The organism is Paenibacillus alkaliterrae (assembly GCF_021532375.1).
GTDB classification, from domain to species: domain Bacteria; phylum Bacillota; class Bacilli; order Paenibacillales; family Paenibacillaceae; genus Pristimantibacillus; species Pristimantibacillus alkaliterrae.
This window is the reverse complement of record NZ_JAKGAP010000016.1, coordinates 57,672-104,922: the sequence shown is the minus strand read 5'-3', so window position 1 is coordinate 104,922 and position 47,251 is coordinate 57,672. Positions and strand designations below refer to the sequence as shown.

Sequence of the window (47,251 nt, the reverse complement as noted above, 5' to 3'; positions counted from 1 at the left end):
ATCAGGTGGAGAACAATCTAGCGATTTGAACTGAATACGATTCCCTTGTCCAAGTTTTATAGATTTACACAACCCATGCTAAACTGCGAATAGCCTGAAAAATCAAAAGAAAGACGCCCAAACTTCGGGCGTCTAGATTATCGAATAAGTCTGAAGGATTTCAGTGATTTGTATATAGCTTCGTACAGGTTTTTAGGACTGTGTCTAATCTTTGTTTACCAAGAGGGAGTACCCGTAACTGCAGACGAGGGCTGTACGCGAGGTCTCTTTTCGATGACGAGGATGCTATCGTAGTAGCTCATCGACCAAGCCGATTCAGTAAATTTATCCACCGTCAGTCGCGAATCCCTTGAATGCCAAGCGTTCAGCTTGTCGATCAAGCGTTTGGAATATTCCATGAAGCTGTCTGAGTGTTCGAACCCGCCGCCGTACTCTGACCAATAGCTTGTATGCATGTCTTCGACAACATAAACACCATGTGGTGAGAGTACCGGGAACATTTCTTCGAAAGTAATGCGTTGCTGATCCATACTATGTCCTCCGTCGTCGATAATGATATCAAAGACGGGCAGGGAAGGTTTGATATTCGTCCAATAATCCCGATTTCCCTGGTCTCCAATGAGAATTTGAATACGTTCTTCCTCGAGTAATTTGACTTTGGGGTCAATGTCAACGCCGTATATCGTCGCACGGTCTCCGAGATAATGTTTCCACATTTGAAGCGATCCGCCTTGAAACACTCCGATTTCCATAAGATTGACTTGCTTCCCAACGAACCGATCAAAATGACGCTCATAAATATAGAAGTAGTGCAACCATTTATGCATTAACCGATTGTTATTTGCAAAAAAATAATCATGGAGGTTACGCATTTTTCATACCCACTTTCCGTTCATCTACTGATGACATTCCGTCATTTACCAATATTTTATGTGCATCTTGAGCAATTTGTTTGGGTTATCCATAGCAATTGGTTACCAATCTATATAGGTATGATAGAGGTAAATCCTACCTATGGAGGTGTTATTCTGGAGAGATAAATAGACAGAGCTAATGAAACCATAAGAGCCTGCGGGCTCTTTTCTTTTCCCATGCCTGTTTTTCCATACGCCAGCATAAGCCCTGTCCCTATTAACGGATTCACATACAATAGAAAGAGCTGGTAATTCGACATGGAACAGGAGTTGAGAACAAGTTGAGTAAACAGCGTAAGCCTAGTAGCCAGCGAAACGTTTCCAGCGTCCAGGATCACAACCGCTCGAAGACTCCCAGGGTTTCCGTAATTATTCCTGTATATAACGAAGTCCGAACGCTGGCGGGGGTGATTCGGCAAGCGTACCGGGTTCACCGGCATACGGAAGTGATTGTGGTCGCCAACGGCACAACGGACGGCAGCAAAGAAGCGGCTGCCCGTTTAGGTGCGCGTGTCATCACGTTCAATCATCCGCTGGGGCATGATGTGGGAAGAAGCATAGGAGCGATGGAAGCGAAAGGCGACATTATATTGTTCCTGGATGGCGACTTCATCATTCCTGTGAGAGAGTTCATCCCGCTTGTCAAAGCGGTTGAGAAGGGTGTGGATGTGGCGCTGAACAGCTATAACGGTATAACCTCTGTATCCAATGTGCACCGTGTTGTATTGGCTAAGCATGCGCTGAATGCCATTTTATCCCGAATGGATTTGAACGGAGCGTCAATGACAACGATTCCGCACGCGATTAGCCGTAAAGCGCTTGACATCATTGGGGCGGAGAATTTGGCTGTTCCTCCATTAGCTCAAGCGATAGCCGCGCAACGAGGACTTCTCATAAAAGCAACTCGCCTCATACAAGTCGGTCTCAGAAATAGAAGCCGCGTTAGAAGAAGGGAGAAGGGATTGGATCCCGTCGGCGATTTAATCATAGGCGATCATCTGGAAGCCATTCATTGGCTTACCGATTTTTCCGGCGTGCGGGGAAATTTGCCTGACCTGCTCAGGATCAGAGAGATGATGAGGTGATCAAGCTTGAAGAAAAAGACTAAAAGAGGCCGAAGGAAGCTTCGAGCAGCACCTTTAAAGAAGAAAAAACGGCTGATTAAACCTCTAAAACGACGCAGAACCATACGTAGAAAGCCTGCAGGCATACCGGCTGGAGGCCGGCTGCTTATGCCAACGAACCGATCTGTAGCCGCCATTGTCAGTGTGATGAATGAAGAAGCAACGATCGTAAGCGTACTGGAGCAGCTGCAACGACTTCCCTTGAATGAAATAATTGTTGTCGTGAACGGTTCAAGAGATAGAACGCTGGAAAAAGCAAGGCAGCATTCCCAAGCAATGATTGTTTATTATCCGGATCCGCTGGGACACGATGTAGGAAGAGCGATTGGAGCGAAGCTGTCCCATTCGGATATATTACTCTTCTTGGATGGGGATTTCGCCGTTCGCGCCGAAGATCTGGTTCCCTTTATCCATGCTGTCGATCAAGGAACGGACATCGCCTTGAACAATATTACTCCGTACTTACCAAGCTTCTCGCACTGGGATTCGGTTACGATTATGAAGCGTTTTCTTAACCTTTCGTTAAACAGATCGGATCTTCATGCCAATTCGATGACGGCAGTCCCTCATGCCATGTCTAGAGCGGTCGTGGAGCAAATCGGGTATTCAGAGCTGATGGTTCCGCCAAAAGCGCAGGTTCGTGCGATAATGGCGGGTTTACGGATCGCAGCGCCTGCGAGTGTGAACGTCGTATCCAAAAACAAAATGCGTAAAAATAATAGAGGAATGGATAATCCGGTAGCTCGGATGATTGTCGGAGATCATGTCGAAGCTGTCGAGCTGGCAATGCAGCATACAGGCAACCGTCTTAATTTCCCTGATAAGGTTCGAAAAAGGCAGTACACAAGGAGGGAAGCCGCATGCAGATGACCAGCATCATTATCCCCAATTATAACGGACTCACCTTATTGAGAGACTGTATTGCCTCGATCCGTGCGCATACATCGGTTCCGTATGAAATTATAGTTGTTGATAATGGCTCGAAGGATGGATCCGTACAATATTGTGCCAGAGAAAGAGTGAAGATGGTATCGCTGCCGTTTAACTGGGGATTTCCCGCTGCCTGTAATTTGGGTCTGAACATAGCTGTCGGAGACCATTTGATGCTGCTTAACAACGATACAATGGCAGCTCGAAACTGGCTCGACAATTTACTGAGAAGCTTGTACAGCAGTGAAGATATCGGCATAGTCGGACCCGTTACCAATTATGCAAGCGGGAAGCAGCAGATTCAGGAGCCGTTTACGACCATTCATGATATGGCAGCTAAATATAACAATCCTGATTCAAATAAGTGGCAGGAAACAGAACGATTAGTAGGTATTTGTATGCTATTTAAAAGAGAGCTGATGGACAAAATCGGATTGATGGATGAAAGATTTACACCCGGACATTTCGAAGATGACGATTATTGCTATCGTGCCCGGCTTGCGGGTTACCGTTTGTTGATTGCGGGTGACGCATTCATCTTCCACCATGGCAGTGTCAGTTTTAACAAGGATGGACAGGAGGCAGTAAAAGGGCTTCTTCAACAAAATCATCGGAAGTTTATGGATAAATGGGGCGTGGACCCCCACATCTTTATATGAAAGAGTAAAAGAAGGGATTGTGAAACTGTCATGATAGAAGGCGTAATACAGAAGAAGCTAGTCAAGCATTGTGATGACCGGGGGTATTTTATGGAGATATTGAGGGAAGACGATGCTATATTCGGCAGCTTCGGTCAAGCGTCCATGTCCATGTCTTATCCGGGTGTGATCAAGGCTTTTCACTACCATCACCGGCAGGATGATATTTGGTATTTTCCATGGGGCAGCGCACAGGTGGTTTTGCATGATATGAGACCTGATTCTACTACGTTTGCTCAAACGGATGTTTACTATATGGGGGAAGAGAATCCATTCTTACTATTTATCCCAAGGGGAGTGGCGCATGGTTATCGCGTTCTTGGACATAAGCCTGCGTACATTGTCTATTTCACCAATGAAGCTTATGATCCGGCGCATCCTGACGAATATAGAATGGCTTATGACGATCCGGCAATTGGTTTTAATTGGAATACAAAGAATCGGTAGGTGATGAATAAAAGCCGAAATACTCATTTTATGTACCGCGGAGCGCTTTTTGCTCATGCGGTTTTTTTGTGCTGTGAGCGTGCAGAAGATATTTTGTCTGCTCCAGAGTAGCCAGCCTATAGGTAAGTGCATATATTGCCTATGACATTTCAGGTGGGAGAAGGAGAAGACAATGGCAAAAAGCAGAAGAGGAAAGAGCCCGAAGGGGCGGAAGCCGCTTTTTTATGTTGATAATCCAAATACTTCCGAGTTAAAGTGGCTGGATGATGTGAGCAAAAGGAAAGCAACTATAAAAAGTGCTTTAGCCGAACGAACGATAACACCAATGCATCAAAACCAATCCACTGATACTGGGAATGCGGCTAGAGCTTCTATGGAGGCGGGAACTGTCAGCGGCGAAGAAAATTTGATTGCAGATGATCTGACAGATTTGCTTGATTTTGATGAATTAAAAGAGCTTGAGGAGCCTGAAGAGATTGTTGAAGCAGCAGCAGTACCAACCTTGGAAGAGAAGCTGGAAAAGGTTGAGGAAAAGAAAAGCCTGGATGCGCCAGTTCCCTTTATTTATACGGACGATTTGGTTGACTTAGCGGTTACCGCTGACAAAATTGCTCCCGGTGCCATCGACAGCAGTAAGCTCGGACCGGAAAGCGTTCAATCAGGTGCCATTGCCGATTATGCTGTTGAGAGCATTCATATTGCGGATGGCGCCATTTACTCTACAAAAATTGCACATCAGACGATTACCGGTGACCATTTGATGAACAACGCGATATCCGGAGATAAAATTTTGGATCACTCCATCTATGGAAGCAAGCTGCAGGATGGAAGCATTACGTCGGAGAAGCTCGCTGACCGTACGATTAGCTCGCACAAAATAGCGGACGGCTCAATTGACGCCAAGCATTTGAAGCCATTTATTATTACTGCGGAATTGTTGGCCGAACAATCGATAACATCGGACAAAATAAAAAGCGGAACGATCCGCCCGGAAAATTTAGCTAATGACGCCATCAACAATTCAAAGCTCGCAGACGGCGCGGTTACTCATTCCAAGCTGCGCGATGGAGCCGTTACAGGCGACAAGATTGCTAAGGAAGCGATAGATGCCGTTCATTTGAAGCCGGGCTTACTGCTTGCCGAGCATGTTGCTCCAGGTATCATTCAGGGAAAGCATATGGCCCCAGGCGGAATCGCGGCCGAGCACTTGGCGGAAGGGGCAGTAGGAACAAGGGAGCTGAAAACGGGCGCAGTCGAATCGGAAAAATTAGCGGTAAGCTCGGTGTCTTCATCCCACCTGAAGGAAGAAGCCGTTCAAAGCGCGCATGTGGGAAAAGGACAAATCAACAGCGCTCATCTCGCTGATCAGTCGGTAACGTCGGCTAAGTTATCCGATCACTCGGTTTCCACGATTAAAATTGTCGACCATTCCATTACATTATCGAAGCTTTCCGATCAAAGCGTGAATGCGCAGAAGCTGTCCAACGATGCGGTGCTAAACCGTCATCTTAGCCGTTTCAGTGTTACTTCGGACAAAATCGCTGAAGCGCAAGTACTCCAATCTCATTTGGCAGCGGACTCGGTATCAACGAAGCAGCTGGCGAAGAACGCTATTGAGAGCAAGCATTTGCAAGACGGAATCATTAATGAATATAAGCTTGCGCCGAATGCGGTTCGCGAGGAGCATATTGGTCTTAGGGCAGTAGGGATGGCGCAGCTAGCCGACGAGTCAGTCTCAAGCAGCAAGCTGATTGAAGGCGCTGTGACAGGATTAAATCTGGCAAATGGAGCAGTGGAGTCAAGGCATTTGCAGGATGATATCGTATCATCTCAGAAAATAGCCCCTAATTCTCTGCGAGCGTACCATTTTTCGCAGGGTTCGGTTACAGAAGAGAGCATATCCCCGAAGGCGGTTAACGGAGATCACTTGCAGGACGATACGATCAAGAGCGCGCATCTTGTGAATGATGCCGTCAATACGGAAAATCTGCAGGATGGAGCGGTAACGAGCAATAAGCTGGCATATGGCGCCGTGACGGAGCGGTATATCGGACCGGGAGTCGTCTTCTCGTATCATTTGGCGGACTATGCCGTAAACTCGCTCAAGCTGTCTCCGGAATCCGTAACTACCGACAAGTTGTCCGATGTAAGTGTTACAGCTTCGAAGCTTGCGGATGGCAGCGTCATAAGTGAAAAAATCGCGTCGAATGCGGTTCAATCCGATCATTTTTCCGATGGCTCCGTAACGTCCCGACATATCGTGAATGGCGCGATTCAATCTTTGCATTTGCAGGATCGCATCATTGGAGCAAATCACTTGATGCCGAAATCGATTGGGGCAGATGCGCTGCAGGATGAATTGATTAAGGGGGAAAAGCTGGCGGCAGGCTCAGTCCAATCCAAACAAATCGCGGAGGAGGCTGTACAAAGCCGTCATTTAGCGGGTGGTTCTGTGCTTGGTATCCACTTGGGCGAGAATAGCGTACACGGTACTCATTTAGTGGATGATTCCATTACTGCGGAGAAGCTGTCTGTGGACAGCGTAGGTGAAAAACAGCTGCAGAACGGTAGTGTCGGGGCTGCTGCACTGCAGCAAGGTGCTGTAGGCTCGGAGCATATAGCAGCGGGTGCGATTACATCCGATAAAATCTCGAAGCTGTCAATCAGTTCGAAGCAGCTGATGCCAAATGCCGTGCAAGCTGTAAATCTGCAGGCGGGGAGTGTCGGTGAATCAGCGCTGCAAGACGGAACGGTAACCGGGGCGAAGCTTGTTCACGGGGCGGTAACAGGCGAGCATGTTCAGTTGGAGTCGTTAGCCGGCAAACATTTTAAGGCTGATACGATTCAAGGATATCACATTCGCAAGGGTACGATTACATTAGGACATCTAGCAGGCGAAGTGCTTGCGTTCGAAAAAATAGCGGATGAGAGTATTCCCGGCAGCAAGATAAGACAGGGATCGGTTAGCCGAAAGCAGCTGGCTTACGAAAGTATAGGAAACGATCAGTTGGAGGCAGGAGCTGTCACACGCGAGAAATTGGCGTCAAAATCGGTTAGCAGTGAGCAAATCGAAACCGCTGCAATCCGAACGGAGCATCTGGCGGAGGGGAGTATATCGAGCGAGAAGCTTGCACTTGGAAGCGTTGGAACAGAGCGGCTGTCGGCAGGCAGTGTAACGAAGGAAAAGCTGGCGCTGGGAAGCGTGGGCACAGAGCAGTTGTCGGCAGGCAGCGTAACGACGGAGAAGCTGGCTCGTGAAAGCGTAGGATCGGAGCAACTGGAAGCCGGCAGCGTCACGATGGAAAAGCTGGCGCTCAGAAGCGTAGGCGAAGAGCAGCTGTCGGCGGGCAGTGTCACGACGGAGAAGCTGGCGCTTGGAAGCGTGGAATCGGCGCAGTTGGCACCGGGCAGTGTAACGAGGAAGAAGCTCGCCCCCGAATGTGTAAACGAGGAGCAACTGGCTGCAGCCAGCGTAACGACGGAGAAGCTGGCGCTTGGAAGCGTAGGTGAAAAACATCTGTCGGCAGGCAGCGTAACGAAGGAAAAGCTTGTGTTCGGAAGCGTTGGAGCAGAACAACTGGATTTTGGCAGCGTAGGTACGGATCAGTTGATGGCGGGCAGTGTCACGACGGAAAAGCTGGCGCTGGGAAGCGTCGGATCGAAGCAACTGACTGCCCAGAGCGTAACGTCTGATAAGCTGTCGTTCGGCAGCGTCGGAACGAAGCAACTGTCGGCAGGAAGCGTAACTGCGGAGAAGCTGGCACTGGGCAGCATAGGAGAAAAACAGCTGTCGGCAGGCAGTGTGACAACGGAGAAGCTGGCGCTTGGAAGCGTAGGGGAAGAACAACTGTCGGCAGGCAGTGTGACGACGGAGAAGCTGGCACTTGGGAGCGTAGGAACGGAGCAACTGACGGATGGCAGCATAACGAAGGAGAAGCTGGCGTTCGGAATCTTAGGCTACGAGCAACTAGACGCAGGGAGCGTAACGAAGGAGAAGCTGGCGCTTGGAAGCGTAGGAACGGAGCAACTGTCGGATGGCAGCGTAACGTCTGAGAAGCTGGTGCAAGGAAGTGTAGGCACAGAACATCTAGCAGCTGGAAGTGTTTCTGCTGATAAGTTGGCACCCGGTGTGTTACCCGAATACAAGCTTGGTTTAGCAACCATACAAGCCGAGCATATCGCAGACCAGTCCATTTCAAGCAATCATATTCGAGAGAAGTCTATTGAGATATCTGCATTGAACTTTACTCCAGTTATCTCAAGTTCGGCAAGCGGAGTCGTTTTGCAACAGTTCGGGCTTTCTCCTTACAGCTTCGCAATTCAAGCCGAGCAGGTCGAGCTAATCATTACATTCGATGAAACGTTTACAGATAACCGTTATGTTTTAACCGTCACAACTGACAATCCCGCCTGCTATGCAGCCGTCCAATGGAAAGCAGTCGATAAAGCAGCCATCATCATAATTCGCACGCGATTCAGTCAAGAGCCCAAGGGCAGCATTAACTGGATTGCAATCGGTAAATCATAAGACGTAAGATAAGGATTTTGAACGCGAGCAGACTGCGTCAAAATCCTTTTTTTGTTGGGTTATTAATCATTCTTCTGCGCGACTGAAAGTGGCTAGGGAGGGCGAAGTTACTGGATAAATCCAACATAGCGAGCTGAAAAGTGGCTAGGGAGGTCGAAGTTATTGGATTAATCCTACATAGCGAGCTGAAAGTGGCTAGGAAGGGTGAAGTTACTGGAGCAATTCCAGTAACTTGCAGTGAGTTTGGTCTTATCGGCTAGTTAGCTTTAATTCCAAAGCTGTACGCCCGCCGTTGCGGGTGTCACATCCCTACATACAATATCGTATGATACCGACCAACCATATGAGGGATTGGAGAGACTATCTATGAGACGAAAAAAAAGGCCGGTCCGACGTCTCAATAGCAATGCCGGCTTGCGTGATACGGTGAAAAAACGATTGGATAGATACAAAGCTGGCGCACAGCAGGGCTATCAACAAGGCTTGAAGGCAGGCTTTTCGAGCTATGATGATATTTTTGAAGGTACAAGTATTATTATTCCCGCTCACAATGAGGTCGAATCGGTTAAGAGATGCATTGAGGGCATCATGGATCTTACCGAACTGCCCTATGAAATTATCGTGATTGACAATGGCTCTTCGGACGGCATCGAGCATTACTTAAAGCAATTAGACGGACAAGTGAGATATCGTATATTAGCAGAAAATATCGGTTTTACCGGGGCGGCGAATAGAGGCTTCATGATGGCCAAAGGGACGACGATTTTGCTGCTCAGTAACCGGATTTGCCCTGCCGAAGACTGGTTGGCTAATATGCTGATTTGTTTAAATAGCGATGAAGGGATCGGAATAGTCGGTCCAACGTATAATGAGAGCTATGAATCGTGCTGGCACCCTGCAGAGAAGTTGTCCGCCAAATGCTTGCTGTTTCGCAGAGAGCTGCTCGAAAAGGTTGGTTACTTGGATGAAGGCTTTCAGGATGCATCATTTGGAGAGGAGGATTTTTGCCTTAGGGTAAGACTGCAAGGCTACTCTCTCATTTGTGCGAAAGATGTGTATGTCCATCTGGAATCGAAGGAAGAGGAGAATGAAAGAAGCCCGCTCGCGGAAGCGGATTCTATTGATTCTAAACACGAGCATTCGAATAAATGGAGTGCGCTCAGTCTCAAGTTCCTCGCTCGTATAGCAGGCTCATCCGTTCCTCCATCCTCGATGCTGGCGTCGGAGTACGATGTCAGAAGAAAACTAGGCGAGGCATATTTCTATCCACAGCAAATAGCGGTCAAAGGCTTGAGGGAAACGATTTACTGGATCGAGAAAGGCAGTAGAAGACCGATAGAGGGAGAATGGAGGCAGCCAATCATTCAACTCTCTCAAATCGATTTATGGCGCTGGCCAATTGGAATGCCTATCCAAACCGAAGCGACAGCCCGGCAAGGAAAGATCTATGAAAAAATGGATGGCAGCTTCTACTGTATTGAGAATGGCGTAAAAAGATTAATTGTTAATCGTTACGCTGCAGAAGCATGGTCTTTGTTTGCTCGTGAGCATGCAGAAATAACAGAGGATGAGCTGGATGCGATTCCTGAAGGTGCGCCCATTATCTCCCCGATCTTACTAAGGCAGTCATTATGAACACTCCCGCCACTTACCTACACTGACGCTTCGGATGAAGTGGGTGAACATTTTGCGTAGCAGAGCTAAGACTGTAATCGAGTATCACCTCTTTAGGCATTGCATATGATGTAGAAGCAGAAAGAATGGGAGGCACCCATGGAAAAAATGGTGACGGAAATGCTGGATCATATGTCCCAATCGACTTACCAGCTTGCCCGGGTTTTGGATGCTGAACGTCATGTGACGGTTCGGCTGTCTCAAATCGTACAGGCGCTTCCAGATGAGAATCCTCATTTTGGAGGTACGGCAGGTATCATTGAAAATACGCAGGGCATAGCGCAAAATATTGTCGCTTACTTAAATAGCTTTGCCGACTTTCAGGAAACGATCGCCGAGCAATTAACATTTGTCATTCGCGAGCTTAAGGAAGCGGACGCGGAGGAATAACGACTGCAAGAGGAGGCTGTGGCGGAAATGAATCGCGAACAAGCGTATTTACGCATGCTTAGCTCCACGGCTAACATGCAATGGAACATAGCGGTCATGCTGGAAGCAAAGGCTTCAGAAGCCGAGAAAATGAGAAGTTGGTTTTGCAACCATTTGCATAGTCATAGCTTCAGCTCCCAGCAGACACAGTTAGGTCAGTCCTTGCAAATGCATGACCAGGTCATCGAAGTCATCGATGGCATTACCAAGTTGAATCAAGGTATGGTATCTATCATTAAAGCCGTATTACCGCAGAACGAGGATGACGAAGAGAGCTTCGGCAACTCGGGAGATTCTTTCGGTAAAGGCTTTACCTTCGGAGATAAAAAATAATGCAGACCGATATGATGGAACGTGAAGCAAGAGCAGCCATCTTGTTCTCGCTCGCGAAAAGTCAGCAGGCTCTCGCCCGAATATTAGACAGCATGGCCGATGTCGTCGATAGCTCGCCTGAGTCTGCTAAGCTGCTGCGTGATAATGTGCGATCGTTGACAGATTTGCAGGAAACGATTGCGGAGACAGTAACGGGGCTAGCCTGGCGCAGGCGAGTCAAAAGGCGGGGCACACCGGCGGAGCCGTGGCTGCAAGCCTCAGTTGCGCTTATACGTTGTAAGGGGGACGATGATGCGAGATTAATCAGGGGGCGATAAGGTTGCCGAAGAGCAAACGTAAATCAGCATCCAACGGAAGTAATACCGCAGCAGTGCCTCGTAAACGGATAAATCGGAACAAGAGGATGCTCCAGCGGCGCAACCCCGCAAACAGAAAGAGATTAACGCAGAAAGAAAATGAGCAAGCCGGATTTGGTCAAACGTTCAATGACGGCTACAATACAGGCTTCGCCAAAGGCTTTGAAGACGGCCATCAGGCCGCATATGAGCAGCGGCCTTAGGTTTTTTTGTATATCCTAAAGCGACCAGCGAAGTATAACTCCTGCTTGCGTTAACCCTCCTCCGAAGCCGTAAAGCAGCATGAGCTGCCCTGGTTGTATTCTGCTTGTTTTGACAGCCTCATCTATAGCGAGCGGAATTGAAGCAGCGGATGTATTGCCGAATGCTTGAATACTGGTCAGCGTTTGATCAAACAAGAAACCGGTTCGCTCACAAAGCGCTTCAATGATCCGCATATTTGCGCTATGCGGTATGAACCAATCGACATCGGATACCGTCCGCTTGCTTCGCTCCAGCAACTGACCGATCCCTTTGGAGACATAGGCCTTGTGAGCCGTCGGTATTCGAATATATAGATAGTATGTCACCGTGACCGTCTTCTGATGCTTCGACTAAGAATGCGCCTGCGTCGTCTCCAAAAAGAATGCAGGTCGTACGATCGGTGTAGTCTTCGTCTCGACCATCTTCTCGAGGCCGGCATTCGTTAAAATTCGTTCGGGAACGTATGTGCCAATTGCTGTTATGACGGCATTCGAGTGGATGGCAGAATGTAAGGTTTCAGTAGTTGCTACTAATTTAATCGATCCATTCATTTTTGTCAATGCTAAGATGAATAGGACGAGCGGTAATGGCGAACGCTAAGATCGGGGCCTGAAGCCTGATCAAACCGAAATGGAGGATGGCTAATGCGCAAACAAATCCTGGCTTTGTCTGCGGGTGTTCTGCTTAGTACGATGCTGGCAGGCTGTATGGAAAATCAGGGGGATTTAGGCAATAAAAACATCCGCTCGAACAGTATTAGATACGATGCTAATGGCAATCTGTTAATGGACAAGCGCTTTGCGGATGATCAAATGAATGAAAAGAATCGTGTAAATGGCCGCAGGCTAAACAGCAATAATGTCATAGGCTCTCATAAAAATTACCGGATGGAGATGAGCGGGCAAATAGCAGAGGCCATTACGAAGCTGGATCCTGTCCATTCATCATACGTCATGCTGACCGATCATAATGCGTACGTTGCGGTTTCGTTGGACGAGAACGGGCTTGAAGGCGATTCGAAGCTGATGAGCCGTACAAACACGGGGTATATGGGCGAAGAGGGCGTAGAATTGAAAAGGAAAATGAGCAGCTTATCCACTGGACATCATATGCTTACCGATCAGATTAAGAATGAAATTGCGAATGAGGTCAAACGATTAAGACCGAACGTTGAACACGTATATGTATCGGCGAATCCCGACTTTGTCGGTCGAATGAATGCCTATATGAATGATGTGAAGCTTGGACATCCAATTCAGGGTTTCATCGCTGAATTTAATGCGATGGCGGAACGGATATTTCCGGCGAAATCCGGCGACAATAAGGCAAAGAGCACTAGCATCAAGGATAAACGAATGATTTATGACTAAAACGGGCGCAATAAAAAGACCTTGAATACAACGGCTTTGGGAATGTTATTCCCTTGGCCGTTTTTCTTATTTTCCAAAACTATTATACTTAACCTATTATGGCTTCAATATAAAATTTAGACGAACACTAGGGTTTCCTATCATTCTACCTAAACATAAAATATGGAATTAGAGGAGATGGTCAAACAACAGTGAATGACAATCGACTATAAAGAAATAGAGCGGGAGGTTTAGCATGATCATTGGAACGATTGCAAGCGGCGGATATTTGCCTAGAGCGATGGCCATGGCAAGATCAGTCAAAGAACATATGCCTAAAACTAGAGTTGTTGTTGGTATAATAGAAGATAAGATGCCTGGCGAAGCGCTTCATTGTCCTTTTTTCGATGAGGTCATTCTAATGAAGGAAATATGCGGATCCAATAATCCGAACAAGTTTTTTTTTCAGTATACGGTTTTGGAAGCGGCACGAGCTTGCAAGGCAATAGTGATGAGCTATATATATAGTAAATATGTTGATGAGAATATTTTGGTATATTTGGACGCAGAAATGAAAGTGCTGACGCCATTTGATGAGCTTCCTGCCATTGCAGCGATGCATCCTATTCTGGTTACAGGAAATCTAGTGAAACCGGAATCGATTGATTTGGTATGGTCGTCTGAACATCCAGATGAAGGTTTGTGCAATTCATCCTTTCTTTCTTTAAAAAGGCATCCGGAAGCGGCAAAATTTTTGTTGTGGTGGAGCAAGCTTAGCGAGCATCACGGATATTATGACCATGAGCAAAACAAATATGCGGATCAAATATGGTTGGAAAGATCCCATTACTTCTTCGATGACGTTTATACGTTACGCCATGTCGGCTATAACGTTAATGCCTGTAATATAATGGAACGGTGGAATATCGTTCAAGCTGAACGGGGAACGTATTCTATTGACCATCAACCGCTTCGATGTCTCCATTTTACGAGCGATTTATTACAGGCATCCTCTTGGTTGGAAACAAGCAAAAGTGAACTTTATAACGACCTGTTTTTCCGATATTCCAAAGAATTGCAAGAACTCGGGCAGGATTCAATCGGAACCATGCCATGGAGCTATGATTTTTTCTATAACGGAGAACGAATCAGCGATAGAACGAAAAAGATTTTCCGCGAAAATTATTATGATAATCCTGAGATAGAGAACCCATTTTTATTATCTAATTCATACTTTAATACGAGCAGTGTACTAGACTCTTTCGAATTGAATTCAGGTCCCCATCAGCCGCGTAACACGAGAAAGCATAAAACACGGCTTAATCCGCTCAAAAGAAGAAAGTCCAGACTCGTTAAAATGAGGTCTAAACGTCAAAAAAATACCCGTCGGACCCGATAAATGGCAGCTCCGCCAAATAGCAAACGAACAGATGCGATTCTTATTAATTTTTTATCAAACTGTCCAAACTATTAAAAATAATACTCATATACTATCACAGCTAACTAATTCTATTAGAGAGAAGGCGTGATCATAGAATATGGGCGATGTACGAAATAAAGATACGAATGGTTTGAAACGTACTGTAGCTATTGTAGGGCTTGGCTATGTGGGCCTTCCATTAGCTTTGCTGTTTGTACAGAAAGGCTTTCACGTGAAGGGAATTGATTTGGATCGTAGTAAAATCGAGATGCTTACCAATGGACTTAGCTATTTTACCGATATTGCAAACAAGGATATTCAAGCTGCAATTGCTTCACAGCGGCTCATTCCTTCGGATCAATACAGTTTGATCAGTGCTGCAGAAGCAATCATCCTATGCGTTCCTACGCCGCTAACTTCGCACGGAACGCCAGATTTAAGCTGCTTGACTGAAGCAGCTGCGGAAATTAGCTATCGTTTGAGGAAGGGGCAGCTCATTATATTGGAAAGCTCGACTTATCCGGGAACGACTAGAGAGGTTTTGCTTCCTCATTTATGTAAATCTGGATTGAAGGTTGGGAAGGACTTCTTTGCGGCTTACTCGCCGGAGCGGGTGGATCCGGGTAATAAGGAGTACCAGATGGAGAACATACCGAAAGTAGTCAGCGGAGTTACGCAAGTCTGCTTGAACAGAGTAGAGGAATTATACAGGCATCTGTTTGTTAATGTCCATTCGGTTTCCTCCACTGACTCAGCTGAAATGACGAAGCTGCTGGAAAACTCCTATCGATTGATCAACATATCGTTTATCAACGAATTGGCTATGATTTGTGATGCTTTAGGTTTAAACGTATGGGAAATTATTGAGGCGGCCAATTCGAAGCCTTTTGGATTTAAAGCCTTTTATCCAGGTCCGGGGATCGGGGGACATTGCATTCCAGTAGATCCATCTTATTTGGTATGGAAAATTAATCAGTACGGAATGAATTCTGATTTTATTCAGATCTCCAAAGCGGTTAATCATAAGATGCCGATGTATATTATTAAGCAGCTTAAGCGGCATTTATCTCCCCTTACACTGGCGAATGCGAAAGTTTTAGTGTACGGGGCTGCTTACAAGCCGGATATAGCGGATTACAGGGAATCTGCCTCGATTGAGCTCATTCATTTGCTGCAGCTCGAAGGGGCTGACGCAGCCTATCATGATCCTTACGTTCCTTCCATACATGCAGGGGGGCATAAGCTGGAAAGCATACCGCTGACGGAAGAAACCGTTAAGAAAATGGATTGCATCATCATTGCAACCGATCACTCCAGTTTGCCTTTGCCGCTTCTATTGGAGCACGCATCTTTCATTTATGACACACGCAATGTGACTTATGGTGCAACAAGTAAAGCCAAAGTACTAAGACTTGGCGGTGGTGAAGCTTGAAAAAAGCCGGGACAGCCTCGGAGCTGACAGATCGGAATGAATCTAAAGGGGTAACGATTATAACGTCAACTAATAGACCGGAGTGTATCCGGAATTTATTTGAAAATTTTAAGAGGCAGAAGTGGGAGGTGAAAGAGCTCATCGTCATATTAAATAACGACCGAATGAGCATCGGGCGCTATAAACGGCAATCCAAGAACCTCGGTCATGTGTCGATCTATCAGCTTTCCGAAAAATGGCCGCTCGGAAAATGCCTGAATTACGGGATTGGCAAGGCTCGACATGAGATCATTGCTAAATTCGATGACGATGATTACTATTCGCCTCTTTATTTGTCGGAAGCGATGAAAAAATTTGACCGAACCGATGCCGATATTATAGGGAAGCATAAGTTTTATATGTATTTCAAGCAATCGGCAAAGTTGATGTTGGCCAAAATGCCGAGTAAAAACCGGGTGGCCGGAGCTACGATTATGTTCAAAAAAAAAATGTACCCGGGCGTTTCTTTTTCTGATTTGCGTAAAGGGTCGGACATGCGCTTTCTGAAGGACAGTCTCAAAAAGGGGTATAGGATGGAGTCAACCGGTCCTCATCACTTTGCAGTCATAAGACGTGCCAATCAAAGGACGCATACGTGGAAAGTTAGCGATAGGACAATTCGATTATTAAGGGCAAAAACGATAACGAGGACTAAGCGGTTTCAAGAAATGGTTAATAGATGAGACACGCAAATATAAAGATGGCAAGCAATTGAACATGCGCCGATCAGGTGTCTTTTTTTTGTTAATTACATTGACCATCTAATTGATATCTAATAGAGTTAGGTTGTAACTTAATGTAAGAAATCGTATTAATCACGATATGAGGTGGAACCGGAACGATGATGAACATATTACTTAGCGGGCCAGGCACCGGTGCCGCTGAGCCTGCTGCCTCCGGCGAATCCGTTCTCACGCTCTTATTGATCGCGATACTGTTCAGCCTGTTTTTTGCTCTTATCTATAACAAGCTGCTTCGTGCCCGCAGCGGGCTGGATGAGAAGCTGCACCTGCAACAGCTGTGGATGGCCATAGCCTTTATAGGAACGCTTGCCCTTCGCATAGGAATAGCCGTAACGAGCCCGGGCTATGCGAATGATATCTCTTTATTCATGGCTTGGGCGGATCATGCGGTAAAGCAAGGTTTTTCCGGTTTTTACAATTCAGGTATGTTCGTGGATTATCCGTCTGGCTATATTTATGTCCTTTATGTCTTAGGCTCGCTGAAAAGCATGCTTGACCTTGATTCCGCTTCAAATGCCGCAAGGCTGTTATTTAAAATGCCGGCGATATTAGCCGATCTGGCGGCCGCTTATTTTGTTTTTCGAATGGCTAAAAGAAAGACAAGCTACCCGTTTTCGATTGGACTTTCTTTGCTTTACTTGTTCAATCCGGCCGTTATCGTCGACTCTGCCGCTTGGGGGCAGGCAGATTCTCTCTTTTCTCTCGCGCTGGTGTTGGCTATCCATGGCCTTTCGGAAAATAAAATCGAGCGGGCATCCATTTGGTATGCCATCGCAGCTTTAATTAAACCGCAGGCTTTTATTTTTATGCCGTTGCTGCTGCTGTGGTTTATTTACCGACGCGCTTGGAAGTCAGTACCGGTCAGCGTCTTTTACGGCTTAACGACGTTCATTCTGTTGGCTTTGCCTTTCTTCTGGGGCAATGGCGGACTGCCTGCGTTATTTAATCTGTACAAGGGGACGCTGTCTTCTTATCCGAATGCAACGTTAAATGCTTTCAACCTTTACGCGTTAAGCGGTGCGAATTGGAAGCCGCTTCCGGATACTTGGCTGCTGCTTTCGTTCCAGACATGGGGAGCGGTGTTTATTTTGGCGGCGGCAGCCTTTGCTGTGTTTTTCGCTCTGAAGAGGCGTAACGGTGAAGCGTCGAAGCGGTCCTACTTCCTAGCGATGATATTGATTGCTATCGTCTTTATAGGCGTGACGAAAATGCATGAGCGGTACATTTTCCCCATTCTGCTGCTCGGCTTGCTTGCTTTCATACAATCGCTCGACCGCAGAATGTTATTTGTTTATTTCGGCTATAGTCTCTCAAGCTATATCAATATCGCTTATGTGCTGGATTATAGTAAAGTAAGCACGAATGTGCCGTTTAACGGAATCGTATTATTATGCTCTATGGCCAATTGCGGATTGCTTCTTTACTTGCTGTATATCGGATATGATCACTATATACGCGGTCGTGCGATGCACATTGAACCGGTTCCCGAGCGGGATCAAGCCGAATCTGAGCTTGATGCATTAGTCGGATATAAGGACGGTCAGGCGGCGGAAGCGAAGCGGGAGAGCAGGAGGCTTGTACGCAAGGATTGGTTGTGGATGGGCGCCGTTACGCTCGTTTATTCGCTTGTTGCCTTGTATCAGTTGGGAGATATGAAGGGACCGCAAACCGTCTGGCAGCCCGGAGCAGCCTCGCAAAGCTTCTTCGTCGACCTCGGCGAGGTCAAGCAGCTTGACCGAATCATTAGCTTCGGAGGCGCAGGCACGGGCAAGTACAAATACGAATTTAGTCAAAATGGTACCGATTGGGACAATGTGATGGAGATTGACAGCAGTCATGTCGCCGTATTTGCGTGGAACATTCAGCCGGCTGCTTTGCAAGCGCGTTATGTGAAGCTGACGGCCGTGCAATCCGGCTTCTCCATGCACGAGCTGGCTATTTACGAGCAGGGCAACAAAATGCCGCTTCAAATCGTCGATATAGATGAAGAGTATGCGAAGGATTCCAAAAGAGGCAGCGTATCGCTGTTGTTTGACGAGCAGCAGCTCGCGCAGTATGAAGCCAGCTTCATGAACGGTTCCTATTTCGACGAGATTTATCATGCGCGGACGGCCTATGAGCATTTGGAGCATATCATCGCTTATGAGAACACGCATCCGCCGCTTGGCAAGCTCATAATAGCGCTTGGCATGAAGCTGTTCGGCTTGCATCCGTTCGGATGGCGCATCGCCGGCACGCTGTTCGGCATTGCGATGCTGCCCCTAATGTACGCATTCGCCCGAAAATTGTTTAAGAGCAGTCTGTACGGCGGTCTTGCAGCTACCTTATTCGCCGTTGATTTCATGCACTTTACGCAAACGAGAATTGCGACGATTGACGTGTATGGCGTATTTTTCATTATGCTTATGTTTTATTTCATGCATAACTATTATACGCTTAGCTTCTATCGGGTACGGCTTGGCGCCACGCTTATACCGTTATTTCTGGCCGGGCTGTTTTTCGGAATCGGCGTCGCCTCCAAGTGGATCGTGCTCTATGGGGGAGCGGGCCTCGCGGTCATGCTGGGCCTCTCGTTATTTGAGCGTTACAAGGAATATGCGGCCGCTAAGCGCGTGCTGCGGAGGGGCTTGAAGCGTGGGCAGGAATACGCGAAGGAGAAGCTTGAGCACATCGTTAAGGCGTTTCCGCGCAATACGATCATTACGCTGGCCGTTTGTCTGGCGTTCTATTTGGTCATCCCGCTCGGGATTTACGCCTTATCGTATATACCGGTATTAACGGTTATGAACGATGGATATACGTTCAAGAGCTTTATTGAATATCAGAAGCATATGTTCAGCTATCACAGCAATCTCGTTTCGACGCATCCGTTCTCATCCTCTTGGTGGGAGTGGCCGTTCATGAAGCGGCCCGTATGGTATTATTCGGGCGATCATATGCCGGCAGGGGTTAAGTCGACGATCGTTGCGATGGGAAATCCGGTCGTATGGTGGTCGGGAATTTTCGCAATGGCGGCTGCGATTTGGATGAGCGTCAAGCGCAAAGATAAAGCTATGTATACGGTATGGATTGCGTTCTTGGCTCAGTATGTGCCTTGGATGCTGGTGACGCGGCTAACGTTCCTTTATCACTATTTTGCGATGGTGCCGTTCATCATTCTTAGCCTGGTCTACACGTTCAAGCTGCTGGAAGAGAAGAGTCCGAGCTTTAAGCCGGTGCGGCATATCATTGTGGCTGCTGCTATTCTGCTGTTTATCCTATTCTATCCCGCTTTGTCCGGCATGACGGTTCAAAGCCGGTATATAGAGCATGTGCTGCGCTGGTTCCCGAGCTGGTTATTTTAAAAAAGGGAGTTATTTGAAATGAAGCAATCGACCGTGAAGTACAGCATTATCGTTCCCATGTACAATGAAGAAGAGGTTATCGAATATACATATGACCGTCTAAAGCGGGTAATGGATGGTATGGAGGAGCCGTATGAGCTGATTTTCGTAAACGATGGCAGTCATGACCGCACAGTTGAAATGATTTCGATGATTTGCGATTTTGATCCGAATGTCCGTCTCATTAACTTCTCCAGAAATTTCGGCCATCAGATCGCAATTTCCGCAGGCATGGATTACGCGCAGGGGGATGCGATCATCGTAATTGACGCCGATCTGCAGGACCCGCCCGAGGTTATCGTAGAGATGATCGCGAAGTGGAAGGAAGGTTTTGAGGTCGTATACGGCAAACGATTGAAGCGTAATGGAGAGTCAGCTTTCAAAAAGGCGACCGCGAAAATCTTTTATTGCACGCTGCGCAGCTTGACTAATGTCGATATTCCCGTCGATACGGGCGATTTTCGTTTAATCGATCGTAAAGTATGCGACGTGCTGCGGGGCTTGAAGGAGAAAAATCGCTTCGTTCGCGGCTTAGTAAGCTGGATCGGCTTTCGGCAAACGATGGTCGAGTACGAGCGCGAGGAACGCTTTGCCGGCGAAACCAAGTATCCATTGAAGAAGATGATCGCCTTCGCGGTTGACGGCATTACGTCCTTCTCCTACAAACCGCTTAAGATTGCGACCTATGTAGGCTTCACGTTGTCCATCTCCAGCTTTTTATATTTGCTCGTTGTCATTTTTCAAAAATTAGTGACGGGCAATACGGTGGCGGGCTGGGCTTCCATTGTGGCGGTTAATTTATTATTTAACGGTATCATCCTTATGCTGTTAGGCATTATCGGCGAATATATCGGACGAATTTATGATGAGTCCAAAAACAGGCCGCTGTACATCGTGCGCGAGGTGCAGGGCTATTCGGAGAAAGAAGGGCCGGATACTGCGGGAGAAAGTGACCCTGAGCGTGTGAAGGAATATGTCTGACTGGGAGGTTAGAGATTATACGGTAATCCTGCCCATCGTTTAATTATACACGCCAAGATCTGACATTATGCCGCCCATTTTCATCGTTTACAGCACCAATGGTATTGCCCCTTCATACTATAATTTGACTGTATCCCTTAACCTTGTTAAACCATAAAAACCCGCGCAAGGAGGGGTGACAAACATTGAAGGGCAGCGACCATAAGAGCAAGTTTTTATTGACGCATCGTGAACGCGAGGTATTCGAGCTGTTGGTACAGGATAAGACAACAAGAGATATTGCTCAACAACTATTCATCAGCGAGAAGACTGTCCGCAACCATATTTCCAATGTCATGCAAAAGCTGAACGTAAAGGGTCGTTCACAAGCGGTTGTCGAGCTAATCAAGCTTGGTGAGTTACAAATCTAACATAGCAGTTTTATCGGACAGCATAGAGGTATGCTGTCTTGTTTTGTGTGGAGCTTGATCAAATGGTAAGCGTAACGCCAACATAACAAGTGCGATATGATTTATTTATATTTTTCTTTCATCACCTTAGGAGCCTTACCAAAATCGATCGCAATTTTTCCGGTTAATTCGGCTACCTCTTGTGCAAGAATTACGGCATTTACGCCACATGAAATAAGTGCGATGTCAAATGTGTTTTTCATTGTTGTTACTTTTTTTAAGGTATGATTCAATTGTCTGTAATGAGAAAAGGGGATCGTCGCAGTCACATGAAGGTTATAGGGATGCCTCTCCAGGATTGATTTTATATGATCGGGATTTTTATTAATGATAAGGATTCTTTTTTCCTTGAGAATATTCCAGAACGATGGCTTGTGAGGTATAATCCGGTTTATGCAAGCATTACACGTTAGGTTCGGTTTTATTTTAAAATGTCGGAAAACCCGATTGGTCAATCTTCTTTTCAGATATTGGGGAGCCGCGATCATTCGATCGTTATTTGGAAGTATGCCAACGATAGTCGCTTTTCGAATGGACTGAACCATCTGGTTTCTGATTTTTAAATTTGGAAGAGATATTCCTTTCTCCCCTCTTTTCGACCTGATCGCCCATGGCTGCTTCAGAACTTTTACTAGCGGCCATACCGAGTTTTGTGCCAGTACGATGTTTTCACCGTCGCCAATTCTGATCAAAGACAACGGTCTCTTATGTTCCAAGGCCAGCTTCAAATGCATGATGACTTCGGATATCGATAATTCTCTGGACATTATATTCCTTCCTTTCGAATATGAACCGTCATAAAGAACGGGCGCTCATATAAATCTCTTCAATACGGCGTTTACTTTCGACCGGTTTGCCTCGAACTTTCGCTTGGACAGCAATCTCTGATTTAATGTATTTCGTTGATGTACAACAACCATATAGTTCCGCATTCCGTTCTTATTCAGGATTTCATGTTTAAGCTTAATGACGGCAGGATGTCCGCCGGGAAGACTGTATCTTTTTCCTTAAGATACTCTCTAGTTTTGTATATCAATGTATAAAATGGGGGCGAGGATTTCGTTATGGCAGCCACGCGATGGCGCAAACTGTCGTAAACGTATCCCTTTTGGTTAATAAGAGCACAAGTATCCGGCTTAGGATGATAATTATGACCCTCAGAAGCTTTCGCATACCGGATAAGAACCGTGAACTTTTGGTTGGCATATCCGCTTCGTCCTTTCAATCCATGTTTGCCGGTTATTATATTCGGGCAGTGCTTGGATTGTTGACAACTTGATCAGTTCCATAAACTCATCGGCTTCTTGTTCATCTTGGATTTTCGATGAATAGAGATTCTTTAATCATATACAAGACTAGATCGTCATCTACGCGGACGGAGCTGCCGGGTTCGACGGGTTCATTTGCATACGTGATTCCTCTGCCGTCCGGAATGAAGCCTCTCCTCGCGTAGATTCGTTGCGCGCTTCCATAGCTCGTATATAGCCCCACGCCGATTCCAACGATTCCGTACTTCTTGAACGCAATTTGTTCAATCGCCTATATTAAAGCATTGCCTATTCCAAGTCGCCGTAATGTGGGAACGACATCAAAGTTGTTGATCTCAGGTATTCCCTTCTGGAAAAAATATTTAACAGCAACACTGGTCAGACTGAAATTCATATTAATGTGCTGATTTATTCATTGGTTGAACAATTTTCCCACCATAGAAATGAGTTGTCTCAGGTAGCTACGACGAATACCTGAAGTTCAAGAATGAGGTATTCAATGAGCGTAAATGACCGCTATTCTGTGAAGAGGTCTAAGACAGCGCTTCGTCGCCTATTTACGTTCCAAAGGATTGACCATGACCAGGTATATCAATTGTCATATTAAGACACTATGAATTTTATATTTAGGGCAGTTTTTCTCTGAGTGAGGATTAATCTGGACCCTATGTCAAGGACACTTAAAAAAAGAGTGGTATTGAACAATTAGGAAACCAATAATAGATGATTCCTGTACTGAACGGATGCTCCCCTTCGATCCTGACAGCAAGTATGCGGATGTGATGGAAAGAGCGCTGTATAACGGCACCATCAGCGGCATGTCGCTGGATGGCAAGAGCTTCTTCTATGTCAATCCGCTGGAAGTTTGGCCGGATGCCTGCAAGCGCCCCGATAAAATGCATGTGGAATCTGTCCGTCAAAAATGGTTCGGATGCGCCTGCTGTCCTCCGAATATCGCCAGACTTATTGCTTCCATTGGAAAGTATATTTATTCACAAAGCGGGGACAAGGCGTATGTGCACCTGTATGTCGGCAGCGAGACTCAGTTCCAAGCCTCAGGACAACATGTCAAGTTAACGCAGACGACAAATTATCCGTGGGATGAACAGATCCAGATTACCGTTTCGCCGGAGAGAGAGGCTGAATTCACCTTGGCCTTGCGGGTCCCCGGATGGTGCGACGGAGCTCAATTGAAAGTAAACGGACAAGCAATCCATGTTGACGCTGTACTGAACAAAGGATATGCTGAAGTCAAGAGAGTATGGAGTGAGGGAGATCAGGTGGAAATCGTTCTGCCGATGCCTGTGGAGCGAATTCAGGCCAATCCAAACGTACGCGTAAATGCGGGTAAAGTGGCGCTGCAGCGCGGTCCTGTCGTATATTGTCTTGAAGAAGTTGACAACGGGGCAATATTGCAGGATATATGCCTGTCCCACCATGCCGAGCTTCAAGCAAAGTTTGACCCTGAGCTTCTCGGCGGCGTTGCCGTCATTACCGGTGATGCGGTGCGCAGCGATCATTCCAACTGGCAAGGAGAGCTTTATAAGAAGGCGAAATATAGCGAGATGCCTGTTACCATCAAGGCTGTACCGTATTACGCATGGGCTAACCGCGGAGCTGGCGAAATGCTAGTGTGGATCCGGTCTTAGACCAGTATATCCGATAAATGATTCCGTGAGCTGCATATTGTACTCCATTCGTTTGGAACAACATGCAGCTCCTTTACTTCCATATGTCAAAGGAAAACGTCATTTTTATCTACTAATGCTTTTCAACTGCCGTCCCCGAATCAAATGTTATCTTTTTGAGCTTTACCGTATTCGTGGTTGAGAGGAGGAAAAATATGAAGTTTATAAAAATCGATATCCAAAAACCGTTAACTTATATATCCGGCGGCCAATTTGTCGCAGACGATGTCTGGACACATACCAAAAGGAACATTGACAGCCTGGAAATCATCATAGGAGTTAACGATATTCTTTATATTCAACAAAATGACATAAATTACGAGGTGCATCCGGGAGACGTTCTGCTTATTATGCCGAATCAAGTTCATCAAGGCTTCAAAGTATGTTCCAAGGGAGTCTCCTTTTATTGGTTTCATTTTTATTGTCATCATGACTTCGAAATGATCAATCATGATGAAATGGAAATGGAAGTTTCTCAAATGAAAACAAATCCCAATACAGATCGTTCCAACCCGACGCTCTATTTCCCTGTTTTCTCGACCCCTTCTTCGATTGAGCGTATCAATATATTGTTTCACCAGCTGCTCCATGTCGGGAATTCTAATTACTATACCAATTATTGCGCGCATTATTTACTCACCTCTTTGCTTCTTGAATTATCAGAGCAATCCGTAACGGATTTCTATTTGTCCAAACAGAGAGATAAAGGCGATATTAATATGGCGAAAATGTTGGAGTGGATCAGAATTCATGTGTTGGAGGACATTTCATTGCATTCCATTTCGAAGAAATTCAACTATAACAAAGATTATTTATCCCGAACATTCAAACAGAAAACAGGCAGAAATTTGATGGAGCATATTCATTTGTTGAAAATTTCGAAAGCAAAGGACATGCTTGCCCGAACAACCTATTGCATTAAAGAAATCTCAAGCGCGGTAGGCATACAAGATGAAAAATATTTTATGAAACTATTTAAAAAATATGAGAAAATAACGACCTCCGAATTTCGAAAAGCCTACTATGAAACCCATATGAATAATAGTTAACACTGTTGAAAAACATCATTTTTGACCACCAATTATTGCTTTTTGTCTACCTACAAACACGGTTTGTAATGATAGTATAAAAGTAGCAAACCAACACCCCCAATGACAGACAATCTACATAAATATACCATTTTCCTCCTACTTCAAACGGAATCCGAATCATTCCTTTTAAACGCACAATCACATCATTTTTTGCTTAAATATACAGCTGTGTAATTTTTCTGAAAGGGAGAATTTCAATGACTGCAACGGTTAAAAAACAAAGGAATCAAGAAGATATCCTGACAAGGGGACGCTTTGACTTGAGGCTTAAGAATGGTGCTGTTACAAGCCTCAAATATTTACGTGATGAGTATGATACCGATCACATGGGTCTGAATAAGCGGTTTGGAGACATATTCGTAACTTACAGAAAACCGGACGGCGATTGGATCAGTATAGATACACTGAAATTAGCCGAGAAGGGACTTGTCAATTCTTGCGCTTCCGATTATGGCTCAAAGTACAATGCAAGCTTTCTGGAAGAAGAAGAGGAACCCGCATCCATTCAAATAAACCTTTCCTATGAACTTGATGACAAAGGCATGTATTACACGATCCATATTGTGAATAACGGCAGCGATCTCGTTGAAATCGGCGATATTGCGATACCTTTCCCCATGAATTCTTCATTTGAGTGGGGGAAAAAACCAACGGAGAGCGTGTTCAGGCACAGCTTTGTGTCAGGTCATGGCTCCTATATGTTCTGGATGCGCTGCAATAGTGTAGGTCCGTATCTCACCATGACGCCGATGGGCAATACAAAGCTTGAATACTTTGACATGTACGATGAGAATGAAACCAAACAAGGGAAGCCTCAATTTAGGGCACTTCAATATAGGGCATTCATTCACTCTTCTGCGCAAGGTCAGGTTGCCAAACAAAAGGGCTCTAATTGGCGCCAGGACAATACAAGTATAACCCTTGCTCCCAAGGGATCCGAAGGAGATTCGGTGTCTTACCCGTTTAAGTTTCAGTGGGCGTCGGACTATGATGATGTAAGGCGAATTATCGTTGAAGAAGGGTTAATCGATGTACAGGTTATCCCCGGCATGACCGTTCCTAATGATTTATTCGCTAAATTCTACCTTAGAACAAATGAGCCGATCGACTCTGTAACGCCCGAGTTTCCCGAAGAAACCGAGCTTGCTTATATCGGCAAAAAAGGCGAAGACTTGCATCTATACAAGGTGAAATTTGCAAAGCTTGGTGAAAATCTCATTACCGTGAAATATGGCGATGGAAAACATATGGTGTTGGAATTCTTCTCTACGGAGCCCGTCGAGACACTGATAAACAAGAGAGCTGCCTTTATTGCCAAGTGTCAGCACCGGGATCCATCCAAATGGTATAACGGCCTAATTTCGGAATGGAATATGGAAACGCAAACCTTGCTTGGACCTGACAATTATGACAGGATCAAGGGCTGGCGGATTTATGAAGTGACCTGTGATGATCCGGGACTCTGCAAACCGGCTTACCTGGCCGCCAAAAATGCAGAATATCCTGAACAGAAGGAAGTAGAGGCACTCGACTATTATATAGAACACTTTGTTTGGGGCGGACTTCAAAGGACGGATGAGGAAGAATACGCTTATGGAATATACGGTATTCCTGATTGGAATGTTCTCCGTTCCAGCGAAGATGAAGGACCAAAGGGAAAGCTGCATATATGGAGAATTTACGATTATCCCCATATTATGCTTCTTTATTGGAGCATGTATAGAATCGCGAAGAATCACCCTGATATAAGAGTGGATTTAAAGAAGGAAGTTTATCTTGAACGCGCTTACAGAACCGCTGTCGCCATGTTTACGATTCCGGTAGAAACAGGCGATTGGTCAGCTTATAAGACAGGACTTTATAACGAATTGGTTATTGAAGACGTGATAAATGAGACAGCTGCCATTGGCTGGAAAGAAAGATCGATAAGACTTGAAAGGCATTGGAAGAAGAAGGTAAGCTCCTTTATCATCGAAAAGCCCGACTTGTTCGGTTCTGAGTATCCCTTCGACTCAACCGGCTTCGAAAGCACCCATGCAATAGCCAAGTATGCCCTTTATCATTCGGTAAAGTCGGTGAATGAAATAACAGATAAATTTGCTGAATCGATGATTACATATAGTAATGCTTTAAAATTTATGGAAGCACAGATGGAAGCCAACATTTTCTGTCGAGGCTGGCTTGAACCGGCATATTATTTGTACGGCAGCGATTACAGGGCCAGCGGAAATGCGGAATATACTTTAAGCTATATGTCGCAGATGGGGGGATGGGCGCTGCTTGATTATGCGCTGAATTATAGCAGCAGCCCATTTGAACACCTTCGTCTGGGTTATGCTTCGATGTTGAGTTCATGGGCGTTGATGAATACCGGCACGCCGGAGAGCAATTACGGTTATTGGTACCCGGGAATAGGTAATGACGGCGGCGCAGGCGGAGGGTTTGAACCATCACCTTACGGTAACACTTGGCTCGATCAAGAGCATCAGCGTGGCTCATGGTATTATTCTTGCGAAATGGACCTTGGGTACTGCGGGGCATTGCGCGGGGCCGCAACGTTGCTTGCCGATGATCCAATATTTGGACTTTTCTGTTATGGCGGCGATAACAAGGAGGTTGACGGCGGCTTTGAGGTCACGATGAAGGATGGAGTAAGAAGAAGGTTTCATGTGTTGCTTGGAGGGCAAAAAATCCATCTGCATATAGATACGGACCATATCTCTGCCACGAGACCGATTTATGTGAAGGAAGATTTATCGGAGATGTTTTTTGAGATTGAAAGCTCTACTGTTGTTGATCACACGGTTATGTTGACCCTTTCAGGCTTCTTAGAAGGAGTGTACGAAATTTATGTCGATAACAACAAAGCATTTTACATAAAAGGTGTTGAACAGTCAGTTATACCTGTTGCTATAAAACTGCAAGGTGTGACAGTCCGCATAAAGAAGAAATAAAGTTTCTGCAATAAAAGCGATGAAAAAAATTATGGGAGGTATGTTTTTTATGAAAAAGTATTTAATTATCATACTGGCGCTTGTCATGTTGTTAGGGATGATTGGCTGTAATAATAACTCCGATGAGACGGTAAAGGAGGAAGAGTCAACGGTAACGGAGGATGCGGACAATGGACAATCTCTTCAAGTTAACGAATACGGCTGGGAAGTTCCAGAGAAACCGCTAAAAATAACTTTTTACGCAGGTTATGATGATCAAGCGGAAGTTGACAAGATTGCTGAGCCAATGGCCAAGTTTTATAAGGAAAAGTTCAATGTGGAGATCGAGAAGATTGTCTACAGCATTGATATGAATGAAAAACTCAATCTTATGCTTGCCAGCGGTGATTATCCTGAGGTCATCACCAATATGGATGATGAGATGGCGGAGAAGTTTATCAGACAGGGGAAAGCTATTGATCTTACTTCTTTAATAGAAGAGTATGCTCCTAATATTAAGGAAAAGTTAGGCAAATATATGAATCTACTTAAGGCGGATGATGGCAAAATTTATAAGCTTCCAAGAGGTTGGGGCGAAAATCCGAATGTAGCCGGCTGGGACTTTGGCGTACGTTATGACTGGTGGAAAGAAATAGGTTCCCCGGCGTACAAGACACCAGAAGAGTATTATCAGGTCGTTAAGCAAATTATGGACAAGCATCCTACCAATGCTAATGGTGAGAAGGTATACGCTTTATCGGATAATTCCCAGGGTGCAGCTTTATATGGCGCCATGCTGTCAGCGTATGGATTCAAGAACGGCTATAAAGTAGATGAAAGTGCCGAACAGTTCACACATTGGATGAATACACCCGAAGGATATGACATTGCCAAGTATATCAACCGTTTCTATCGCGAGGGAATGCTGGATCCTGACTTCTTGAGCAATAAATTCGAAGACTGGCAAGCAAAAGTAATGAATGAGAGAATTGTCGGAAACATTGGGACATGGTGGCATTTATGGGTAGCAGGACAAGAGGCATGGTCACAGCAGGAGCAGGAAAAATACAATATTGAAAAACGCTATATGAATGCAACTGTAAAAGCTCCTAACGTTGAGAACGCGACAGATGTAGCTTCGGATTTCCTTGGGAATTACAGAGTCATTATTACGGATAAGGCGAAAGATCCTGAAAGTATTATGAAATGGTTTAACTGGGAACTCAGCGGGATCGGGACCATGATTACTGGTTATGGACAACCGGATCCGAACAATGTTTGGGATATTAAAGACGGAAAGTGGATGTTCAACGATAGCGCATTAGATTATGCGAAGAAAAATGAAAACTACCATGCGGTCAAGGAGAAATTCGGGGCTCAATCCTTCTGGATGGTTGCACCCGCCGGTTGGTTTAAAGATGAGCATCTTGACACAAGGGTTACGAGAGTAAGTGTGTATGACATGTGGCCAGTAACTTCTGACGGAAAATTCCTTGACGAGGGTGTAAACATGAGCTGGGCAAATGTGGAAGGCAAAAGCTGGGATTCTACTTTGTATAGAGTGACCTTTAAAGCAGATGACCCTATTACGAACATTAACCAAACGATTAAGGATTCCTTGCTTTCGGAATGGGCGAAAATGATTACAAGCAAGTCGGAAGCCGAGCTGGAGGAAAACTTTAATAATTCCCGTGATAAGCTGAACAAACTGGGGCTTCATGACCTTGAAGAGTTCTATGCGGCTTCCTATAAAGCAAATGTTGAAAAATTAAATCAATAAAGACGCAAAAAAAGCTTGGATAGTATTGATAATTATCAATACTATCCAAGTGATTTTAATTAGAAAGAAGGAGACCTATGCAGGAGATACAGACAAAAGCTGCGAGCACTAAACAGAATACAGAGCTTCTGGACAGGTTAAGAAAAATTAGAAAACGTCTTTATCGAGAGAGAGAATTGTGGTTTATCAATTCATTTGCTTTAGCGTGGGTCATCATCTTCGCTTATGTTCCTATGTATGGTATCATCTACAGTTTTTTTGATTATTTCCCAGGAAAGAAGCTTAGTGAATCCGAGTTTGTAGGTCTTAAATATTATATAGAATTTTTTACGCTGCCGGATGCCTGGCTTATTATTAGGAATACTCTCGTCATAAGCGGATTAGGTCTGACCATAGGATTTGTATCCCCGATTCTACTAGCTCTATTCATAAATGAGATAAAAAGCTTTAAGTTTAAGAGGCTTATACAGACGATATCTTACCTTCCCCACTTTGTATCATGGATCGTGGTAGCAAGCATTATATTTACAATGCTGGGAAGCGAGGGTATTGTAAACGATGTGCTGATGAAGGCAGGTTTGATTAATCAGCCGTTGTCTATTCTCGGGGAGGGGAAATACTTCTGGGGGCTGCTAACGACTTCAAATATATGGAAGGGTGTAGGCTGGGCGTCTATCATCTATTTAGCTGCGATTGCCGGCATCGATCAAGAGCTTTATCAGGCCGGAGCTGTTGATGGGCTTGGAAGGTTTGGAATGGCCTGGCACATTACGCTTCCCGGGATAAGGCCGACGGTCATCTTGCTGTTCATTCTTGGCATCGGCAGCTTGCTTAACGCTGGATTTGAGCAACAGCTGCTCTTGGGAACACCAATGACACGGGAATATCATGAGGTTATTGACACATACGTGTACAGGTACGGTATACAGCTCGGAAGGTATTCGTTCGCAACGGCAGTAGGATTCATGAGTGCAATTATAGGGCTGGCGCTTGTATTAATTACGAATAAGCTTTCGAAAAAATTGACCGATTATTCTATCATCTAATGGGGAAGGGAGAGAACGCTGATGAGAGCATCATATGTAAAAAACAGTACGTCAGGACGTATATTCGATGTTTTTAACGTCCTATTTATGGTTATTCTGGCATTTGTTATGGTCTATCCCTTCTGGAATCAGCTTATCGTTTCATTTAATGATGGAGTGGATACGGCTAGGGGAGGTCTATATTTCTGGCCAAGGGAGTTTACGCTTGATAACTATCATTATATGTTTGAGAAAAGTAATCTGGCAAAAGGTGCACTGATCTCCATATTAAGAGTTGTAGTAGGTACGGTGACAACTTTATTTTTTTCAGGTCTACTGGCGTATGTCACAACCGTAAAGTGGTTTTCCGGCAGAAGATTTACGAGGTTTCTGTTTTTGATAACATTGTATTTTAGCGGAGGTCTGGTGCCGACTTATCTGTTGATTAACAAACTGAACCTTATGGATACATTCACTGTATACTGGCTGCCGAGCTTGTTCAGCGCTTATTATATGCTGCTCATATCTTCATACATGTACAACCTGCCTGATGCTTTGGCGGAGTCGGCAAGGATAGACGGGTGCAATGAGCTAATGATCTATATGAAGATCATAGCTCCTTTGTGCATACCGGTGTTTGCGGCGGTTGCGGTATTTAGCGCTGTAAGCCACTGGAATTCCTGGTTTGATGTTATTCTGTATAATTCTTCAGGTAAGTGGGATACATTGCAGGTCTATTTAAGGAAGATTCTGTTGGATGTTGAGCAAGTAGGTAAATTAGCGGATGAGCAGAAGCAAATGGCTGAAATGAGAAAGCTCACCCCCCAATCCATAAGAGCGGCCACGACCATGATTGTTACACTTCCTATTATGCTTTCCTATCCTTTCTTTCAAAGATATTTTATGAGCGGCATTACCATTGGAGCTGTAAAAGAATGAATATACCAAACAAGGAGGAAATGACATGTTAGCAGATATGAAAGCAGGGACGAAAGCCAAAGCTTTCGATTTGAAAGATGTAGCCGTTTTGGGCGGACCGTTCAAGCATGCGATGGATTTGAATAAAGAATATTTGCTTCAACTTGAACCGGATCGTTTGCTTGCAAGATTTAGAGAGTATGCAGGATTTGAGGTGAAAGCGCCGCAATATGAAGGATGGGAGGCCATGAGTTTATCGGGTCATACGCTCGGACATTACTTGTCCGCTTGCTCCATGCTCTATGCGTCATTAGAGGATATCCGGTTTAAAGAGCGCGTCGATTATATTGTGGATGAACTGGAAATTTGTCAAAATGGGCACGGAGACGGATATGTTTCGGGAATTCCGCGAGGGAGAGAAATTTTTCTGGAAGTTGCTTCCGGTGATATCCGTTCGAAAGGTTTTGATTTAAACGGCGGATGGGCTCCTTTATATACGATTCATAAGCTGCTGGCGGGTTTACGCGACGCTTTGCGCCTTGCCGGTAATGTAAAGGCATTGCAGGTAGCGGTTAAACTGGCGGATTGGCTGGACGGGATTTTCGCCAAACTGACTGACAATCAAATGGAAGAAATGATGATATGCGAGTTCGGCGGTATGAACGAAGTATTGGCGGATTTATACGCCGATACCGGGGAAGTGAAATACCTTAGATTGGCGGAGCGATTCTGGCATAAGCTGGTTTTGGATCCGCTTGCCGCACACGAGGATTGCTTACCAGGAAAGCATGCCAACACGCAGATCCCTAAACTGATCGGCTTGGCAAGAGAATATGAGTTGACGAATGACGTGAAACGTAAATTGACGGCGGAATTTTTTTGGGACCGCGTAGTGCACCATCATTCCTACGCGATCGGCGGAAACAGCTTCGGGGAATATTTCGGAGAGCCGGATACGCTTAATGACCGCCTTGGGCCGCATACGACGGAGACATGCAACACCTATAACATGCTGAAGCTGACAAGGCATTTATTCCAATGGAACGGTTCGGCCAAGGAAGCCGATTATTATGAACGGGCTCTATTCAATCATATATTGGCATCGCAGGATCCGGTGGAAGGCGGGGTAACGTATTGCTTGTCATTAGCCATGGGAGGCTATAAAGATTATAACGATAAGTTCGAGCACTTTACTTGCTGCGTCGGCACGGGCATGGAGAATCACGCGAGCTACGGCAGCAGCATTTATTTCCATAGTGACGAGAAGCTTTATGTGAACCAATATATTCCATCCTCGCTGAATTGGAAGGAGAAAGGAGTTACGCTGGTACAACAGACAGATTATCCTGAGGATGACCGGATTGCGATTCAAATATCATGCAAAGAGCCTGTGAACTATACGATGTGCATTCGTTATCCGTTCTGGGCGGAGAAGGGAATCGAAGTGAAAGTGAACGGTGAAGCTCAGCAAATAGAAACCGAACCGGGCAGTTTTGTGGAGATCGCACGCCGTTGGATCGATGGAGATCAAGTTGAAGTAACCATTCCAATGACGCTGCGGCTTGAGAGCATGCCGGACAATCCGAGCCGGGCGGCTGTTTTGTACGGTCCATTAGTGCTTGCGGGAGAGCTGGGACCGCTGAACGATCCGGATGCATTTAATTTTCTCTATACGCCGGTCCTGATTCCGAACCATAAAGCGCTGACGGAATGGCTGCAGCCTGTTGAAGGGAAAACGAACACATTCCGCACAGTAGAGGCCGGTTATCCGCGAGAGGTCGAGCTTTATCCATTCTATCGGATGCACGATAAGCTGTACTCGGTTTATTGGGATTTATTTACGGAAGAGGAATGGGGGAAGACCGAAAATGAGTATCTTATCGCACGAAAGAAAATAAGCATTCTGGAACAATGTACGGTTGATTACGCTCAGCCGGGAGAAATGCAGCCGGAGCGCGATCATAACTTTCAAGGCGATGTGACGCGCGTCGGTTTACTGAACAATCGGGCCTATCGCAATGCGGGACTCGATGGCTGGTTTTCTTATGATTTGAAGGTGCGTCCAGAAACCGCGATGATGCTCGTCATTACTTACACCGCTGCTCAAGAAATGCCGGCTTGTGAATTTGATATTCTTGTAGATGGAAAACCGTTGACAGATGTCCAAGAGGGCTTTAGCGAAATGGAAAGGTTTTATAATGTTAACTATGTTCTTCCCGAAGAGAGCATTAAAGGGAATGAAATCGTGACCGTTACTTTCCAAGCTCACCCGGGGCATAGAGTTCGGAGAGTGTTCGGCTTGCGCTTGGTAAGCAGAGAACAATACATACAGTTTGGCGTGAATGGGCTATAAAAACTTCGAGCGCATAGTTATTTGACGATTCCACCTAATAGCATTACAATAAACAGTGTTGAATCATAATGCTGCTGAATTTCAAAATGTTGTTAGAGGATCGATGAAATGGACTTAGGAAAAAAGATCAGAAAAATCAGAAAAGAACAGAATCGAAATTTAGAAGATATTGCTAATGCCTGCGGTTTTACGAAAAGCTTGTTATCCAAAATCGAGAACGGCAAAACGGTTCCGCCTATAGGCACGCTCATCAAAATTGCCGAAGCTCTGGGCACGAAAATATCCGTCCTCTTGGACGATCATGATCAGGGCGGCACGGTTCATACGACGAAAGAGATGAGCCTGCAAAAGCTTGTCAAAACGGAAAAAGGATACTCATTTTCTGCATTGGCCGTCGAACGTCAGGAGAAGTTAATGCAACCCTTCTTTTTTATTGCCAAAAAAGGAGAAACCCCAAAAAGAACAGTATCTCACGTGGGAGAAGAGTTCATCTATGTTCTTGAAGGGAAAATGAAATACAAAGTAGGAAATGTAGACTACACTTTATCTCCTGGTGACAGTCTGTACTTCGATTCTCTTGAAGACCATGCTTTTACTCCGATTTCAGAAGAAGTGAAGTATTTATCCGTTTTCAGTTCCAATTCAAAATCAGAATAGATATACAACAAACGAGTACGGATTATGGTTTGAAATGAGGTTAAACAATGATGGCAAATCCATTCGAAAACCGGATTCACAGAACCGATGAGCTGATTGAGCAAAATGGTTACGATGCGTTAATCGTGGCGACGGCTGCAAACTTCTATTATTTTACCGGAGTATGGATCGACCCTCACGAACGATTGTTGGCCATTGTGTTTCGCAAAGGCAAAGATCCGATCATCATCGCACCCGTGATGCATAGAGAGGATTTCTCACAAAACACTTTGGAATGTTTTTATTGGCAGGACGGCGAAGATGCAATCGCCAAGCTGGCGGGCTTTCTCTCGGATTCGGGTATCGTGTCAATAGATAATTTGTGGCAGAGCGCCAATTTATTAACCTTGATGAAGTATAAGCCGAATGTCCGTTATGTGGAAAGCGGTGCTATTTTAAATGCGCTTCGCCTGATTAAGGACGCATATGAGCTGGAATGCATCCGTAAATCGGGCGCTACGGCCAGCAAAGTCATGGAAGCGGTTGTTAAGAAGGTTATCCCGGGTATGCGCGAAATCGATCTCGTTGAAGAGTTAAAGACGCTTTGGAAGCATGAAGGCGTGTACGCCCTTTCGTTTGAGCCGATTGTCGGCGCCGGTCCGAACGGCGCGAACCCGCATCACGCTCCCGGCGGTACGCGAATTCAAGCGGGCGATATGGTCATTATCGACATGGGCGGGCTGATGGACCGTTATTGCTCCGATATGACCCGAACGGTCGGTGTGCAGCAAGTCACATCCAAGCAGCAAGAAGTATACGAGCTGGTAAAAGCGGCCCATCTCGCTGGTTTCAAAACTGTCAAACCGGGTATCCCTGTCGGGAAAATCGATAAAGCGGTTCGCAAAGTGATCATGGACGGCGGATACGGCGAATATTTCACCCACCGAACAGGCCACGGACTCGGTATTGAAATTCATGAAGAGCCGTCGATTCATAGCGCCAATGAGCTCATCGTTCAACCGGGTATGGTGTTCAGCATTGAACCGGGCATTTATTTGCCCAACCAATTCGGTGTGCGGATTGAAGATATCGTAATTGTGACGGAAAATGGCTGCGAGTCTGTAAACCAAGGGGCCACAAAAGATCTTGTTATCGTATAATCATTGAAGATAGATTAAGGTGCAACCGATAAAGACGGCCAGATTGGCGGACCCCCGCTCGTTGCGCCGTCTTTTTTTTCGCAGCGCCCTCTCCGCGTTACCCGCAGGGTGATTTATTCTGTTTGTGACGGAAGGTATAATGTTCCGGAATATCAAGCTTTACACGGAATGAGAAAAGGGGCTTGTACGATGCAGCTGGCCGTTCATTATTTACAACTTCGCCAAAGCTTTCCGAATGCTCTGGAGGGAGAATCCGTCCCGATTTCGATGGAGGAGATCGCAATTCTGCTTTACTGTACAACACGCAATGCGAAGCTGATTATGACCAAGATGGTTGAGTTGGGATGGATTAGGTGGGTACCCGGACGAGGGAGAGGCCACCGATCCGTGCTGACGTTTTTGCTTTTTAAGGGGGACCTGCTTCTATCTGAAGCCAAAGCGCTTGTGCTGAAGGGAGAGCTGATGGAAGCCCTGGAGCAAATCAGTCGGTACGGTGAGGGGACTACGGTAAAGGAACAGCTCATGGACTGGTTATCATCCGGTTATTTCGGCTATAGAGTAGAAGGGAAGAAACAACAGCGGATGGAGTCGTTGCGATTTCCTGTTTACCGGACGATAAACACGCTTGATCCGGCGTATTCGTTCTATGCCTTCGATGCGCATATGATGAAGCAGGTGCTCGATACACTTGTTCGTTATGATCGGGTCAGCCAACGTTTTCAACCTTCCTTGGCCCATCATTGGGAGTCGAATGATGACAGCAGCATATGGACGTTTTATTTGCGAAGGGGTGTTACCTTCCATCATGGAAGAGAGCTGACGGCGGAAGATGTTGTCTTCTCTTTCCGGCGATTGAGTGATCCAATGCTAGCACTGCCGCATAACTGGCTGTTTCGCGGCATGTTGGACATTGCGGTTTTGGATGGCAGCGCCGTTCAAATTACGCTTGATGCACCGAACCATTTGTTTTTGCATTATGTGTCTTTCCCTGCGTCTTCGATCGTTCCGGAGGAAGTGTGCCTGGAAAAAGGAAGCGGTTTTGCGCGGTACCCGGTCGGGACAGGGCCTTTTAAGGTTGTTCAGCATAATGAAAGTGTTTGTGTGCTGGAGGTGCACAAATCTTATTTTCAAGGCAGGGCTCATCTGGACAGGGTAGAGGTTATTATGATTCCGGATGATAAATCGTGCCAGGTGAAGGACAACCCCTCAGATCAGGTGATGCTTCATATGGGTGATCCGTCGCCCGTAATAAATGTGGAGTGGGAGGAACTCGGTGAACTGCATACGGGCTGCAGCCTGCTGACTATGAACCTTACCAGGCCCGGACCTCAATGTCACCCGAATTTCCGTAAAGCGCTGCATCATCTGATTGATCGCGGACGAATGATAGACGAGCTAGGGGAGCCGCGCATGTACCCCGCTCAAGGATTTTTTCCGAATGCCGCGATGGGGGCGGAAGACATGGCATTTCAGCCGGAGGAAACCCGCCGGTTATTGCAGGTAGCGGGATACCGGGGGGAGACGATCTGCTTGTATACTTATGAAAGGCATGCTGCGGATGCTTACTGGATTCAGGAGCAATGCAGGCAGCATGGCATTTCCATGGAAGTCCATATGGTTTCGTGGGGGCAAATGATGGAGCGGGAAAACATTCGGAAGGCTGACTGTATTTTGTTTGAAGTTATTTTTGGAGAGGCTCAGTTAACTCAAGTGGAGCTGCTGCAGTTTCCGTACAGCTTTATTCGTTCACATCTCGGGTGCGATCTGCTGGCGGAATTGGATCAAAGGGTGAATGCCCTGCTTCGAGAACCGTCCAGGCATAAGAGAGAGGAAATGCTGCAGGCCGTAGAGCATCGATTGCAGGAGACCAGCGCTATCATTTTCCTTCTACATAAAAAGCTGTCGTCATCGTTCCATCCGTCCGTCCGCGGCATCAGCTTTAACGAGCAGGGATGGGTCGATTTTAGAAATATATGGTTAAAGCCGCGAAAAAGTTGAAATTTGCAAAAATAAATCTACCCTTTTTATAATTATCCCACCAGGTACAATGAAATAAGGACAAGTCGAGAGAAAGGGTGAACGAAATTATGAATTCCGCTTATTGGTTAACGAATGTACGCTTGGAGAGCGGCTATCAATACGAGAATGGTGTTGTTACAGGTACAGAGACGGAAATTTGTCATATTCGGGTTGAAGACGGCAAAATTTCTGAAATCGTTTCCGCTGCCAAGCCGTTGGAAAGTGATCTTCCGAAAAAGGATGCGAAAAACCTCTTATTGCTCCCTTCCTTTAAAGAAATGCATATCCACATTGATAAAACCTATTATGGCGGCCCATGGAAAGCGGTTAGACCGGTATCCGGCATTTTTGGACGCATGGAAGAAGAAAGAGAACTGCTGCCGAAGTTACTGCCTGCGGCGAAGGAGAGAGCGGAGAAAATGCTTGATCTCCTGATCGGCTTCGGCTCTACTCATGTGCGCACTCATTGTAATATCGATCCGGTTATCGGGTTGAAAAATCTCGAGGCTACAATGCAAGCGCTGGAGACTTTATCAGGAAAAATTTCCTATGAAGTTGTGGCCTTCCCTCAGCATGGTTTATTGCGTTCGCAGTCGGCAGATCTAGTGAGACAGGCTATGCGTCAAGGGGCTGCTCTGGTTGGCGGCGTAGATCCGGCTACCGTCGATGAGAACATTGAAGTATCTTTGCAAACGATCATGGACATCGCAGTTGAGGCTAATGCCGATATCGATATCCACATCCATGACCGGGATCATTTAGGGATCTTTACAATGAAGCGACTGGCTGCGCTTACGGAAGAAGCAGGCTGGCAAGGAAGAGTGGCGGTGAGCCATGCCTTCGGTTTTGCCGGATCTCCTTCTCCGGCGGCCGCTGAACTGGCGGAGATGTTTGCCGAGCTGGGCATCTCCATCACTTCAACCGTTCCGATAGGCGCAGCCGCCATGCCTATTCCTATGCTCCATGAGAAAGGGGTAAAGGTTGAACTGGGTAATGACAGCATTACGGATCATTGGTCACCGTTCGGTATCGGAGACAATTTGGAGAAGGCAGGCCGCTTGGCGGAGCTCTACCGCTTCATCGATGAGTATTCCTTATCACAAGCGCTTGGTTTCATCACGGGCGGCAAGACTCCTCTGAATAAAGAAGGCAAACTTGTCTGGCCGGCAGTCGGAGATGAAGCGAGCGTTGTGTTGGTTGAAGCCAGCTGTTCGGCGGAGGCGGTGGCCAGAAGAGCGAAACGACGGGCAGTTTTTTATAAAGGCAATTTAGTCGCGGGGGATATTTGATCAGTGAAAGGATGGACGAGGATGAGCTCTGCTTTTTGGTTAACCAATGTTCGTTTGGAGAGTGGATATCAATATGAGAATGGCGTTGTTATAGGGACAGAGACGGAAATTTGCCATATTCTCATCGAAGAGGGGAAGATAAAGCAAATCGTTTCCGCAGCCAATCCGCTGCAAAGCGATTTTCCCCAAACGAATGCAAACCACCTGTTAGCGCTGCCATCTTTTGTCGAAAAACACAATCATTTGGATAAAACGTATCTAAGTTTACCCTGGAAATCGTGTACGCCTGTCAAGAGCCTTATTGAACGCTTGGAGCTCGAAGCGCAAGAGCTTCCTGCCCTGGAGAAATCAGTCAAGCAAAGAGCAGAGAAGATGCTGGAGCTTATTCTGCAGGCAGGGTCTACCCATATACGTACCCATGTGAATATTGATCCTTATGTTGGTCTTAAGAACTTAGAGGGTGTTCGTGCGGCGCTGGAGACGTACAGTGACAAAATGACGTATGAAATTGTGGCTTTTCCACAGCAAGGGTTATTGCGCACACAGGCGGCTGACTTAATGCGACAGGCCATGCGCGAGGGAGCAACCCTAGTTGGCGGCTTGGATCCCGGTGGAGTCGACGGCCATATTAAGGGATCATTACAGCAAATGATGGAAATTGCGGTAGAGGCCAATGCGGATATTGATATCCATATACATGATCCAGGTTCTATCGGGTTATATACGATGAAAAAACTGGTTGAGCTTACAGAAGAAGCGCGCTGGCAGGGCAGAGTAGCGATCAGCCATGCGTTTGCTTTAGGAGATGTGCCATTGGAACAAGCCAGTGAAATGGCCGATACGTTTGCTGCATTAGGTATTTCAATCATGTCAACCGTTCCAATTAACAGACCCATCCCTCCACTTCCACTCTTGCATGAGAAAGGGGTAGCAGTTGCACTAGGTTGTGACGGTTTCTATGATTCGTGGGCTCCTTTCGGAAATGGCGATATGCTTGAGAAGGCAGGCCGGTTAGCGGAACGTTTCGGCAGGAGCAGTGAGAAGTCGTTAGCGGAAACTCTTGGTTTCATCACGGGCGGCAAGACTCCTCTGAATAGAGAAGGCGAACGTGTCTGGCCGGCAGTCGGAGATGAGGCAAGCATTGTGTTGGTTGAAGCCAGCTGTTCGGCGGAGACGGTGGCCAGAAGAGCGAAACGACGGGCTGTCATGTACAAAGGGAACTGGGTCGCAGGGTCGCTCGAATCTGTGGAAGCAACCAAGCCGGCAACTCTTTAATTATAGGGGGTTATCATGCGTAAACAAGTACTGGTTACAGGTTTTGATCCGTTTGGCGGAGAGCCCGTGAATCCCGCTTTGGAAGCGGTGAAGATGCTGCAAGCGAAAACATTTGATCAAGCGACCGTTGTGACCCGTGAAATTCCTACTGTATTTCATAAATCGATCGAAGTTTTGAGCCAAGCGATTGAAGAGGTCATGCCCGATATCGTGATCTGCGTGGGCCAAGCAGGCGGTCGGAGTGATGTGACAATCGAACGCATCGCCATCAATGTAGACGATGCTCCCATCTCTGATAATGAAGGCAACCTGCCGATGGATGAACCGATCATCCCGGACGGGCCTGCTGCCTATTGGTCCTCGCTTCCGATCAAAGCGACCGTGCAGAGGATGCGTGAAGCGGGCATCCCGGTTTCCGTTTCCCAGACTGCGGGCACATTTGTTTGTAATCACCTTTTCTACGGGTTAGCACATCTCATTGCCACGAAGTTCCCGGAACTCCGCGGTGGATTCATTCACATTCCTTATCTGCCGGAACAGGCGGTACGTCATCCAGGTCAGCCAAGCATGAGCGTCGAGAGCGTTGTACGGGCACTCGAAATCGCCATCCAAACGGCAGTGGAAGTAGATATAGATAGTGTAGTCTTAGACGGTAAGGTCAGTTAGATATTCACCTTATCGGCATCGATGCATCATATTCAGATGCCGATAAGGCTATAGAAGACGACCAGGTTGGCGGACCCCCGCTCGCTGAGCCGTCTTTTTTTGTTCGTCGGCAAGATTGACGAACAATGCTAACCATCTTCACTCGGTGTATGAGGCACTGTTGCAACGCATACTAAGGATTCAAAGTGCCATTGAGAAATTGATTTATTACTCAGACTTTACGGTTATAAGATTGTCAGAAAAATGAATAAAATAGTTCTAAAGCAATGAACCAGCCGCCATCATATGGAGCTGGTTCATTGCTTTAGTGAGATAAAATGACATCATATCGTGTCCACAATGTCAAAAAGTTTGATAATACAGGTGAGGATTAGGAGGATCTCATGAAGTTAAAGATACGAAGGGTTTTAACGTTTTTTGTTATGTTTTGTATGAGAATTTTCATTGTCTTATTCCAGTTGTTCAGTACAAATAGGAAAGCAATGTATATCCACAGAATCCATTGTATAATGGGGACAGACCGACCGAATACAAAGTCCTCAACCTGTAGATGCGGAGTGAGCCGGTATGAAAAAATGGAACGATTACATGCTAAAGACCAAGATGTTTGTTACCTTCTCGGTCGTTTCCCTATTTATCGTCATTTTGACGTGCCTTATTTTTTATTACAAAAATGTAAGCGATATCAAAAATCAGACGGTTTCCCTATCGGACACCATAACCAGGCAATTCAGCCGGACGGTTGAGCTGTACATTCAGGATATTGAGAAATTATCCGTATCCATTTTCGGCGATCCCGTCCTCCAAAGAAGTTTGCTGGACCATTACCAATCCAAGAATGACGTCGAACAAAACGAAATCGAATTGACGATTAACAAGCGGCTGTTCACGCACTTGCAGCCGAGGCCTCAATTGCAAAGCATATATCTATTCGCACTCGATAATGTCGTCTATTATGTATCAAAAGCGAACGGTCCGAAGGTAAGCTTCAGCTTGCTGGACGAGTTCTGGTATAACAACAATGAGAGCGTGATGCGGAACAAATTTTTCTTGCTGCCCGTTACCGAAGAAGATACAGGCGGGGGCCGTCAAGAGAAAGTCATCTCTTTTGTCCGCAACATCAACCGCATACCTTACCGGGAAATCATCGCCTACATGAAGATCAATATCAATGTCAAAGTGATCGATAATATGCTGGTTCATTCCGACAGCAATGAAGTAGAGAGAAATATGCGTGTATTTATAGTAACGGAAGAAGGAAATATCGTTTACGACAATAAGAACGAGCTGACCGGCCGAACGAACATAGACTTGGATACTTCGATCTTTGCGGGTGAAAGCCGCTCGGGAGATATGATCTGGAACGGCAAGCAGTACCTCTACACCTATGAAAAATCGGACTATACCAAATGGAACACGATGATCCTGATTCCGAACGATTTTCTTTTGTCCAAGCAAAAAAAGTCGCAATATATTCTGATTCTCGTCGGCCTTCTGGCCATGCTGTTAATCGCCGTCGTCTCCTATATTCTGTCCCATCATATTACACTCCAGCTGCGCTATATGATGAAGAAGATGAACCGGGTGGAGCAGGGCGATCTTAATCAGCGCATGGAGTTCAAGGGCAATAACGAAATCAGCCGGTTAAGCCGGATATACAACAATATGCTTGACAGCATTTCCCGCTTGATCAGTGAAGTGTACGAGTCCAAGCTGGCGGAGAAGAATGCCCAATTATCCGCGCTTCAGGCTCAAATCAATCCGCATTTTTTGTACAATACCTTAAACATTATGAAATCGATCAGCCGGATCAGAGGAATCGAAGAGGTAGCCGAAATGTCGGAATCGCTGGCGGAATTGTTTCAATACAGTATGAACAATTTGCAGCATCCCGTGCCGCTCCGGGAAGAACTGAACCATATCGGCAATTATATGAACATTCAGCAGCATCGTTTCAGCGACCGCTTTGAGCTTAGCTGCGATATACCCGAGGCGCTGCGGAAGGCATCCGTACTGAAGCTCACCATCCAGCCCCTCATTGAAAATGCAATCAATCACGGACTTGGGAAGATGAAGACAGGGGGCTGTATTACGTTAAGCGCGCGCAGAAACGGGGACAACCTCGTAATTGAAGTAACCGATAACGGAAAAGGAATGGATGAAGAGAAATTGCTGGAGCTGCAGAGATCGCTTCATTCACCCTTCCGGATTAACGAGCTCCGCGACGATATGCACGGAATCGGTCTCCAAAACATTGGGCAGCGAATCCGACTCTTTTACGGTGAGAAATCCGATCTAACAATCGTAAGCAGCCCCGGCAGGGGGACAACTGTTAAATTGGAGTTTCCATATCAGACGTACGAACAAGAGGAAAAGGAGGCTGCTGTGCATGAACATATTTTTAGTGGAAGATGAACGGTGGGCCCTGGCCGAACTTATAGAGCTGTTTAAAGTTTACGAACCGTCGCATAAGATTTTCGCATTTGAGAATGGGGAAGACGCCTTATCCGCCGCAAACCTAACAGTGCCCCAGCTGGTATTGACCGATATCAATATGCCCGGGATCGACGGTTTGGAATTAATCAGCGAACTGAACCGGACAGATTCAACGATAAAAAGCATCATCTTAAGTGTTCACGATCAATTTGCATATGCCCAGAAAGGGATGAAAATCGGCGTTATCGATTACTTATTGAAGCCTGTCAAAAAGGACGTCTTATACAAAACGGTGGATAAGGCCATTCAAAATATAGAGAACGATTCGAAACAATTAGAAGAAAGAATCAATTGGTCCGTCGCGCAGATGCTGTTCGCTGCTGCTATGCAGGATAACGAAATAGCGGCTTCCATTTTCCGGCGTAAATACGGCATGGCGCTGCTCCTGCTGGAAAACTGGGCTGCTTCAAAAAGCTGGAGAGAGACCGGTATCACCGACCGCGAAATCAAACAACATTTCCTGAGCGGATGTGTCGAAGAGCATGAGATTCACTGTATCAGTATCGATTCACAGAGAAAGGCGATCCTCGTTCCGGCGGATGAAGATTCCCGCTGTCCCGGCATAAAAACCGGCTTAACGTCTTTATTTCGTTATCTGAATGAACGCCATATCTGCGTGCATATCAGTTATGTTCTCAAAAAAGAGAAGGAAAACGCGAATAAATGCTTTATTTTCTTAAATAAACAGATTGAAGAACATCGGAAATTGGGTGTTTCTACGTTTATTGGCCCCGAGACAAAGGCGGAAGATGCCGATGTAAGCGGGGTGTGGGACAAGGTCCGGGTGCTGCAAACCCTTCTGAAAAAAGGAGATATTCTGAAAGGAAAAGAAACGGTCGATAAGCTCTTGCTGGAGCTGCAAAAGAAGGAAATTACCGTTAGGCAATTGATGTTGTTCGTGAACGATCTGTTTTATTCCCTGAAGTATAATCTTCAATCCTCGTCCAAGACGGAAATCAATATCAACAAATTACAAGAGGATATCAAATTGCTGAATGAAATCTCCGGCTATTCGGAATTATCGGATTGGCTGGTAGGCAAAGCCTTCAGCTTGTTCTGTGAGTCCGGACCGAAGGATTTGAAGCCAAAGGGCCTTGTTCCCATCTTACTGAATTGGATCCACGCCAATTATCAGCACGATCTTTCCTTGCAGCAGTTCGCGGGTGACAATCATGTCAGCTTGGGTTATTTGTCGAGATTGTTCAAGACGCAAACCGGGTCCACCTTTTCCGATTATGTCATCCGGTATCGCGTGGGAAAGGCAAAGGAACTGCTGGAGGGAGGGGTGGAGCGTCTCTCCGACGTATGCGGGCTCGTAGGTTATGAGGATCCGAAGCATTTCAGCCTATTGTTTAAAAAAATCGTAGGCGAACCGCCAAATGCTTATGCAAAACGAATGAACGCCAACCAATCAAGGTAAGGCATCAAAGCATGCAAAAAAGAAAAATCACCCCCCTTAAAAAGACAAGAACGCAGGTATTCAATAGAATTTAATAACGATAGACTATATCTAAAGATTCTGTTAGGTTCACCGCGAACGTATAACAGAGTTTAAAAGGAGGATGTTGCGGAATGAGTAAGACGAAAAGCAAAACGATTGCATTCGTTACCTGTGTCCTTCTAGTCTTTGCGGTGATTGCGGGCTGTGGAGGCAGCGGAGGAAACAATCAACCGGCAGCCATGAACAATACGGCTGAAGCGGGCGGCGAACAAACTTCCGGAAATTCCAACTCAGACACTTCTGCCGAAAAGACAACGATCACCCTGATGGTCGGCAACACGGGGACTACGCTTGAAGCTCTTAAAGTTGTAGCGGCCGAAGCAGAGAAGAAGCTGAATATCGCTATCGAATGGGATATCAAACCGGACGGTACGGAAGGCGATAACCTGGTCAAGACGCGTCTCGCCACTGACGATATGGCCGATCTGCTGGTTTACAACTCGGGATCGCTCCTGCAGGCTCTCAATCCGGAAGAAAACTTCCTGGACCTTACAAACGAGTCTTATATGGCCAATATCCTTGATTCATTTAAAGAGACGGTCACATCGGGCGGGAAGGTATTCGGCGTACCCGTCGGTTCAACCAATGCCGGCGCCATCCTTTACAACAAAAAGATTTATGCTGATCTCGGCTTAACGGTACCCCAGACATGGAAAGAGTTCATGGCCAACAATGAAAAGATCAAAGCTGCGGGTAAAACCGCGGTCATCGGAACGTATAAGGATACTTGGACCTCGCAGCTGTTCGTTCTGGCGGATTACTATAACGTTCAGCAACAGGTTCCGAATTTTGCAGAGGATTATACCGGCAACAAAGCGAAGTACGCCGCTACGCCTGCCGCACTTCGCGGTTTTGAAAAAATCGAGGAAGTGTTTAAGGCGGGATACATGAACAAAGATTTCCTCGCTACCACCTACGACGCAGGCTTGAAAATGCTCGCGGAAGGAACCGGTGTGCATTATCCGATGCTTTCGTCGGCTCTAGACGCCATTAACCAGAATTATCCGGACAAAATGAACGACATCGGCGTATTCGCGCAGCCAAGCGACAGCGCCGACACCAACGGCCTTACGGTATGGATGCCGAGCGGACTTTACATCAATAAGAACGGGAAGAAGGCAGACGCGGCGAAGAAGTGGGTGGAGTACTTCGTATCGCCTGAAGGTCAAGCTGTCCTGTCGGGCACGTTGAAAGCTGTCGGACCTTACGTGATCAAAGATGTAGCGCTGCCGGAAGATACATATCAGGGCGTCAAGGAAATGCAGAGTTATTTTGATGAAGGGAAAACGGCACCGGCCCTTGAGTTCGTGTCGCCTGTTAAGGGACCTAACCTGGAAAATATTACGGTTGCGGTCGGCAGCGGTATCAGCGGCGCCAAGAAAGGCGCCGAAGATTATGACAAAGACGTAGAGAAGCAGGCGCAGCAATTGAATCTTCCCGGTTGGTAAAAGAGGAGTGAACCTATGACCAAAATAACGATGAGGACATACTCATACGCCTTTCTGCTGCCTGCCGGTATCATTTATTTCGTCTTTTACCTGCTGCCGACGATCCTGTCGTTCTTCTTCAGTATGACAAGATGGACGCTTATGGATTGGGATTTTATCGGTTTTGATAATTATGTCACCTTTTTCTCGGAGACGGCGCTCAGCATCGGCTTCCGGAACACGATCGTTTACGC

The 47,251-nt window shown here is 46.1% G+C and carries 40 protein-coding genes (1 of these 40 running past the window's edge); 34 read left to right on the top strand and 6 right to left on the bottom strand.

The annotated features are described in order from the left end of the window. Positions 1–215: 215 nt before the first annotated feature. Positions 216–872, bottom strand: a complete 657-nt coding sequence (locus L1N85_RS09030; protein ID WP_235237221.1) for a class I SAM-dependent methyltransferase — start codon at positions 870–872, stop codon at positions 216–218. Between the two features lie 323 nt (positions 873–1,195). On the opposite strand from L1N85_RS09030, the gene L1N85_RS09025 reads away from it, so the two are divergent. From L1N85_RS09025 to L1N85_RS08980, 10 genes are all read left to right on the top strand, one after another. Next, on the top strand, positions 1,196–1,999 hold the full coding sequence (locus L1N85_RS09025; RefSeq protein WP_235237220.1) for a glycosyltransferase family 2 protein: 804 nt from the start codon (positions 1,196–1,198) through the stop codon (positions 1,997–1,999). A gap of 147 nt (positions 2,000–2,146) precedes the next feature. Then, entirely contained in the window at positions 2,147–2,908 is a 762-nt protein-coding gene (locus L1N85_RS09020; RefSeq protein ID WP_235237219.1) for a glycosyltransferase family 2 protein, read from the top strand. Beyond that, positions 2,899–3,627 carry a glycosyltransferase family 2 protein gene (locus L1N85_RS09015; RefSeq protein WP_235237218.1) on the top strand — a complete coding sequence of 243 codons (729 nt, stop codon included), beginning with the start codon at positions 2,899–2,901 and terminating at the stop codon, positions 3,625–3,627. Before L1N85_RS09020 ends, L1N85_RS09015 begins: the two co-directional genes overlap by 10 nt. A gap of 30 nt (positions 3,628–3,657) precedes the next feature. Continuing rightward, complete coding sequence (locus L1N85_RS09010; RefSeq protein ID WP_235237217.1) at positions 3,658–4,113, top strand: dTDP-4-dehydrorhamnose 3,5-epimerase family protein; 456 nt, start codon at positions 3,658–3,660, stop codon at positions 4,111–4,113. A 172-nt stretch (positions 4,114–4,285) separates the two neighbouring features. Then, the gene (locus tag L1N85_RS09005; protein ID WP_235237216.1) at positions 4,286–8,641 is read left to right on the top strand and encodes a WIAG-tail domain; all 4,356 of its coding nucleotides are present in this window, start codon (positions 4,286–4,288) and stop codon (positions 8,639–8,641) included. Positions 8,642–9,007: 366 nt separating this feature from the next. After that, positions 9,008–10,276 carry a glycosyltransferase family 2 protein gene (locus L1N85_RS09000; RefSeq protein ID WP_235237215.1) on the top strand — a complete coding sequence of 423 codons (1,269 nt, stop codon included), beginning with the start codon at positions 9,008–9,010 and terminating at the stop codon, positions 10,274–10,276. 138 nt (positions 10,277–10,414) lie between these two features. Then, a complete protein-coding gene (locus tag L1N85_RS08995) occupies positions 10,415–10,705 on the top strand; it encodes a nucleoside-diphosphate sugar epimerase (RefSeq protein WP_235237214.1) in 291 nt (96 codons plus the stop codon). Positions 10,706–10,732: 27 nt separating this feature from the next. Then, entirely contained in the window at positions 10,733–11,077 is a 345-nt protein-coding gene (locus tag L1N85_RS08990) for a restriction endonuclease subunit S (protein ID WP_235237213.1), read from the top strand. Further along, positions 11,077–11,394, top strand: a complete 318-nt coding sequence (locus L1N85_RS08985) for a hypothetical protein (RefSeq protein WP_235237212.1) — start codon at positions 11,077–11,079, stop codon at positions 11,392–11,394. The genes L1N85_RS08990 and L1N85_RS08985 overlap by 1 nt, the downstream gene beginning before the upstream one ends. A gap of 2 nt (positions 11,395–11,396) precedes the next feature. Further along, the gene (locus tag L1N85_RS08980; RefSeq protein WP_235237211.1) at positions 11,397–11,636 is read left to right on the top strand and encodes a hypothetical protein; all 240 of its coding nucleotides are present in this window, start codon (positions 11,397–11,399) and stop codon (positions 11,634–11,636) included. Between the two features lie 15 nt (positions 11,637–11,651). Here the strand turns inward: L1N85_RS08980 and L1N85_RS08975 are convergent, their stop codons facing one another. Genes L1N85_RS08975 through L1N85_RS08965 form a run of 3 tightly spaced genes read right to left on the bottom strand, consistent with a single transcriptional unit; the run spans position 11,652 to position 12,227 of the window. Beyond that, positions 11,652–11,870 carry a 3-oxoacyl-[acyl-carrier-protein] synthase III C-terminal domain-containing protein gene (locus tag L1N85_RS08975; protein ID WP_235237230.1) on the bottom strand — a complete coding sequence of 73 codons (219 nt, stop codon included), beginning with the start codon at positions 11,868–11,870 and terminating at the stop codon, positions 11,652–11,654. 7 nt (positions 11,871–11,877) lie between these two features. Further along, positions 11,878–12,060, bottom strand: a complete 183-nt coding sequence (locus L1N85_RS08970; protein ID WP_235237229.1) for a hypothetical protein — start codon at positions 12,058–12,060, stop codon at positions 11,878–11,880. After that, positions 12,027–12,227 (bottom strand): hypothetical protein, encoded by a 201-nt coding sequence (locus L1N85_RS08965; RefSeq protein ID WP_235237210.1) that lies wholly within the window; start codon positions 12,225–12,227, stop codon positions 12,027–12,029. Before L1N85_RS08965 ends, L1N85_RS08970 begins: the two co-directional genes overlap by 34 nt. 93 nt (positions 12,228–12,320) lie before the next feature. On the opposite strand from L1N85_RS08965, the gene L1N85_RS08960 reads away from it, so the two are divergent. The 7 genes from L1N85_RS08960 to L1N85_RS08930 all read left to right on the top strand — a co-directional run bounded on the left by L1N85_RS08960 (position 12,321) and on the right by L1N85_RS08930 (position 21,433). Then, the gene (locus L1N85_RS08960) at positions 12,321–13,046 is read left to right on the top strand and encodes a YhcN/YlaJ family sporulation lipoprotein (RefSeq protein WP_235237209.1); all 726 of its coding nucleotides are present in this window, start codon (positions 12,321–12,323) and stop codon (positions 13,044–13,046) included. A 235-nt stretch (positions 13,047–13,281) separates the two neighbouring features. After that, a complete protein-coding gene (locus L1N85_RS08955; RefSeq protein WP_235237208.1) occupies positions 13,282–14,424 on the top strand; it encodes a hypothetical protein in 1,143 nt (380 codons plus the stop codon). A 139-nt stretch (positions 14,425–14,563) separates the two neighbouring features. Continuing rightward, positions 14,564–15,877 carry a nucleotide sugar dehydrogenase gene (locus tag L1N85_RS08950; RefSeq protein WP_235237207.1) on the top strand — a complete coding sequence of 438 codons (1,314 nt, stop codon included), beginning with the start codon at positions 14,564–14,566 and terminating at the stop codon, positions 15,875–15,877. Then, positions 15,874–16,599 (top strand): glycosyltransferase, encoded by a 726-nt coding sequence (locus L1N85_RS08945; RefSeq protein WP_235237206.1) that lies wholly within the window; start codon positions 15,874–15,876, stop codon positions 16,597–16,599. The genes L1N85_RS08950 and L1N85_RS08945 overlap by 4 nt, the downstream gene beginning before the upstream one ends. A 158-nt stretch (positions 16,600–16,757) precedes the next feature. Then, entirely contained in the window at positions 16,758–20,003 is a 3,246-nt protein-coding gene (locus L1N85_RS08940; protein WP_235237205.1) for a phospholipid carrier-dependent glycosyltransferase, read from the top strand. Between the two features lie 18 nt (positions 20,004–20,021). Continuing rightward, complete coding sequence (locus L1N85_RS08935; protein WP_235237204.1) at positions 20,022–21,023, top strand: glycosyltransferase family 2 protein; 1,002 nt, start codon at positions 20,022–20,024, stop codon at positions 21,021–21,023. A gap of 185 nt (positions 21,024–21,208) precedes the next feature. Continuing rightward, positions 21,209–21,433, top strand: coding sequence for a helix-turn-helix domain-containing protein (locus tag L1N85_RS08930; RefSeq protein ID WP_006040330.1), 225 nt, complete (start codon positions 21,209–21,211; stop codon positions 21,431–21,433). Positions 21,434–21,534: 101 nt separating this feature from the next. On the opposite strand, the gene L1N85_RS08925 is transcribed toward L1N85_RS08930, so the two are convergent. Together L1N85_RS08925 and L1N85_RS08920 are read right to left on the bottom strand one after the other, a co-directional pair. Further along, positions 21,535–22,239 (bottom strand): GT-D fold domain-containing glycosyltransferase, encoded by a 705-nt coding sequence (locus tag L1N85_RS08925; protein WP_235237203.1) that lies wholly within the window; start codon positions 22,237–22,239, stop codon positions 21,535–21,537. A 600-nt stretch (positions 22,240–22,839) separates the two neighbouring features. Beyond that, positions 22,840–22,998 carry a hypothetical protein gene (locus L1N85_RS08920; protein WP_235237202.1) on the bottom strand — a complete coding sequence of 53 codons (159 nt, stop codon included), beginning with the start codon at positions 22,996–22,998 and terminating at the stop codon, positions 22,840–22,842. Positions 22,999–23,483: 485 nt separating this feature from the next. Here L1N85_RS08920 and L1N85_RS08915 point away from each other — a divergent pair, with 485 nt between their 5' ends. The 17 genes from L1N85_RS08915 to L1N85_RS08835 all read left to right on the top strand — a co-directional run. After that, positions 23,484–24,389 carry a glycoside hydrolase family 127 protein gene (locus L1N85_RS08915; RefSeq protein WP_268818212.1) on the top strand — a complete coding sequence of 302 codons (906 nt, stop codon included), beginning with the start codon at positions 23,484–23,486 and terminating at the stop codon, positions 24,387–24,389. Positions 24,390–24,583: 194 nt separating this feature from the next. Continuing rightward, positions 24,584–25,477: a helix-turn-helix domain-containing protein gene (locus L1N85_RS08910; RefSeq protein WP_235237201.1), complete on the top strand. Its 894-nt coding sequence runs from the start codon at positions 24,584–24,586 to the stop codon at positions 25,475–25,477. 239 nt (positions 25,478–25,716) lie between these two features. Beyond that, complete coding sequence (locus L1N85_RS08905; protein WP_235237200.1) at positions 25,717–28,473, top strand: DUF5695 domain-containing protein; 2,757 nt, start codon at positions 25,717–25,719, stop codon at positions 28,471–28,473. A gap of 19 nt (positions 28,474–28,492) precedes the next feature. Beyond that, complete coding sequence (locus tag L1N85_RS08900; RefSeq protein WP_235237199.1) at positions 28,493–30,232, top strand: type 2 periplasmic-binding domain-containing protein; 1,740 nt, start codon at positions 28,493–28,495, stop codon at positions 30,230–30,232. 77 nt (positions 30,233–30,309) lie between these two features. Further along, a complete protein-coding gene (locus L1N85_RS08895; RefSeq protein ID WP_235237198.1) occupies positions 30,310–31,278 on the top strand; it encodes an ABC transporter permease in 969 nt (322 codons plus the stop codon). A 21-nt stretch (positions 31,279–31,299) separates the two neighbouring features. After that, the gene (locus L1N85_RS08890; protein WP_235237197.1) at positions 31,300–32,196 is read left to right on the top strand and encodes a carbohydrate ABC transporter permease; all 897 of its coding nucleotides are present in this window, start codon (positions 31,300–31,302) and stop codon (positions 32,194–32,196) included. 25 nt (positions 32,197–32,221) lie between these two features. Then, positions 32,222–34,528, top strand: a complete 2,307-nt coding sequence (locus L1N85_RS08885) for a glycoside hydrolase family 127 protein (protein WP_235237196.1) — start codon at positions 32,222–32,224, stop codon at positions 34,526–34,528. Between the two features lie 108 nt (positions 34,529–34,636). Beyond that, positions 34,637–35,185, top strand: coding sequence for a helix-turn-helix domain-containing protein (locus L1N85_RS08880; protein WP_235237195.1), 549 nt, complete (start codon positions 34,637–34,639; stop codon positions 35,183–35,185). A gap of 47 nt (positions 35,186–35,232) precedes the next feature. Then, entirely contained in the window at positions 35,233–36,324 is a 1,092-nt protein-coding gene (locus tag L1N85_RS08875) for a M24 family metallopeptidase (protein ID WP_235237194.1), read from the top strand. Positions 36,325–36,513: 189 nt separating this feature from the next. Continuing rightward, the gene (locus tag L1N85_RS08870; protein WP_235237193.1) at positions 36,514–38,322 is read left to right on the top strand and encodes an SgrR family transcriptional regulator; all 1,809 of its coding nucleotides are present in this window, start codon (positions 36,514–36,516) and stop codon (positions 38,320–38,322) included. 89 nt (positions 38,323–38,411) lie between these two features. Beyond that, positions 38,412–39,632, top strand: coding sequence for an amidohydrolase family protein (locus L1N85_RS08865; protein WP_235237192.1), 1,221 nt, complete (start codon positions 38,412–38,414; stop codon positions 39,630–39,632). 21 nt (positions 39,633–39,653) lie between these two features. Next, positions 39,654–40,907, top strand: coding sequence for an amidohydrolase family protein (locus tag L1N85_RS08860; protein ID WP_235237191.1), 1,254 nt, complete (start codon positions 39,654–39,656; stop codon positions 40,905–40,907). A 15-nt stretch (positions 40,908–40,922) separates the two neighbouring features. Beyond that, positions 40,923–41,573 (top strand): pyroglutamyl-peptidase I, encoded by a 651-nt coding sequence (gene pcp, locus L1N85_RS08855; protein ID WP_235237190.1) that lies wholly within the window; start codon positions 40,923–40,925, stop codon positions 41,571–41,573. Positions 41,574–42,140: 567 nt separating this feature from the next. Next, the gene (locus L1N85_RS08850; protein ID WP_235237189.1) at positions 42,141–43,988 is read left to right on the top strand and encodes a sensor histidine kinase; all 1,848 of its coding nucleotides are present in this window, start codon (positions 42,141–42,143) and stop codon (positions 43,986–43,988) included. Continuing rightward, positions 43,963–45,489, top strand: coding sequence for a response regulator transcription factor (locus L1N85_RS08845; protein ID WP_235237188.1), 1,527 nt, complete (start codon positions 43,963–43,965; stop codon positions 45,487–45,489). The genes L1N85_RS08850 and L1N85_RS08845 overlap by 26 nt, the downstream gene beginning before the upstream one ends. A 152-nt stretch (positions 45,490–45,641) precedes the next feature. Continuing rightward, positions 45,642–47,018: an ABC transporter substrate-binding protein gene (locus L1N85_RS08840; RefSeq protein WP_235237187.1), complete on the top strand. Its 1,377-nt coding sequence runs from the start codon at positions 45,642–45,644 to the stop codon at positions 47,016–47,018. 15 nt (positions 47,019–47,033) lie between these two features. Beyond that, on the top strand, positions 47,034–47,251 hold the 5' end (the start) of the coding sequence (locus L1N85_RS08835; protein WP_235237186.1) for a carbohydrate ABC transporter permease. The gene runs 649 nt beyond the window's last position; the window shows 218 of its 867 coding nt (coding positions 1–218); its start codon is at positions 47,034–47,036; its stop codon lies beyond the right edge, outside the window.

Coding starts and splice junctions, on each gene's coding strand:
- L1N85_RS09030 (WP_235237221.1), bottom strand. CDS start 872: ATGCGTAACCTCCATGATTATTTTTTTGCAAATAACAATCGGTTAATG.
- L1N85_RS09020 (WP_235237219.1), top strand. CDS start 2,147: ATGCCAACGAACCGATCTGTAGCCGCCATTGTCAGTGTGATGAATGAA.
- L1N85_RS09015 (WP_235237218.1), top strand. CDS start 2,899: ATGCAGATGACCAGCATCATTATCCCCAATTATAACGGACTCACCTTA.
- L1N85_RS09010 (WP_235237217.1), top strand. CDS start 3,658: ATGATAGAAGGCGTAATACAGAAGAAGCTAGTCAAGCATTGTGATGAC.
- L1N85_RS09005 (WP_235237216.1), top strand. CDS start 4,286: ATGGCAAAAAGCAGAAGAGGAAAGAGCCCGAAGGGGCGGAAGCCGCTT.
- L1N85_RS09000 (WP_235237215.1), top strand. CDS start 9,008: ATGAGACGAAAAAAAAGGCCGGTCCGACGTCTCAATAGCAATGCCGGC.
- L1N85_RS08995 (WP_235237214.1), top strand. CDS start 10,415: ATGGAAAAAATGGTGACGGAAATGCTGGATCATATGTCCCAATCGACT.
- L1N85_RS08990 (WP_235237213.1), top strand. CDS start 10,733: ATGAATCGCGAACAAGCGTATTTACGCATGCTTAGCTCCACGGCTAAC.
- L1N85_RS08985 (WP_235237212.1), top strand. CDS start 11,077: ATGCAGACCGATATGATGGAACGTGAAGCAAGAGCAGCCATCTTGTTC.
- L1N85_RS08975 (WP_235237230.1), bottom strand. CDS start 11,870: ATGCGGATCATTGAAGCGCTTTGTGAGCGAACCGGTTTCTTGTTTGAT.
- L1N85_RS08965 (WP_235237210.1), bottom strand. CDS start 12,227: ATGAATGGATCGATTAAATTAGTAGCAACTACTGAAACCTTACATTCT.
- L1N85_RS08960 (WP_235237209.1), top strand. CDS start 12,321: ATGCGCAAACAAATCCTGGCTTTGTCTGCGGGTGTTCTGCTTAGTACG.
- L1N85_RS08955 (WP_235237208.1), top strand. CDS start 13,282: ATGATCATTGGAACGATTGCAAGCGGCGGATATTTGCCTAGAGCGATG.
- L1N85_RS08950 (WP_235237207.1), top strand. CDS start 14,564: ATGGGCGATGTACGAAATAAAGATACGAATGGTTTGAAACGTACTGTA.
- L1N85_RS08940 (WP_235237205.1), top strand. CDS start 16,758: ATGATGAACATATTACTTAGCGGGCCAGGCACCGGTGCCGCTGAGCCT.
- L1N85_RS08935 (WP_235237204.1), top strand. CDS start 20,022: ATGAAGCAATCGACCGTGAAGTACAGCATTATCGTTCCCATGTACAAT.
- L1N85_RS08925 (WP_235237203.1), bottom strand. CDS start 22,239: ATGTCCAGAGAATTATCGATATCCGAAGTCATCATGCATTTGAAGCTG.
- L1N85_RS08915 (WP_268818212.1), top strand. CDS start 23,484: ATGCTCCCCTTCGATCCTGACAGCAAGTATGCGGATGTGATGGAAAGA.
- L1N85_RS08910 (WP_235237201.1), top strand. CDS start 24,584: ATGAAGTTTATAAAAATCGATATCCAAAAACCGTTAACTTATATATCC.
- L1N85_RS08905 (WP_235237200.1), top strand. CDS start 25,717: ATGACTGCAACGGTTAAAAAACAAAGGAATCAAGAAGATATCCTGACA.
- L1N85_RS08900 (WP_235237199.1), top strand. CDS start 28,493: ATGAAAAAAATTATGGGAGGTATGTTTTTTATGAAAAAGTATTTAATT.
- L1N85_RS08895 (WP_235237198.1), top strand. CDS start 30,310: ATGCAGGAGATACAGACAAAAGCTGCGAGCACTAAACAGAATACAGAG.
- L1N85_RS08890 (WP_235237197.1), top strand. CDS start 31,300: ATGAGAGCATCATATGTAAAAAACAGTACGTCAGGACGTATATTCGAT.
- L1N85_RS08885 (WP_235237196.1), top strand. CDS start 32,222: ATGTTAGCAGATATGAAAGCAGGGACGAAAGCCAAAGCTTTCGATTTG.
- L1N85_RS08880 (WP_235237195.1), top strand. CDS start 34,637: ATGGACTTAGGAAAAAAGATCAGAAAAATCAGAAAAGAACAGAATCGA.
- L1N85_RS08875 (WP_235237194.1), top strand. CDS start 35,233: ATGATGGCAAATCCATTCGAAAACCGGATTCACAGAACCGATGAGCTG.
- L1N85_RS08870 (WP_235237193.1), top strand. CDS start 36,514: ATGCAGCTGGCCGTTCATTATTTACAACTTCGCCAAAGCTTTCCGAAT.
- L1N85_RS08865 (WP_235237192.1), top strand. CDS start 38,412: ATGAATTCCGCTTATTGGTTAACGAATGTACGCTTGGAGAGCGGCTAT.
- L1N85_RS08860 (WP_235237191.1), top strand. CDS start 39,654: ATGAGCTCTGCTTTTTGGTTAACCAATGTTCGTTTGGAGAGTGGATAT.
- pcp (WP_235237190.1), top strand. CDS start 40,923: ATGCGTAAACAAGTACTGGTTACAGGTTTTGATCCGTTTGGCGGAGAG.
- L1N85_RS08850 (WP_235237189.1), top strand. CDS start 42,141: ATGAAAAAATGGAACGATTACATGCTAAAGACCAAGATGTTTGTTACC.
- L1N85_RS08845 (WP_235237188.1), top strand. CDS start 43,963: ATGAACATATTTTTAGTGGAAGATGAACGGTGGGCCCTGGCCGAACTT.
- L1N85_RS08840 (WP_235237187.1), top strand. CDS start 45,642: ATGAGTAAGACGAAAAGCAAAACGATTGCATTCGTTACCTGTGTCCTT.